At 47.0% G+C, this 57,671-nt stretch carries 53 protein-coding genes and 1 tRNA gene; 6 read left to right on the top strand and 48 right to left on the bottom strand.

What is annotated here, in order from left to right:
- Window positions 1-12: 12 nt before the first annotated feature.
- From ACTRDR_RS06570 to ACTRDR_RS06530, 9 genes are all read right to left on the bottom strand, one after another.
- Complete coding sequence (locus tag ACTRDR_RS06570; protein WP_440526580.1) at window positions 13-1,212, bottom strand: molybdopterin molybdotransferase MoeA; 1,200 nt, start codon at window positions 1,210-1,212, stop codon at window positions 13-15.
- A 76-nt stretch (window positions 1,213-1,288) separates the two neighbouring features.
- Window positions 1,289-2,107, bottom strand: a complete 819-nt coding sequence (gene fdhD / locus ACTRDR_RS06565; protein ID WP_440526579.1) for a formate dehydrogenase accessory sulfurtransferase FdhD — start codon at window positions 2,105-2,107, stop codon at window positions 1,289-1,291.
- Window positions 2,108-2,269: 162 nt separating this feature from the next.
- Window positions 2,270-3,325, bottom strand: coding sequence for a branched-chain amino acid aminotransferase (locus tag ACTRDR_RS06560; RefSeq protein ID WP_440526578.1), 1,056 nt, complete (start codon window positions 3,323-3,325; stop codon window positions 2,270-2,272).
- Between the two features lie 159 nt (window positions 3,326-3,484).
- Window positions 3,485-4,426 carry a hypothetical protein gene (locus ACTRDR_RS06555; protein ID WP_440526577.1) on the bottom strand — a complete coding sequence of 314 codons (942 nt, stop codon included), beginning with the start codon at window positions 4,424-4,426 and terminating at the stop codon, window positions 3,485-3,487.
- A 12-nt stretch (window positions 4,427-4,438) separates the two neighbouring features.
- Window positions 4,439-4,933 (bottom strand): dihydrofolate reductase, encoded by a 495-nt coding sequence (locus ACTRDR_RS06550; protein ID WP_022153191.1) that lies wholly within the window; start codon window positions 4,931-4,933, stop codon window positions 4,439-4,441.
- Between the two features lie 111 nt (window positions 4,934-5,044).
- Window positions 5,045-5,893 carry a thymidylate synthase gene (gene thyA / locus ACTRDR_RS06545; protein ID WP_440526576.1) on the bottom strand — a complete coding sequence of 283 codons (849 nt, stop codon included), beginning with the start codon at window positions 5,891-5,893 and terminating at the stop codon, window positions 5,045-5,047.
- A gap of 184 nt (window positions 5,894-6,077) precedes the next feature.
- Window positions 6,078-7,679 carry an MBL fold metallo-hydrolase RNA specificity domain-containing protein gene (locus ACTRDR_RS06540; RefSeq protein ID WP_440526575.1) on the bottom strand — a complete coding sequence of 534 codons (1,602 nt, stop codon included), beginning with the start codon at window positions 7,677-7,679 and terminating at the stop codon, window positions 6,078-6,080.
- 24 nt (window positions 7,680-7,703) lie between these two features.
- Window positions 7,704-9,464: an ABC transporter ATP-binding protein gene (locus tag ACTRDR_RS06535; RefSeq protein ID WP_440526574.1), complete on the bottom strand. Its 1,761-nt coding sequence runs from the start codon at window positions 9,462-9,464 to the stop codon at window positions 7,704-7,706.
- 40 nt (window positions 9,465-9,504) lie between these two features.
- Window positions 9,505-11,112 (bottom strand): diguanylate cyclase, encoded by a 1,608-nt coding sequence (locus tag ACTRDR_RS06530; protein ID WP_440526573.1) that lies wholly within the window; start codon window positions 11,110-11,112, stop codon window positions 9,505-9,507.
- A 170-nt stretch (window positions 11,113-11,282) separates the two neighbouring features.
- Between ACTRDR_RS06530 and ACTRDR_RS06525 the strand changes: the two genes are divergently transcribed.
- Window positions 11,283-12,350: an acyltransferase family protein gene (locus ACTRDR_RS06525; protein WP_440526572.1), complete on the top strand. Its 1,068-nt coding sequence runs from the start codon at window positions 11,283-11,285 to the stop codon at window positions 12,348-12,350.
- Window positions 12,351-12,485: 135 nt separating this feature from the next.
- Window positions 12,486-12,557 (top strand) — tRNA-Gly (locus ACTRDR_RS06520).
- A 376-nt stretch (window positions 12,558-12,933) separates the two neighbouring features.
- Here ACTRDR_RS06520 and ACTRDR_RS06515 read toward each other — a convergent pair.
- The 11 genes from ACTRDR_RS06515 to ACTRDR_RS06465 form a co-directional block, all read right to left on the bottom strand.
- Window positions 12,934-14,262 (bottom strand): glycoside hydrolase family 3 N-terminal domain-containing protein, encoded by a 1,329-nt coding sequence (locus ACTRDR_RS06515; protein ID WP_440526571.1) that lies wholly within the window; start codon window positions 14,260-14,262, stop codon window positions 12,934-12,936.
- Between the two features lie 440 nt (window positions 14,263-14,702).
- Complete coding sequence (locus ACTRDR_RS06510) at window positions 14,703-14,966, bottom strand: hypothetical protein (RefSeq protein WP_440526570.1); 264 nt, start codon at window positions 14,964-14,966, stop codon at window positions 14,703-14,705.
- Between the two features lie 133 nt (window positions 14,967-15,099).
- Window positions 15,100-16,845 carry an ABC transporter ATP-binding protein gene (locus ACTRDR_RS06505; protein ID WP_440526569.1) on the bottom strand — a complete coding sequence of 582 codons (1,746 nt, stop codon included), beginning with the start codon at window positions 16,843-16,845 and terminating at the stop codon, window positions 15,100-15,102.
- A complete protein-coding gene (locus tag ACTRDR_RS06500; RefSeq protein WP_440526568.1) occupies window positions 16,845-18,602 on the bottom strand; it encodes an ABC transporter ATP-binding protein in 1,758 nt (585 codons plus the stop codon). Before ACTRDR_RS06500 ends, ACTRDR_RS06505 begins: the two co-directional genes overlap by 1 nt.
- Window positions 18,603-18,626: 24 nt before the next feature.
- Complete coding sequence (locus ACTRDR_RS06495; RefSeq protein WP_440526567.1) at window positions 18,627-19,361, bottom strand: 4'-phosphopantetheinyl transferase family protein; 735 nt, start codon at window positions 19,359-19,361, stop codon at window positions 18,627-18,629.
- Between the two features lie 76 nt (window positions 19,362-19,437).
- The gene (gene aspS, locus ACTRDR_RS06490; RefSeq protein ID WP_440526566.1) at window positions 19,438-21,201 is read right to left on the bottom strand and encodes an aspartate--tRNA ligase; all 1,764 of its coding nucleotides are present in this window, start codon (window positions 21,199-21,201) and stop codon (window positions 19,438-19,440) included.
- A 26-nt stretch (window positions 21,202-21,227) separates the two neighbouring features.
- Entirely contained in the window at window positions 21,228-22,490 is a 1,263-nt protein-coding gene (hisS, locus tag ACTRDR_RS06485; protein ID WP_440526565.1) for a histidine--tRNA ligase, read from the bottom strand.
- Between the two features lie 95 nt (window positions 22,491-22,585).
- Window positions 22,586-23,164 carry a chromate transporter gene (locus tag ACTRDR_RS06480; protein ID WP_440526564.1) on the bottom strand — a complete coding sequence of 193 codons (579 nt, stop codon included), beginning with the start codon at window positions 23,162-23,164 and terminating at the stop codon, window positions 22,586-22,588.
- Window positions 23,161-23,742, bottom strand: a complete 582-nt coding sequence (locus tag ACTRDR_RS06475) for a chromate transporter (protein WP_440526563.1) — start codon at window positions 23,740-23,742, stop codon at window positions 23,161-23,163. Before ACTRDR_RS06475 ends, ACTRDR_RS06480 begins: the two co-directional genes overlap by 4 nt.
- Before the next feature lie 72 nt (window positions 23,743-23,814).
- Window positions 23,815-23,949: a hypothetical protein gene (locus ACTRDR_RS06470; RefSeq protein WP_440526562.1), complete on the bottom strand. Its 135-nt coding sequence runs from the start codon at window positions 23,947-23,949 to the stop codon at window positions 23,815-23,817.
- Between the two features lie 63 nt (window positions 23,950-24,012).
- Window positions 24,013-25,254: a C40 family peptidase gene (locus tag ACTRDR_RS06465; RefSeq protein WP_440526561.1), complete on the bottom strand. Its 1,242-nt coding sequence runs from the start codon at window positions 25,252-25,254 to the stop codon at window positions 24,013-24,015.
- Window positions 25,255-25,523: 269 nt separating this feature from the next.
- On the opposite strand from ACTRDR_RS06465, the gene ACTRDR_RS06460 reads away from it, so the two are divergent.
- From ACTRDR_RS06460 to ACTRDR_RS06450, 3 genes are all read left to right on the top strand, one after another.
- The gene (locus tag ACTRDR_RS06460; protein ID WP_440526560.1) at window positions 25,524-26,828 is read left to right on the top strand and encodes a CapA family protein; all 1,305 of its coding nucleotides are present in this window, start codon (window positions 25,524-25,526) and stop codon (window positions 26,826-26,828) included.
- Between the two features lie 99 nt (window positions 26,829-26,927).
- Window positions 26,928-27,215 (top strand): Dabb family protein, encoded by a 288-nt coding sequence (locus tag ACTRDR_RS06455; RefSeq protein WP_178773804.1) that lies wholly within the window; start codon window positions 26,928-26,930, stop codon window positions 27,213-27,215.
- A gap of 19 nt (window positions 27,216-27,234) precedes the next feature.
- Window positions 27,235-28,374, top strand: coding sequence for a hypothetical protein (locus tag ACTRDR_RS06450; protein ID WP_440526559.1), 1,140 nt, complete (start codon window positions 27,235-27,237; stop codon window positions 28,372-28,374).
- A 62-nt stretch (window positions 28,375-28,436) separates the two neighbouring features.
- Here ACTRDR_RS06450 and ACTRDR_RS06445 read toward each other — a convergent pair whose 3' ends face one another.
- From ACTRDR_RS06445 to ACTRDR_RS06310, 28 genes are all read right to left on the bottom strand, one after another.
- Entirely contained in the window at window positions 28,437-29,597 is a 1,161-nt protein-coding gene (locus ACTRDR_RS06445; RefSeq protein WP_178774069.1) for an iron-containing alcohol dehydrogenase, read from the bottom strand.
- Between the two features lie 21 nt (window positions 29,598-29,618).
- Window positions 29,619-30,746: an FAD-dependent oxidoreductase gene (locus tag ACTRDR_RS06440; protein ID WP_178774070.1), complete on the bottom strand. Its 1,128-nt coding sequence runs from the start codon at window positions 30,744-30,746 to the stop codon at window positions 29,619-29,621.
- Window position 30,747: 1 nt separating this feature from the next.
- Window positions 30,748-31,086 (bottom strand): (2Fe-2S)-binding protein, encoded by a 339-nt coding sequence (locus ACTRDR_RS06435; RefSeq protein ID WP_178774071.1) that lies wholly within the window; start codon window positions 31,084-31,086, stop codon window positions 30,748-30,750.
- 12 nt (window positions 31,087-31,098) lie between these two features.
- A complete protein-coding gene (locus ACTRDR_RS06430; protein WP_440526558.1) occupies window positions 31,099-32,676 on the bottom strand; it encodes an FAD-dependent oxidoreductase in 1,578 nt (525 codons plus the stop codon).
- Between the two features lie 27 nt (window positions 32,677-32,703).
- Window positions 32,704-33,030 (bottom strand): 2Fe-2S iron-sulfur cluster-binding protein, encoded by a 327-nt coding sequence (locus ACTRDR_RS06425; RefSeq protein WP_178774073.1) that lies wholly within the window; start codon window positions 33,028-33,030, stop codon window positions 32,704-32,706.
- 24 nt (window positions 33,031-33,054) lie between these two features.
- A complete protein-coding gene (locus ACTRDR_RS06420; RefSeq protein ID WP_178774074.1) occupies window positions 33,055-34,197 on the bottom strand; it encodes a tyramine oxidase subunit B in 1,143 nt (380 codons plus the stop codon).
- Window positions 34,198-34,259: 62 nt separating this feature from the next.
- Entirely contained in the window at window positions 34,260-35,417 is a 1,158-nt protein-coding gene (locus tag ACTRDR_RS06415) for a tyramine oxidase subunit B (protein WP_178774075.1), read from the bottom strand.
- Between the two features lie 18 nt (window positions 35,418-35,435).
- Window positions 35,436-36,491 (bottom strand): ABC transporter substrate-binding protein, encoded by a 1,056-nt coding sequence (locus tag ACTRDR_RS06410; RefSeq protein ID WP_440526557.1) that lies wholly within the window; start codon window positions 36,489-36,491, stop codon window positions 35,436-35,438.
- A 21-nt stretch (window positions 36,492-36,512) separates the two neighbouring features.
- Window positions 36,513-37,316, bottom strand: coding sequence for an ABC transporter permease (locus ACTRDR_RS06405; protein WP_440526556.1), 804 nt, complete (start codon window positions 37,314-37,316; stop codon window positions 36,513-36,515).
- Window positions 37,317-37,327: 11 nt separating this feature from the next.
- Entirely contained in the window at window positions 37,328-38,206 is an 879-nt protein-coding gene (locus ACTRDR_RS06400) for an ABC transporter permease (RefSeq protein WP_440526555.1), read from the bottom strand.
- 10 nt (window positions 38,207-38,216) lie between these two features.
- Window positions 38,217-39,326 (bottom strand): ABC transporter ATP-binding protein, encoded by a 1,110-nt coding sequence (locus ACTRDR_RS06395; protein ID WP_440526554.1) that lies wholly within the window; start codon window positions 39,324-39,326, stop codon window positions 38,217-38,219.
- 19 nt (window positions 39,327-39,345) lie between these two features.
- Window positions 39,346-39,705, bottom strand: a complete 360-nt coding sequence (locus ACTRDR_RS06390) for a P-II family nitrogen regulator (protein WP_178774080.1) — start codon at window positions 39,703-39,705, stop codon at window positions 39,346-39,348.
- Window positions 39,706-39,914: 209 nt separating this feature from the next.
- Window positions 39,915-40,664 (bottom strand): response regulator transcription factor, encoded by a 750-nt coding sequence (locus ACTRDR_RS06385; RefSeq protein WP_440526553.1) that lies wholly within the window; start codon window positions 40,662-40,664, stop codon window positions 39,915-39,917.
- A 205-nt stretch (window positions 40,665-40,869) separates the two neighbouring features.
- Complete coding sequence (locus tag ACTRDR_RS06380; RefSeq protein ID WP_440526552.1) at window positions 40,870-41,025, bottom strand: GNAT family N-acetyltransferase; 156 nt, start codon at window positions 41,023-41,025, stop codon at window positions 40,870-40,872.
- Window positions 41,026-41,106: 81 nt separating this feature from the next.
- Window positions 41,107-41,874 carry a zinc ribbon domain-containing protein gene (locus ACTRDR_RS06375; protein WP_440526551.1) on the bottom strand — a complete coding sequence of 256 codons (768 nt, stop codon included), beginning with the start codon at window positions 41,872-41,874 and terminating at the stop codon, window positions 41,107-41,109.
- Between the two features lie 102 nt (window positions 41,875-41,976).
- Window positions 41,977-43,449, bottom strand: coding sequence for a coproporphyrinogen dehydrogenase HemZ (gene hemZ / locus ACTRDR_RS06370; protein WP_440526550.1), 1,473 nt, complete (start codon window positions 43,447-43,449; stop codon window positions 41,977-41,979).
- Window positions 43,450-43,685: 236 nt separating this feature from the next.
- Entirely contained in the window at window positions 43,686-44,348 is a 663-nt protein-coding gene (locus tag ACTRDR_RS06365; protein WP_440526549.1) for an MBL fold metallo-hydrolase, read from the bottom strand.
- Window positions 44,349-44,404: 56 nt separating this feature from the next.
- On the bottom strand, window positions 44,405-46,723 hold the full coding sequence (locus ACTRDR_RS06360; protein WP_440526548.1) for a RelA/SpoT family protein: 2,319 nt from the start codon (window positions 46,721-46,723) through the stop codon (window positions 44,405-44,407).
- Between the two features lie 35 nt (window positions 46,724-46,758).
- On the bottom strand, window positions 46,759-47,283 hold the full coding sequence (locus tag ACTRDR_RS06355; RefSeq protein ID WP_022313203.1) for an adenine phosphoribosyltransferase: 525 nt from the start codon (window positions 47,281-47,283) through the stop codon (window positions 46,759-46,761).
- A 32-nt stretch (window positions 47,284-47,315) separates the two neighbouring features.
- Window positions 47,316-47,750, bottom strand: a complete 435-nt coding sequence (locus ACTRDR_RS06350) for a CBS domain-containing protein (RefSeq protein WP_176864292.1) — start codon at window positions 47,748-47,750, stop codon at window positions 47,316-47,318.
- Window positions 47,751-47,787: 37 nt separating this feature from the next.
- Window positions 47,788-48,384 (bottom strand): HdeD family acid-resistance protein, encoded by a 597-nt coding sequence (locus ACTRDR_RS06345; RefSeq protein ID WP_440526547.1) that lies wholly within the window; start codon window positions 48,382-48,384, stop codon window positions 47,788-47,790.
- Between the two features lie 82 nt (window positions 48,385-48,466).
- The gene (locus ACTRDR_RS06340; RefSeq protein ID WP_176864296.1) at window positions 48,467-48,970 is read right to left on the bottom strand and encodes an SEC-C metal-binding domain-containing protein; all 504 of its coding nucleotides are present in this window, start codon (window positions 48,968-48,970) and stop codon (window positions 48,467-48,469) included.
- A gap of 299 nt (window positions 48,971-49,269) precedes the next feature.
- Window positions 49,270-51,684: an HD domain-containing phosphohydrolase gene (locus tag ACTRDR_RS06335; RefSeq protein WP_440526546.1), complete on the bottom strand. Its 2,415-nt coding sequence runs from the start codon at window positions 51,682-51,684 to the stop codon at window positions 49,270-49,272.
- 69 nt (window positions 51,685-51,753) lie between these two features.
- A complete protein-coding gene (gene nrdG, locus ACTRDR_RS06330) occupies window positions 51,754-52,275 on the bottom strand; it encodes an anaerobic ribonucleoside-triphosphate reductase activating protein (protein WP_176864308.1) in 522 nt (173 codons plus the stop codon).
- Between the two features lie 32 nt (window positions 52,276-52,307).
- Window positions 52,308-54,434, bottom strand: coding sequence for an anaerobic ribonucleoside-triphosphate reductase (gene nrdD, locus ACTRDR_RS06325; RefSeq protein ID WP_440526545.1), 2,127 nt, complete (start codon window positions 54,432-54,434; stop codon window positions 52,308-52,310).
- Between the two features lie 206 nt (window positions 54,435-54,640).
- The gene (locus ACTRDR_RS06320) at window positions 54,641-55,369 is read right to left on the bottom strand and encodes a DnaJ domain-containing protein (RefSeq protein WP_176864312.1); all 729 of its coding nucleotides are present in this window, start codon (window positions 55,367-55,369) and stop codon (window positions 54,641-54,643) included.
- Window positions 55,359-56,216, bottom strand: a complete 858-nt coding sequence (locus ACTRDR_RS06315) for a DUF5685 family protein (protein WP_440526544.1) — start codon at window positions 56,214-56,216, stop codon at window positions 55,359-55,361. Before ACTRDR_RS06315 ends, ACTRDR_RS06320 begins: the two co-directional genes overlap by 11 nt.
- A gap of 66 nt (window positions 56,217-56,282) precedes the next feature.
- Window positions 56,283-56,675, bottom strand: coding sequence for a hypothetical protein (locus ACTRDR_RS06310; protein WP_440526543.1), 393 nt, complete (start codon window positions 56,673-56,675; stop codon window positions 56,283-56,285).
- 365 nt (window positions 56,676-57,040) lie between these two features.
- Here ACTRDR_RS06310 and ACTRDR_RS06305 point away from each other — a divergent pair, with 365 nt between their 5' ends.
- Complete coding sequence (locus ACTRDR_RS06305; RefSeq protein WP_176864322.1) at window positions 57,041-57,592, top strand: TetR/AcrR family transcriptional regulator C-terminal domain-containing protein; 552 nt, start codon at window positions 57,041-57,043, stop codon at window positions 57,590-57,592.
- Window positions 57,593-57,671: the final 79 nt, after the last annotated feature.

Below are 57,671 nucleotides of genomic sequence, written 5' to 3'. Positions count from 1 at the left end.
GTGACCTTTGTTTCATTTAAAGTATTGGATCTTCACTTCATCTCCGGGGTGCAGTTCCCGCCCCGGTTCTATATCTATAAAGCAATTACAGTCTCTCATGTTGGAAAGCACCGAAGACGCATGTACTGCTGTGGGCAGTGTCACTCTGCCTTCCTCCGCATATGCCCGGACAAAACGTCTGAGCTTATTCACCTTCGGATAAGGGTCCGAAAGCACCGCGTACGTTCTTCGCACTTTCAAGGATGCATCCTGTGTCAAATACGCTGCCAGTTCCCAAAAATAATACTCAAAATTGGCATACGCCGCATAAGGATTTCCCGACAGGCTTAAGATGGCTTTACCATCCAGGACACTGCCGATCGTCGGAGTTCCCGGCTGGATGTTGGCGTGGGAAAATATTTTTTTCGCTCCCAGTTCTTCCAGCACTTCCGGCAGCAGATCCTTTTTCCCCACAGACACCCCACCGGTAGTGATCACAATATCCGCCACGTCCAATGCCTTCTTTAACTGTTTTTTTAATATCTCTTTATCATCTCCGCAGATTTCCGTGAAAGGCACCTGTATTCCCTGTCTTTCCATGGAAGCCCGCAGCATATAAGCGATACTGTTATATATTTTTCCAGGTAAAAGTGGCGTTCCCGGTGCCATCAGTTCCGAACCTGTGGATAGAATACTACTCTTTATCCGCTCACAGACCGGCACCTTGTGAATGCCGAGACTTGCCAGAAGACCCATATGGAGTGCACGCAGATGTATCCCCCGTGCAAGGATCTGTTCACCCTCACGGATATCCTCTCCTACACAGCAATAATTTGTTCCCGCTGTAACACTACGGTAGATCTGTACCTGTTTTTCGCCATAATCGGTATCTTCCTGTCTAATGACCGCATCGTATCCTTCCGGCACATAAGAACCGGTCATCACGCGTACTGCGCATCCTCCTCTACAGGGAATCTCTGCGCAATCTCCGGCAAATAATTCTCCCACGACCTGTAAAGTAACCGGATGTTCTCTGTCCGCACCCAGCGTATCCTCTGCCCGTAGGGCATAACCGTCCATGGCAGACTTCGGATAGGGAGGAATCATCATCTGCGCCACAATATCCTCACCGAGGATCCGGTCACAGGAATCCGTAAGTGCCACATATTCTGTTTTTTCTATGGGCTTTACCTCTGCCAGTAATGCCTCCAGACATTCTTCCAATTCTTTCATGTGCGACTCCTCTCACTGTGTTTCCTTCCGTGCTATTCCGTCGGAATGAAGCAGTCCCCCCTGTCCGTTCTCAGAGTTACTTTCTTGCATCATGATAAATCTCCATCCGATCCGGCCAGGCTCTGCAGATCAGATTCAGATGGTACTTCTTGGCAAGTTCTATCGCCTGATCCGTAGGTACTGCCTTGGACGTCAGCACCGGAATCCCGGCAGCGATCACTTTCTGTACCATATCCGTTGGAACCCGCCCCGTAGTAAACAAAATGCACTCCGACAGATCCAGCTGTTTCAAAAGTGCATAACCGATACATTTATCCAATGCGTTATGTCTTCCGATATCTTCCATGCTGCATACGCATTTGTCTCTTACTCCGAGATAACAGCTGTGGGTTCCTCCGGTCTGTCTGTGCAGCTTACTGTCTCCGGCGAATTCTCCCGCCAGGGCAAATACCCACGCATTCTGCCATTCTGTCCCGGGTAATTCCCGTAACTGTCTTTTCCCGTTTTTTCCCAGAAAAGTAAGATTCCCGATGCAGCAGGAAGCCTCTCTGTCTGTCGATATCTGTCTGTCGCTTCCCCGTAAATTTTCCTGTAAAAATACTCTCGCACTTCTACCGCTCTCGCAGATCGTAATGCTCTCCACATCCCGGATGCTTTCAATCCAGCCTTCCGTGAAAAGTCTCCCCAGTATCAGCTCCGGCAGATGCGTGGCTGTGCAGGTCAGACGGAATGTCAGTTGCTCGTCCACATAGACATCCAGGAAATGTTCACAGACAATCTCTCTGCTTCTGCCCCTTTCCTGCTTCCCACAGTTCCCGGGACCGTCCGGCTCCACTGCGGTGTAAGTCTGTGAGACTGCATTATGTAGTTGTTCCATACGGTCATTGATCTGCATTTATCGTTCTCTTTCCATCATTCAAAGTAACATTTCTATGTAAGCACTTACATTTTACATCAAACTCCGGCTCATCGCAAGCAAAAAAAATGCGTGCAGAGATGATCCACACGCATTTTTTGATTATCCTGTTTTAAACAATTCCAAGCCTTCTGTCAGCGATTACTCGATCACATGGATCCAGCCCTTAGGAGCTTCGATCCTGCCCATCTGGATACCGGTCAGAGTCTCATACAGTTTCTTGGTGACAGGTCCCATCTCGGTCATGCCGCTGGGCAGGCAGATCTCTTTGCCGTGGTCAACGATCTTACCAACAGGGGAGATAACTGCTGCGGTACCGCACAGACCAGCCTCTGCGAAGTCTTTTACTTCATCCAGGTATACTTCTCTCTCTTCTACTTCCAGTCCCAGATATTCCTTGGCAACATATACCAGAGAACGACGGGTGATGGAAGGAAGGATACTGTCGGACTTGGGAGTTACGACCTTGTTGTCCTTGGTAACGAACAGGAAGTTCGCACCGCCGGTCTCCTCTACCTTGGTACGGGTAGCAGCATCCAGGTACATATTCTCATCGTAGCCTTCCTTGTGAGCGGATACGATAGCATGTAAGCTCATAGCGTAGTTCAGACCAGCCTTGATGTGACCGGTTCCGTGAGGTGCCGCACGGTCAAAGTCGGTGACACGGATGGTCAGAGGCTTAACGCCGCCCTTGAAGTAAGGTCCCACAGGGGTGCACAGGATACGGAACTGATACTCATCCGCAGGCTTTACACCGATGACAGGGTTGCTGCCGAACATATAAGGACGAATGTACAGAGTTGCACCGCTGCCGTAAGGAGGCACGAAAGCATCGTTTGCCTTAACAGTCTCGGTAATAGCTTCCACGAAACGCTCCTTGGGGAAAATGGGCATCTCCAGTCTTGCTGCGGAAGACTCCAGACGTTCACCGTTTAAGTCAGGACGGAAGGTTACGATATGTCCGTCTTCTGTGGTGTAGGCCTTCAAACCCTCGAATACGGTCTGTGCATACTGCAGTACACCTGCGCACTCATTTAATACGATGTTGGGGTCCTGGGTCAGCTGACCGTCATCCCATTTGCCGTCCTTGTAATTGGACACATATCTGTAATCCGTAGGGATATAACCGAAACCGATGTTACCCCAGTCAATGTTCTTCTTTTCCATTTTGTATTCCTTCTTTCCTCGGTTTACCACTCTGCCTGTTGATTTCTCTTAACAGAATTTATTGATTTTCATTATTATACCATTTGTAATAAAAGTCAATATACACATTTATGCTTTCCAGTGCTTTTTTCAGCGAAAATGTGGCTCATTTCTCCTTTTAGCTGAAAACTCAAATTAAATTCACTACAATTATTTTTCTCCGGTAGCTTCCTGATATGCACTGTTCGCTACCACTGACCATCCGGTCTTATCCCCCGCAATGACCTGCAGATCTTCACTGCGGACCGCATAAAACTCCACGATCTGTGCTGCCTCTGTGGACAGATTCTCTTCCGGATTCCGGTACAGCACGAAAATCTCACATTTTCCGTTCTGCGAGGTACGATTGTAGACCAGCGTGTATGCCGCCTGCTCCTGTTCTCCCAGCTGCAGATAGAAATTGCCTTTGGCATTGTAGCAGACTTCGAAGGAAAAGCCCTGTTGTTGCAGCACAGCATCATATACTGCCTGTGCGTAAGGCTCTAAGGGATCCTGTACATCTTCCGCGGTTTCCGTCTCCGACGCATAGTATTCCGCAAGCCACTGTTCTTCCATCGCCTGCTTTGCTACCGTTTCTGCATCCTCCGGGTGGGTATTTTCTTCCTTGTCCATCAATTCCGTCAGATAAGTAATGTAATCCTCACCGGCAAGCTCCGTCTCTCTCCGAAACAGCACGCCCTCTGGGCGCCAGTAGGAATACCAGTGCCTGTCCGGGAACTCCATCTCTTCCACACTGATCAGATTCTCTGTGAGCCGCGTCTCCGAAGGGATGTCATTTTCAAACCAAATCCAGGCAATTCCGGCAAACGTGACGATCAGGCACAGCACTGCCCACAAAGCAATGCCGATATCCTCCAGCCACTCCCATTTCCCGGGAGTTCCCCACTTGTCCCGTATTTTCCGGTGCAGCCTGATGGGTACTCTCAGATATACATAAAACAGGAGAAGCAGCAGACACAGCAGATCCCCCAGTAACAACACATAACTGCGAAAACTTACGGGACCACCCCACAGAATCATTCTGGCTGCCACATATATTCCTGCCAGAGTAAGCAGTAAAACCGTAACTGCCAAATATATCTTCTTTTTCATCGTTTTCCGCACTCAGGCTTTCTTGCGCTCGTACTTTAAGAACTGATAGGTAATGTCAAAATAGACCTGCTCGTCACTGTCCGCGGTGATCTCCCACTCGGGATCGCTGTCCAGATCCGGGAAATAGGCATCCGCCTCGTAGGCATGGTCAATCTTCGTCACATGGGCCACGTCACAGTAAGGCAGCATCTGGCGGTAAATACTCTCTCCGCCGATGATATAGATATTCTCTTCGTCATATTTCTTCAGTTCTTCCAGCAATTCTTCAATAGAGTGTACCACGATCGCATCCTTGACCTGATAATTCGGATCTTTGGACAAAATAATGTTGATGCGGTTCTTTAAAGGCATGCCCTGCGGGAAAGTCTCCAAAGTCTTGCGTCCCAGAACCACTACCTTACCTGTCGTCTCTTCGCGGAAATGCTTGTGATCGTTGGGGATGCGGATCAGCAGTTCGTTCTTGCTGCCGATGGCCCAGTTGTTGTCTACTGCTACAATTAAATTCATGGTGTACCTCGTTTCTGTTTGTTTCTATGATAATAACCGGTTTCTCCGTGCTTCGCACTCACGAAACCGTACTGATATTCGTATTCCGGGCTACCGCCCTACTTACTCATGTCAGATTGCAATCGGAATATCCCTGATCTGCTCCCCTGTCTGGTAGCCTTCAAGCTTTACATCATCCGGTGTGAACTGATAGAAATCCTTGATCTCCGGATTCAGCCAGAACTTCGGTGCCGGGAAAGGCTCTCTGCTGATCAGTTCTTTAATGGCATCCACATGACGGTCATAAATATGTGCATCTGCAATCACATGCACCAGTTCTCCCACATTCATATCACATACCTGTGCCAGCATATGAACCAATACCGCATACTGGACAACATTCCAGTTATTCGCCGCCAGCACATCCTGGGAACGCTGGTTTAAAATGGCATTCAATGTCAGCCTGTCCTCTCCCGACTTCTGCGTCACGTTAAAGGTCATACTATATGCACAGGGATACAGATTCATCTCGTGCAGATCCTGATGCACATAGATATTGGTCATGATCCGACGGCTGAAGGGATTGTTCTTCAGATCGTAGATCACACGGTCCACCTGATCCATCATGCCTTCCTTATACTGATGCTTCACCTGCATCTGATAGCCATATGCCTTACCGATCGAGCCGTTTTCATCTGCCCACTCATCCCAGACGTGGCTGTTTAAATCATGAATGTTGTTGGACTTGCGCTGCCAGATCCACAGCATCTCATCTGTGGCGGATTTTAATGCCGTCCGGCGCAAGGTCAGGATTGGGAACTCCTTTGACAGGTCGTACCGGTTCACCACTCCGAATTTCTTAATGGTGTAGGCAGGAGTGCCGTCCGGCCAGTGGGGGCGCACTTTCTCGCCCTCCGTGCTGGTACCGTTGGTTAAAATGTCATTGCACATATCGATAAAAATATGATCCGCTAAACTCATGTTGTCTCCTTATTCTGATTCTGTCTTCTAAATATATAAACGATTTCTCCGTGCTACGCACTCTCGAAATCGTACCCCCCTTCGTATTCCGGACTATCGTCCTACATACTCAGGGTTGTTTGTGCCTCTCATAGGAAGTATTTCCCGCCTGCAAGCAGTCAGAAATACTTCCTATGGATGCACTTTATATCTCCCACTTGTCGCACAGGGAATTGATCTGGTCCGCGAACTTCGCCATATCCTTGTTAGTCATGACACCCTCGCTCTTCGTAACCAGTGCCAATAAGCGTCTTGCAGAGGCAAGCAGTCGTTCGAATACTCCGGTAGCAGGCTTCGTCTTTTTCTGGACGGCAACAGGTGCTGCCTCATAGGTGAACTTATTGCCTGCCAGGTCGAACTCCGTACCGCTGTAAGGAGCATAGGCTCTCTGTCCGTACTCGATCTTCAGGCACTCGGCAAATCCAGTACATACGCTGTCCTCTCCATGTACCACGAACACCTTCTTCGGCTTTTCTTCAAAGGCCTGAATCCAGTCGATCAGACCTTCCTTATCCGCATGACCGCTCAGTCCCGTCATTTTCCGGATCTCGGCGCGCACTGAAACCGCCTCACCGAACAGCTTCACCTCGTCAGCACCCTCTACCAGTGCCCGGCCCAGTGTTCCCACCGACTGATAGCCGACGAACAGGATCGTACACTCCGGTCTCCATAGATTATGCTTCAGATGATGCCGGATACGTCCTGCATCACACATACCGGATGCGGAGATAATGACCTTGGGTGTCTCGTCAAAGTTGATGGCTTTGGATTCCTCACTGGTGATGGACAGCTTTAATCCCGAAAAAGCAATGGGATTAATGCCCTCTTTTACGAATTCCATAGCCTCCTCATCGAAGCATTCCCACCTGTTCTCCTGGAATACGCCGGTAGCCTCTACCGCCATGGGACTGTCCACATACACCGGGAAATCTTCATGGCCCTTTACCAGGCGTCCTACCTTGATCTTCCGCAGGAAATACAGAATCTCCTGGGTACGGCCCACAGCAAAGGACGGGATCACCACGTTACCGCCCCGGTCTAAAGTCTCCTGCAGCACCTTGGTCAGTTCTGCCACATAATCCAGCTTATCCTTCGGATGCAGTCTGTCTCCATAGGTAGACTCCATCACGACATAATCCGCTTCCTTCGTAGGTGTCGGATCCTTAAGTAACGGCTGGTGCTTGTTGCCGATGTCGCCGGAAAATACGATTTTTTTCGTATTACCGTCCTCCGTCAGCCAGACTTCGATGCTGGCGGAACCCAGCAGATGTCCGATATCCGTAAAACGAATTTTTACTCCCTCGCATACTTCCACGATCGTATTGTAATGGCAGGGAACGAACCGGCGGATCACACCATCTGCATCCTCCATGGTATACAGCGGCTCCACCACAGCATTGTTCGCGGAACGTTTTGCCTTACGATTCTTCCACTCCGCTTCGGCGGTTTGGATATGTGCACAGTCACGCAGCATAATGCTGCACAGATCCGCCGTAGCATCCGTGGTATATATCTGTCCTCTGAAGCCTCTGGCATACAGAAGCGGCAGAAGGCCCGAATGATCCACATGGGCATGGGTCAGGAATACATAATCGATCATGGATTCCGCCACCGGCAGTGGCACATTTTCAAATACATTGATGCCCTGCTCCATACCATAGTCCACTAAAATATGTTTCCCGGCAACCTCCAGATAATGACAGCTTCCGGTTACTTCATGGTCTGCCCCCACAAACACAAGTTTCATAGCTCTACCTCCGTTTTTGTAATATTATTTCAAAGCATTGGCTGTTTCATAGAACTGATAATAAATTCCCTTCTGTTCCATGAGCTGGTCGTGATCGCCTTCCTCCACGATACCATCGTCTGTCAGCACCAGGATTCTATCCGAATTACGGATACTGGAAAGTCTGTGGGCTATGGTCAGGGTCGTGCGTCCCTCCGACAGCTCTCCCAAGGACTTCGCCACCGCAAATTCACTCTCATTATCCAGTGCAGAAGTAGCCTCATCCAGTATGATAATAGGCGGATTCTTTAGAAATACTCTGGCGATGCTGATCCGCTGCTTCTGTCCACCGGACAGCTTCACACCACGTTCTCCCACATAAGTATCATAGCCATCCTTCAGGCCCATGATAAAATCATGTGCTCCGGCGCGCTTTGCTGCCTTGATCACGTCTTCTTTGGAAGCTCCCGGACGTCCATAGGAAATATTTTCATAGATCGTACCGGAGAACAGATATACATCCTGCTGCACGATACCAATATTGCCGCGCAGGCTCTTTAACGTGAAATGCTTGATATCCTGACCATCCAGCAGGATCTTTCCTTCTGAGACATCATAGAATCTGGGGATCAGATTGCACAGTGTCGTCTTTCCTCCACCGGAGGGGCCGACGATCGCCACCTTTTCCCCCGCATGGATCTGCAGGTTCAGATTCGTAAATACCTTGTTGTGATCATCCGGATATTCAAAACTTACTTTTTCAAAAGAGATCTCTCCCTTCGGGTCTTTCAGTTCAACCGCATCCGGCTCGTCAAAGATCTCGATATCCGCATCCACGATCTGTAAAAAACGCTCGATGCCGGTCATACCCCTCTGGAACTGCTCGGCGAATTCGATGATACGACGGATCGTTGCGATCAGTGTGGACACATACAGCATATATGCCACCAGATCACCGGCGGCTATCCTGCCTCTTACCATGAAGATACCGCCTGCCACCAGGACTACCAGATACATCAGTCCGTCGAACAGCTTGACTGTGGTATTAAATGCCGCCATGTAACGGTAGGTCAGCTTCTTAATATCCAGAAAGGTACCGTTGTCCTTCTCGAACTTTTCATTCTCCACTTCTTCATTGGTAAACGCCTTAACGACCTTATGTCCTAAGAGACTGTCCTCGATCCGGGCATTCAGTTCGCCGATCTGGTTGCGCTGCTTACGGAAAGCGCTCCGCATCCGGAAATTCAGGATCATGCACACGCCGCACATAAGCGGTACACATAAAAAGATCATCAAAGTCAGCGGCAGATTGATATTTACCAGAATGACAAAAGAGATCACTGTCTTAATCCCGGCGATGAAAAATTCCTCCGGGCAATGATGGGCGAATTCCGTCACATCGAATAAGTCATTGGTGATCCGTCCCATGATCTGACCGACCTTGGTATTGTTATAGTAGGTATTGGACAGCTTCTGCAAATGATTATACGCATCTCTGCGCATGTCCGTCTCGATCTTCGCTCCCATGACGTGTCCCATATCGGACATATAGTAGCTGGCGATGCAGTCCACGATACGAAGTCCGAAATACAAAATGCCCAGCGTAAATATGGTCTTCACCGACAGGGCAGCCAGATCCCGCAACCCCTCATTGGTAATATAACGCATAATTAACGGCAGTACCAGTTCGCAGACCGTGGTTAACGCTGCACAGAACAGATCCATGCACAGCGTAAAACGATATTTTTTAAAATAAGGTGCAAATCTGCGAAACAGTTCGCGGGTAGTATATTGTTTATTCTCCATTGCTACTAAATTCCTTTTTGATCATTTCTATAAATGTTTCTTATAAATATTTTCCCTCTCCCTGGTAAAAACGAACTTTCCCCTTTTGCTCTTTCTTCTGTTCATACAATGTATTGTCCGCTGCAGACAGGAAATCCCACACCCGGTTTGGTTCCCTCGGAATAGCACAGACACCACCTACAGAAATTGTAAGCCACGGTTCCACTTCGGAATCTTCATTGGGAATTTTACATTCCCGGATACCGGCACACAACAATTTTGCATGTTCCATTGCGTAGGCCAGATCACGCTCCGGCATTACTACCAGAAATTCATCCCCTCCATAACGCGCCACATAGTCCTCCGGGAATATTTTTTTCAACGCATCTGCCACTGCGCAGATTCCTTCATCCCCTTTTCCATGCCCGTACCGGTCGTTTAATTGTTTAAAATAATCAATATCCAAAAATAGAATTCCCAGTTCTTTCTCATTTAATTTGCAAGCTTCAAAGACATCCTCAAGATATCGGTTCAGACTTCTCTTGTTGTACAGCCCTGTCAATTCGTCATGCTCTGACTGATACAGTAATTTATTTCTCTTCTTCGTCTGCTCACGCTGCTCCTCTTCCGCCGCCTGCAGGCGCTTACGCAACTCCAGCATATACATGACCTGATTGCTCTCGATCATTTCGCTGCTTTCCTTGATGTGGAAAAAAGTCTCTGTAGCCTGACGGAATTCCTCTATGGGCATTTGTGCACTACAATAACGCAGACGTAACAACAAAAGCTGCAGCAGCAGACTCCTATTCTGTTCGATTGCCGCCTTGGGCTCCAGGCAGTCCAGTACCTCCTGCAGCAATTCTATATTACCGGTCTTTTCCATATATTGGAGGAGATTCTGAATACTGTCATATTCGGAAGATACCTGACGCATATCTTCCAATGCCATCACAGCCTGTCTTGCATGGTCTGCCGCTTTTTCCCGGTTCCCTTCACTTTCTGCCAGATACGTAAAAAATACATTTGCCGCAAGTCTCGTTCCCCGAATGATCTCCTCGCTTTTTCCGGTTTCTTCCAATTTGCGGCATACATCCATTGCCTCCTGCTTCATATCCAGATGCAGCAGACAACAGCCATACTCTGACAACATTTTCCGGAAATTGATCCGGCTGTAAATGCTGTCATCTCCTGCTTTTTCAAATTCACGGATGCATTCCCTATAACACTGCACAGCTCTGTCATAGACTCCGATAAGATAATATGCATCTGCCATATTACTTAATACAATACTATGTACCATCTTATCATTGTATTTCGCTGTATAATCCAATGCCTTGCCATACTGTTCCATGGCCAGAGACAGATTGTTCTGCATATGTGCCACGATACCGATCATATTATAGACCCTGGCTACGTGAATCTCCTGATCCGTTCCCAGCAGACATCTCACACTTTCGTCCAGATACTTCAGGCACTGTTCCTGATTTCCTGCATCCAGATGATAAAAGGCTGCAAAATAACAGATTCTTCCATGGATTCCCCTATCCCTCTCCTCCGTCACAAAGGACAATGCCTGTTCCAGTGTCTCCCAGGTATATGGGATCCCATCTGCCATCTGTTGGTTTAACCGTTCTGCTGTCTCTAACATCTGCTGTCTGTCTACACTCATATTTGTCCCATCCTGTCAATTCCCCAATGCTTTACTCCTTATCATTGTATTATTTTATACCCCGGTGCGCAAGTTATTTTACGGAATAGATAAAATGTTTCCCTATTCTTTAAAAAAATGTTAGAATGAGAATATGTTTCGGAAATAAGTAAGAAAAAGGTATGATTTTTATGGAAAATATCGCAATAAACAAGAGATTTCAAGATCTGCATTTTGACAGCATCCAGGCTTTACGCGGTCTGGCTGCTCTTTTTGTGGTGTTCCAACATGTCCGTTTCTTAAATTTCGGTGCCTTCGGGGTAGACATATTTTTCTGCATCAGTGGGTTTATGATCATGTTCACCACGGAAAAAAGTACAAAATACTTCTTCCGCAAACGGCTGATCCGGATTCTGCCGCTGTATTATCTGATGACGTTCGGCACTTACGCAATGCTGCTTTTCTTCCCGTCCATGTTCCAGCAGACCAGACACAATCTTTCCTACCTGGTCAAGAGCCTGCTGTTTATTCCTTTTGATATCGGTGGTGGAATTATCCAGCCTCTGGTGCGGATCGGATGGACTATCAACTGTGAAATGCTGTTCTATCTGTTATTTTTCATTGCCTTTCATATCAGCATGAAATATCGTGGTCTGATCTGCAGTGCATTCCTGGTCGTTCTGGTAGGGGCAGTCCAGATATGTGCTCCGGTGATTTCCTCCTGGCAGTCTCCGATAGGTGGGATACTTTCTCCTGTTCTTATGTTTTACGGTGATCCTGTCATGCTGGAATTCATCTTTGGAATCCTCGCTTATTATCTGCTGCGGTTCTTATATACCAGACATTTAAAGCATCCGGTGCCGATGGCTGTAAGTGTGCTGTCTGCGGTAAGCATTCCGGTGATTTTTTGTCTGCTGGCATTTTTCACCCCCAGGATCAATGTGATCGGTTTCCGCAGGCTTCCGCTGTGGGGACTTCCGGCACTTGTACTGTTGGTTTTAGCTTTCCTGGCCGGGCTGAAGCTCTCTCTGCCCCGCTTTTTCATCCTTATGGGAAATATCAGTTATTCCCTTTATCTGGTGCATTACTATCCGGTAATGTTCTTAGATCGGGCGGTGTTTGACTTCTCCACCCTGTCTGTAATGTCTGTCATCGGTGTGATCTTAAGTGTGGCGCTGAGTATCGGACTGGCTTACCTGTCCTGGATCGTTGTGGAGCAAAAATTCTCCGGATGGCTGCGGAAGAAACTGCTGCACTGAGCATTTCCCTTGTAGCACCGATTCTGTCATTTGAATATTTTGCAAATTGTATATGCAATTATCTAAAAAGATGCACACTTTTTCTGTTGACATTTAGAACTCTCCATAGTATATTATAACTTGTCTGTAAGACATGCGCGAGTGGCTCAGCGGTGGAGCACCTCCTTGCCAAGGAGGGGGTCGCGGGTTCGATCCCCGTCTCGCGCTTGAAAAAAGAACGATACCAAATCGGTATCGTTCTTTTTTTCGAGCCCTGGCAGGGCTCGAAAGTTCGATGTCTACGCTCCGCTTCGGTCCGCGCAGTCCGAGGTCCCCCGGACCTCGTGCGCCGTCTCGCGCTTCTTACCCCTTGATTTTTCAAAAGGGGGCTTTTTCATGTTGCATCAGATAAATTTCTATTGCTTCACTCTTTACCGCTGAATTATCTACTGAATCAGATGCTTTACAACCAGATAATAATGTAGCTGACACAGTGAATGCTGCTAATAAAAATAATGATTTTCTTTTTATAAAATGTTCCAATCTGTTACAATGTTTCTGAGTTCAAGGTATTATAACACAAAAAAGATGAATAAGCATTTTTCTATTGCTCGATTTTATCTGCATATTTGATGCGGTAGATCCGACGCAGGGAATCGTTCACGCGTTCCTCGGAGATGGTTCCGTTCTGGACTGCCTCCAGTACTCCGTTGTATGCGGTCTCGAAGTTCTCCGGCGCATAGATCATGTCGCACCCTGCACGCAGTGCCAGTACTGCTGCCTCATCGGCTCCGTAATAGTTCGTGATTGCCGCCTGGTTCATGGCACCGGATACGATCACACCGCGGAAATTCAGTTCATTTCGTAAAATATCCGTTACCACCGCACCGGACAGGGAGCAAGGAGTATTGTCTCCTGTCAGGGAAGGTGCTGCCATATTGCTGACGGTGATCATTTTGGTCTCACCGGAATCAATACAGCTCTGGAATACTGCAAATTCATTGGCTCTGAAATCTTCCGCACTTCTGTCCGTAGAAGCCATGCCATTCTTCGTGCTCTGGGTCGTACTGCCGATACCGGGAAAATGTCCGATAGCAGCTGTTACTTTCTGTTCCTGCAATCCTGTCTGCATGCCGGTCACAAAAGAGGCTACCGTTGCCGCATCCGTGCCGTAGGAGCTGCTGCCTGCCGCATTTCCATCCACTACTTTCAGATCTGCCGCAGGGGCAAAATCAAGATTGAAACCAAGCTCTGCCAGGTAACTGCCCACTGTGGTTCCGGCAGTATAGGCGTTGTTGGCATCTCCGGATGCGCCGATGGTCTCCGGGGAATCGGTCTTCGTTCCAAGGCCTGCCGCTGCCACAGCGTCGGTTCCGGATCCTTCTCCGTCGATCGCAATAAACAGTGGATAGCTGGTATACAGCTTCGTATTGTCGATCATTTGCTTTAATTGGTCTGCGGACTGAATATTTTTCGCCGCATAGACGATACCGCCTACCGGATATTTGGATAATGCATCCTTGGTTCCGTCTCCTGCCTGCACTGCCGCAGATACACCGGTGATGGATTCCGGCGTGGTGATAAATAATCCTGCTACCTTGTCCTCCAGGGGCAGGTTCTGAATGATGGCTTCATCTATGATCTTATCCAGCTTCTGTTCATTTGTCAGTTCCGGTACGGTCTCCACCGGTTCCGTAGCAGGTGCCGTGATGGTCTCCTCGGAAGCTATGATATCATCCAGTTTATTCTGCTGTTCCTGCTGATCGCGGCTCATGCCGGTGATCTTGCTTACAGCAAAAGCAATTCCCGCTGCCAGCACCAGGATCATAATTCCCACGACTGTATATGCAATGATCTGGCTTCTCTGCCGTCTCTTATGTCTTTCTTCCCGTCTGTTCTGCTGATTTTCCTGTCTCTGTTCGTTTGTATCCATTTTTATAACTCCTCTATCTGTACTACTTTTCTATTGTACATGATATCGGTAGGTTTTTCCACTGGAAAATTGTACAACAAAAGAAAAGCATCGAAGATGCGATTTTGCGAATGAGGCTCTGAATAGTTGTTCAATCTGAATAGTTGTACAACAATAAGAGAGCGTACCGATCATTCTTTCAATCAGTACGCCCTCTCAGACTACAGGCTCCAATGGCTTGCCCTCTCTTTCTTAAATTTGATCTTCCATTTTGTCTTTTGTTCTCTTTCCACTTTTCTTTTGTACGTATGTACTGTAATGTGAGATAATTCTTATCTTCTGTTGGTCATTACTTTTTCTTCTGTGTACTTGATGTTCTCTATATAAATTGGTTCTCTTTGGTAGTTCTATTCAGTTGTACATCATGGAAGACTGTGGTAGGACTTTACTTGTTAGGTGGACTATACCTCTCTTTCTATAGATTCTTTTGTACTTCTCTCCCAACCTTCGTTGTTGGGTTGTTCCGTTTCTCTTTTGTTAAGTTTAATATAATACAAGGTTGCACATTTGTCAACACATTTCTCGAAATATTTTAATTTATTTTCAATATTTTTATTATGTTGGTATATTTTTACATTTTTTGATATTTTTCGACATATTTTCTGTTTTTTTGGAAAAGAAAAGGGCAAAGGGCGCGCCGCTGCCGAGATCGTGTAACGAGCCATGCCTGCATCCGCCAAAAGCCCTGGCGGGCTTTCGGTGGATGACGGCTGTCGCCGTATAAAGTCAAAAAAACTACCACTCCCTGGTGAGCAAGCTCCCCATTGAGTGGTAGTTTCCTTGCCTTTGCATGTCTCGTTACACGGCAAACTGGCTATTATACAGGTTCGCGTAGAATCCGCCCTGTGCCAGGAGGGTTTCATGGTTGCCCTGTTCGATGATATTGCCGTCTTTCATTACCAGGATGACATCAGCACTCTGGATGGTGGAGAGTCTGTGGGCTACGATAAAGCTGGTGCGGCCTTCCATCATCGTAGCAAAGGCATTCTGGATCTTGATCTCGGTACGGGTATCGATGGAGGAGGTTGCCTCATCGAGGATCAGCATGGGAGGCAGGCACAGCATAACTCTGGTAATGCATAAGAGCTGTTTCTGTCCCTGGGACAGGCTGCCGCCGTCCTCAGTGATCACGGTGTCATACCCCTTGGGCAGACGTTTAATGAAGCCGTGGGCATGGGAAGCCTTCGCCGCTCGGATGATTTCCTCTTCTGTGGCATCCGGCTTACCCATGCAGATATTGTCACGGATGGTACCGGAACGCAGCCAGGTCTCCTGCAATACCATACCGTAATTGGTACGGAGACTTCCTCTGGTAATGTCCCGGATATCGGTGCCGTCCACTTTAATGGAACCGGAGTTCACATCGTAAAAGCGCATCAGAAGATTGATGACAGTGGTCTTACCGCATCCGGTAGGACCTACGATAGCAACTCTCTGACCGGGTTTTACCTGCAGGTTAAAGTTCTGGATCAGCTTCTTCTCCGGTACATACTGGAAATATACATCCTTCAGATCTACGTTGCCCTGAGCCTCTTCTAATACTCTTGCATCCGCAGCATCGGGTACCTGGGGCTCCTCGTCGATCAGTTCGAAGATACGTCCGGCACAGACAAAAGCATTCTGCAATTCTGTTACCACGCCGGAGATCTCGTTAAAGGGCTTGGTGTACTGGTTCGCATAGCTTAAAAAGCAGGACAGACGACCTACGCTGATACCGCCCTTGATCGCTACGAGCGCACCAAATACGCCGACACCCGCATATACCAGACTGTTAACGAAACGGGTCGCCGGGTTCGTAATGGAGGAGAAAAAGATAGCTTTCAGAGAGCATTTCTGCAATCTGCCGTTGATCTCTCCAAACTTGCTCTTCACCGCTTCTCCTCTGGAAAAGGTATTTACGATCTTCTGGTTGTCGATCATTTCCTCAATCAGGGAGGTCTGCTCGCCTCTGGTCTCGGACTGCTCCTTGAACATGAAGTAGGTCTTGGTTGCAATGAATTTTGCCACCAGGAAGGATACCGGAGTGATGCATACTACTACCAGTGTGATGGGCACATTGGTCACCAGCATGAATCCCAGCGTACACAGAATTGTCAGTACACCGGTGAATAACTGGGTAAATCCCATCAGCAGACCATCTGCGAAAGTATCTACATCTGCAATGACACGGCTCACGATATCACCGTAAGCATGGGCATCCAGATATTTTAAGGGCAGGATCTCCAGCTTTGCAAAAGCGTCCGTACGGATATCCCGGATCACATGGTAGGTAATATAGTTGTTGCAGGTGTTCATGACCCACTGGCCTACCGCTGTGATGATCATGACGATGGCAATTTTTTTCATAATGGCAAAGATACCGGCCATATCTACCTGTCCCTTGCCGATGATCAGATCCACCGCATTACCGGTGAGGATAGGGATATATAAGGTCAGTAACACAGTCAGGCCTGCTAACAGCAGGGAAAGTACCAGTGCCGGTGTATATTTCCGGATATATTTCAATACCCGCTTCATCGTCTCTTTGTTATTTTTCTTCTGCATTACCGGACACCTCCTCTCTGTTCAGGGTACTGGGAATAATAAATCTCCTGATATACGGTGCAATCCTTTAACAACTCATCATGGGTTCCCATACCTGCGATCTCTCCATCATCCAGAACGATGATCCTGTCCGCATGACGGATCGTGGAGGCACGCTGGGATACGATAAAGGTTGTGGTCTTATCTTCCAAGGTACGAAGTGCTGCACGGAGTTTTGCATCTGTTGCATAGTCCAGTGCGGAGGCGCTGTCATCCAGGATCAGGATCTCGGGATTTCTGACTAAGGCTCTTGCAATCGTCAGACGCTGTCTCTGTCCACCGGAGAAGTTCTTGCCGTTCTGTGCCACAGTTGCATCTAACTTTCCGGGCTTACCGTCTACCACTTCCGATGCCTGTGCAAGCTCCAGTGCTTTCCACATCTCCTCTTCGGTAGCGTCCGGCTTGCCCCATTGAAGGTTACTGCGGATCGTTCCCTTGAACAGGACTGCCTTCTGCGGCACGACACCGATGCGTCCCCGCAGTTCCTCATCACTCATGGTCCGGATATCTCTGCCTTCCAACAGGATCTCACCCTCCGTCGCCGGATAGAAACCGGGGATCAGATTCACCAGGGAGGTCTTACCGGAACCGGTACCTCCGATGATACCTACGGTATCGCCACGGTTTACGGTGAAATTGATATCCTGTAAAGTCGGTGCACCGGCTCCCTGATAAGTCAGGGATACATGGTTGAAGTTCAGAAAAGGGGCTTTTTCATCCACTTTTGCAGCAATACTGTTATCCAGAGCTGCTTTTTTCTCATCCTCTGTTGCATCGGCACCGATCTCAAACACGCTGGCTACACGTTCCGCGCACGCCAATGCCTTGGTCATGGTCACGATCAGATTCGCCAGCTTCACCAGCTCTACCAGGATCTGGTTCATATAGTTGATGATCGCTACCACCTCACCCTGGCTTAAGTTACCGATATTGACCTGTACGGCACCGGTATAGATCAGAGCAATGATGGCTCCGTTTACAATGATATAGGTCACAGGATTCATGCAGGCGCTGATCTTGCCCACGAAGATCTGCATGGCCGACAATGCTTCGTTATTCTCCCGGAAGCGGTCCGCTTCCTTGGCTTCCTGATGGAACGCACGGATGACACGGACGCCGGTCAGATTCTCTCTGGTAATGCCCAGCACCTGATCCAGCTTGGACTGCACCTTTTTGTACAGGGGAATCGTGGATAAAATAATGCCGAATACCACAACGGACAATAATGGAATTGCCACCACGAAGATCAGTGCACATTTCACATCAATGGTAAATGCCATGATCATGGCACCGAATACAATGATCGGGGAACGTAAGAACAGACGTAAGGTCATGTTCACACCGGACTGCACCTGGTTCACATCACTGGTCATACGGGTGATCATGGTGGAAGTTCCAGCCTTATCAATATCCGTAAAACTCAGATCCTCGATATGATTAAACAGTGCCTGGCGCAGCTTGGTAGAAAATCCCACTGCCGCCTTGGCCGCGAAAAACTGCGCCGTAATGGACGATGCCAGTCCCACTATGCCAAGGAGCAGCAGGAGCAGTCCCATTTTCCCGATATAACCCATGCTCCGGTTGGAAATACCATAGTCAATAATATTTGCCATTACCAGAGGAACCATCAGTTCAAAAAACGCTTCCAGCAGCTTGAACAACGGTGCCAGGATAGACTCTTTCTTGTAATCCTTTAGGTACATTATTAATTGCTTCATAAAGTCCTCATTTCTATGCATTTTCTATGTTTTACTATTTCCCGTTTTCCTTGAATTTAACACTTCTGCTGTTCCGTAGCAGACCGCCAGCGAATACCCCGTTTCCAAAATCTGTTCCCGGAAGCAGATCTTCTTTTCCTTCCATTTGCGCTCGTCGGAAAAGTCTTCTCCCACGACGCTGCCGATCCCCTGACCGGTATATTTGCCGTAGGCTTCTTTTCTGCTCCACAATCGGTAGAACAGCTCGGTCCGTTTCTCCACGTCCGTCTCCTGCAGCAGTTTCCACTCTTCCTTGGCAAAAAAACGCTCTGCCGTCCGCTCTTTGAAGGGAACCCATTTTTGGATATCCACTCCCACTTCTCCGTCGCTGACCCCACAGACCACATAGTCTCCGGAATGAGACAGATTAAATTTTTTCGGGAAATTTACAATCTGCGGTTTGCCCTGTTCTCCATATTCATAGGAAAAAGAGAAGGGGGGCGTCTGCTCTCTGAGCATCCGCGCCTGCAGCACTGCAAGCAGTTCATCCTCTTCCAGGAACAGGATATCGGTATTCTCAATGCCTTCTGTCAGATCCATTGCTATCTTTTGCAACAGCATTCCGGCGCCGAGACTGGCTGCTTTGGCTCCGGTACCCTTTAACCGTTCTGTCTTTTTTCGTCGCACCTCATCCACACACTCTGCCGCTTCCCGTAAGAAACTCCGTCTCGCCTCTTCCTGTGCCGAATGCAGATGCAATACATAAATTCCTACAGCCATGTCTTTCTCCCTGCAAATCGCCATATCTATTCAACACAAAGGCTGTCGCATGAAAATTCTTGCGACAGCCTTATGATTATTCTTCCGGTTTTGCGGTGATCGCCAGATGCAGTTCGTCTAACTGCTTCTGTTCTACCGTGCCCGGTGCTCCCATCATAATATCCATTGCGTTCTTGTTCATCGGGAAAGGAATGATCTCACGGATGCTTTCCTCACCACAGATCAGCATGATCATACGGTCTACGCCGGGAGCGATTCCTGCATGAGGAGGTGCTCCGTAGCAGAATGCATTGTACATGGCAGGGAACTTAGCCTTCACATCGGCTTCGCCTAAGCCCACCAGCTCAAATGCCTTGATCATGATCTCCGGATCATGGTTTCTCACCGCACCGGAAGACAACTCTACACCGTTGCAGACCAGATCGTACTGGTATGCCAGGATCTCTAAGGGATCCTGATTGTTCAGTGCGTCCATACCACCCTGGGGCATGGAGAACGGGTTATGACAGAATTCCAGTTCTCCGGACTCCTCGCCGATCTCATACATCGGGAAATCCACGATCCAGCAGAACTCATAGCAATCCTTCTTCATATGTTTCTCACTTGCTGCACCCAACAGCTTTCTGTATACGCCTGCTGTCTTCTGTGCTTCCAGCTTCTTGCCTGCGGCAAGACCGACAAAGTCACCGTTCTTAAGACCAAGTGCCTTGATGACTTCTTCTTTACGATCCTGTAAGAACTTAGAGATACCGCCTACGAACTCTCCGTTCTCATCTACGCGGAACCAGAAGCCCTTACGTGCAGTCTGTACCTCTACCTCTGCACAGATCGCGTCGATCTGCTTACGGGTAGCGGTGAAATCATCTACTACGATAGCCTTTACCGTCTGACCTTCAAAAGCAGCAAAGCCGCAGCCCTGCATTACTTCCGTAGCATCGGTCAGTACCAGATCGATACGCAGATCCGGCTTATCGGAACCGTACTTGTCCATAGCCTCCAGATAGGGGATGCGTACGAAAGGCGCCCTGGAAGCTTCTTTATAAATGCCGTACTTTTCAAATACGGGAGGAAGTACCTGCTCTACGATGGAGAATACATCTTCCTGGGAAGCGAATGCCATCTCCATATCTAACTGATAGAATTCTCCGGGAGAACGGTCTGCTCTCGCATCCTCATCACGGAAGCAGGGAGCGATCTGGAAATAACGGTCAAAACCGGATGCCATCAGGATCTGCTTGAACTGCTGGGGTGCCTGGGGCAGTGCATAGAACTTGCCGGGATGATTTCTGGCGGGAACCAGATAATCTCTCGCACCTTCCGGAGAAGAACAGGTCAGGATAGGAGTGGTGATCTCCATGAAGTTCAACGCATACATTCTCTGACGCAGTTCTGCCACGATCTGGCTTCTCATCACGATATTTTTCTTCATGTTCGGATTTCTCAGATCCAGGTAACGGTATTTCAGACGGGCATTTTCGTCTGCATCCTTGGACTGATTGATCTCGAAAGGAAGTGCATTGTAAATACACTTTCCCAGGATCTCAATCTTATCGGGCACTACTTCGATCTCACCGGTAGGCAGATTTGCATTTTTGCTGGAACGCTCTCTTACCACACCTTCCACAGAGATGGTGGATTCCTTGTTGATGCCATCCATGACATTCATCATTTCCTCGGTCTCTACTACCAGCTGAGTGGTTCCGTAGAAATCACGCAGAATGACAAAGCCGAGATTTTTGCTGACTTTTCTCATGTTCTCGAACCAGCCGACCAGGGTGACTCTCTCACCGACGTTGCCGATCCGAAGTTCATTACAGTTATGTGTTCTGGACTGAATCATTGCTTTTGCTCCTTCGTCTGTTTCTTTTATCTCTTTAATTCTTCCTTATAGAATTCCACGAATTCTTCGTAGCCTTCCTTATTCAGCTGTTCCTTCTGGAACTTCTTGTTCTTGTTCATGCGGGCTACCAGTACCTGGGTACCGTCCTTACGGGCTTCCTGCGCCTGTGCGATCACTTCACACAGCCTTTCGCCGCTGACCCCCTTCTCGATCAGATATGCTACCTGCTTCGGTCTCGTGGGCACCTTGAATCCTCTCTCCATGAGCAGCATGATGATACGTTCGAAGCCGATGGAGAATCCGCAGGCGGGCACATCATTGCCGGTAAATTTGCCGACCATCTTGTCGTAACGTCCGCCGCCACCGCAGCTGCCGCCGAATTCCGGCATAGCGATCTCGAAAATGGTTCCGGTATAATAAGACATACCTCTTACCAGCGTAGCGTCGAACACGATCTCGAAATCGGAAGCCTTCGTCGCTCTGACGCTGTCCATGATCTCTCTGAGACTCTGGGCGATCTCAGGCTCTAAGAATCCTTCCAGCGTATCTGCCAGATAAGCCACACCGTCCTCTGCACTTTCCAGTCCCTTGAACAGTTCCAGATACTTGTCTACGCATGCCTTATCAAAACCGTTCTCCAAAAGCTCTGCTTCCACGCCTTCCAGGCCGATCTTATCCATTTTGTCCAGAGTAATAAATACGCTGTCATAGGACTCTTCGGGGAATCCGCTGTAAGCAGCCATTGCCTTCAGAATACGGCGTTCATTGATACGGATCTGGAAATTTTTAAATCCAAGCCTGCCCAGTGTGGTGGTGGTCGCCAGGATCAGTTCGATCTCTGCTAAGTTAGATGGCTCACCGAGGATATCGATATCACACTGCATGAACTGACGGTATCTGCCTCTCTGGGGTCTGTCCGCTCTCCATACATTGCCCATCTGCAATGCCTTGAAAGGAGACGGCAGAGCTGCCGCGTTGTTGGAATAATAACGTACCAGAGGCACCGTCAGGTCATAACGCAGACCACTGTCCACTACCTCTTCCTCTGTGGTTGCGGCTGCCACGTTCAGCTTCTCGCCGCGCTTTAAGATCTTGAAGATCAGCTTCTCATTGTCGCCACCCTGCTTACTGCTTAAGTTTGCAATATTTTCCACACAGGGAGTCTCAATGGAAGTAAAACCGAATTTGCCGTAGGTGTCCTTGATGACGCTGATCACGTAATCACGGATCTGCATCTCCTCCGGCAGGATATCTTTCATGCCCGTTGTGGGCTTCTTGCTAAGTGCCATGGTCTTCTACCCTTCCGCTCTTATGATGAATTGCTCAATATCTTATATATGATACTTTTTTTCCGTTTCGCTGTCAACCCTCACGGTTCCAGCTTTTACTGGAAACAGGTTCCCCGGAGCATCATAGAAATTCCCACTTTTATGACACCCGCCAGCGCCATGACCCATACAGGATTTAATTTCGTCTTCCGAAGCAGCAGCACACAGATTCCGAAGATCACTACCATGCTCCACTCAGTTCCCGTCAGTAAGATGCTCTCCCCACTTCCCCAGAATGCATTTTTGAGGATCAGTATCCCTGCCGATGCGATCATGGCCACCACAGCCGGCCGCAGAGATTTCAGCACTCCCTGCATCAGATCCAGGTTACGATACTTCAGGTATAGTCTTGCCAGGATCGTCACAATGACGCAGGACGGCAGGATGCATCCTGCCGTAGCCACAATAGCTCCGGGAATCCCGGCGATCTTCATTCCCACAAAAGTAGCGGAATTCACTGCAATGGGTCCCGGTGTCATCTGTGAAATCGTGATCAGATCTGTGAATTCCGACATGGTAAGCCACCCATGGAGTGTGACCACCTGCCCCTGGATCAGCGGCATTGCGGCATAACCGCCGCCGAAGCTGAACATTCCTATTTGCAGAAAGCTTAAAAATAATTGCAGATAGATCATTTTCCGGTCCTCCTTTTAGCAAGGAGCGTCCGTGCCACACCAAGCAGTCCGCAGACGATCACAATGTAGATCACATTGATCTCCAGAATACATGCTGCCAGAAAAGCTCCTAACAGGATAACAAGTGACATGGGATCTTTTTCTTTTACGATAGGTGCTCCCATGTCATAGGTCACGGAAGCAATTACGGCTCCCACTCCTGACTGCATACCCGACAGCATCTGCGCCACGAAGAAGTTACTGCGGAATACATTGTAGCAGATGGAGATCACGGAAATGATGACAAAAGGAGGCAGAATCGTTCCGAGGATCGCCACCAGTGTCCCCGGGATCCCGGCCAGCTTGTACCCCACCACAATGGCTCCGTTGACTGCGATCGCGCCGGGCGAGGACTGGGCGATGGCCACCAGATCCAGCATTTCGTCTTCTTCGATCCAGTGGTATTCATCCACGAATTTTTTCTTCATCAGGGTGACGATCACATAACCGCCGCCAAAGGTGAATGCACTTAAATATAATGTGGACAGGAATAATTTCCATAATCTCAGTCTGAAATTTGGGGTATCTTTTTCCGACATATCTTGTCTCCTATTTATGTTAACTCGTAAAAGCCCTCCGGAGTTCTCCGGAAGGCCTTTTGTATCATTGATTTACTCTGCATGATTCTCCACATGTTCAAACGTAAACACATTCAAAACCTGTTTTGCTCTCTCTGTCTTCGGCTGCATGCAGAGTGCTCTTACAATGTCTACTCTCTGCTTCTGTCCGCACTTCTGCTTTATCACGCTTCTATACTTTCACAGGTGCCAGCGTTAGACGGGTACTCCATAATTTAAATACGAATGTGGCTAATCAATAACATTTTTCATAGCAATAATGGGGCTGTAATCCACTGCGCTGATGATGACACCTTTCCGTGAATTAGCGGAATGAATGATCTGTCCGTCACCGATATACAGTCCTACGTGGGTACAGCTCTTCCCTCCATTGGAACTATAACATACAATATCTCCGGGCTGAAGTTCTTCAGAGCTGATACTGCGTCCGGCACCGGAATACTGTCCTCCCGGTGTACGGCTGATAGAATAGCCGAACTCCGCGTAGATAAAGCATGTGAATCCGGAACAATCCGTACCCCCTGACAGACTGGAACCTCCGTGTACATACCGGTTGCCCAGATACTGCATGGCATAATCAATGATTCCTTGTCTGAGCTCCTCATTTGAGGTATAGGTTGTAGTGGGAAGTGTGATGTTCGTGATCACCTCCGGGGCATCCTGCTCGGCAGTCTGTTCTCTTGCCTGCAATGCCTTCTGTGCGGCAATTTCCGCCTGTTCCTCTTCTATTGTCTTCGCATAGATAAATTCTTCCGAGATCGTCACATATTCCGCAGAGACATAGCCTTCCTTGCTGTCGGTGTACTGTACCTTCAGCCAGTCTCCGTCATTCTCCAGAATTTTTACCTTTTCTCCATTGTCAATGTAACCAATTCTTTTTGCATCTGTGGCAGGGTCCTGTCTCACATTCAGACGGTCTGCAGTAACCACAGCATATCTGGTCACATAATTGTCTACAACCTCAGCTGCTGCATCTCCGTAAATGAAAAACTCTGCCTTGATATAACCCTCCACATTACCGGAGATGATCCGGAACCAGTCCTGCTCCGCTCCTGCCACATCCAGGATCTGTGCCACCGCTCCGTCATAGATCTTACCCACTACGGTACTGTCCGTGTTCGGTTCTGTCCGGACATTGACGTAATTCGTCACATTGGCGATCGCTAACGATGCATACTCATCTGCGTTCGTATCCTCTACGGAAGCTTCGTCTACCGGAATATCCTCCGGATCCGACATTCCTTCCACTGCTCTGGGATCCTCCGTCTCGCCACCCTGTACCGCCAGCAGCTCCTCTATGGTAATCTGTCCGGCAGCCGGGATCGGCTCGACACCGATCTGATGTATTTCTGCCGCATGTACTTTCCGTACCGAGGCTTCACTCTGTATTTTTAGTTCTCCGTTTCCTGCTGCCACCACCATACTGACTCCGGTGAGCGCGACCGCAAGTGCCATGAACACTCTTTTTTTCATTATAATCCCTGTTACTTCCTGCAACTTCGGTTTTCTGATGACGTTCGGAATTATAACATATACGACAACACCAGTCCACAAATTTTCCTAAATATCTTAAAAAATTCAGGCAGTTGAATTCCTGCTGAATTCCCGCTTATATTGTTTTGCATGCGTTCGTTGTAAATGCTATAATACATGTAGTATGATGTCGGGGTCAAAAGCCCCCGACTTTGATACACAAGAACATGCCTGCGCTGTGCAGGCTGCAGAAAGGCAGGAATTCATTTATGAAAAAAACAAATTCCCGGCTATACCTTCTTCTGATCCTTGTTCCGCTGATATTATTCGCCGGCATCATTGGCTATTATTTTTTAGGGCCTGCCGCTACCGGCGGTCGTCCCATTGCTGTTACTGCTACTCCCACACCGGTTCCTTCTCCCACGCCGCTTCCCACTCCCACACCGCTTCCTACCCCCACGCCTTTTTTGGAGCACGATATTACGCTCATGGCCGTAGGGGATAATCTGATGCACATGGGGATCGTGGCCAGTGGCAGACAGGAGGACGGTACCTATGATTATTCCATGCTGTTCGATGGGATCCGCCCTTTTCTGGATACCGCGGATGTGAAGATCATCAATCAGGAAACTATTCTTGGGGGAAATTCCCGTGGTTTTTCCGGTTTTCCCTATTTTAATTCCCCCACCGAGGTCGGGGATGCGATCGCAGATGCAGGCTTCAATGTGGTACTGCATGCCTCCAATCATACCGCAGACCAAAAGCTGGATGGCTTATTGTATTGTGCACAATTCTGGAAAGAGCAGCATCCTGATATTCTTGTGACCGGTATCCACGAAGATATTTCTCAGGCAGACGATATTCCTTTGCTTACCGTAGAGGATGTGACCTTTGCGATCCTGAACTATACTTACGGTGCCAATACAGAGACACTGCCCTTAAATCTTCTGGGGCATCTGAATCTTCTGTGTGCCGTAAATGAACAGACCGGGCTGATGGATTTTACCACGCTGAACCCTCAGGTCTTAGAGGACATCTCCCGGGCCAAAGAGCTTGCTGACATTGTGATCGTCTGCCCTCACTGGGGAACTGAATATTCATCCAAGGCATCAAGTTATCAGAAAAAGTGGGCTGAGGCCATGACCGAAGCCGGGGCTGATGTCATTATCGGAACCCACCCTCATGTAGTAGAGCCTGTGGAATGGATCACCGCAGAAAACGGCAACGAAGCCCTGTGCTATTACTCTCTGGGAAATTATGTATCCTCCCAGAAGAAAGCCATCAGCATATTGGAAGCGCTTGCCTGGGTCACCTTCCATGTCACAGAAGATGATATTACGATAGACAGAGAACTTACCGGAGCACTTCCTCTCGTCTGTCAGTATACTTCAGGACCGGTACGTTTTCAGAACGTATACCTGTTAGAGGATTATACGGAGGACCTTGCTGCATCCCATGGCATCCGTAACTACGGCGGCGTAACACTCCGCCTGGAAGACCTGCAAAAATGGAGCACCGAGACCCTGGGAGATTTCGTACTCACCAAAGATCAGGTACTCCATAATTCTAAATAGCGATATTCAAAAAAATATTGCTCTATTTTCCTTCTTGTCGTATAATACTTTTGTTAATTAAAGTGTTAATGCGTTGAAGCATTCAAATGGAGGTATTATATGGTACATTACGTGTTACTAAAATTCAAAGCGGGAACTGATGTGGATGCCATTGAGCTCAATATGCGTGAAACTTACCGCCAGCTGGAGCAGGAACTGCCTTTTTTGACAGAGCCTTTCGTCTGGCGCAACTGTGTTGAACGTGATTCCAACGCAGATATCATGGCCACGATTCATTTGGATAATGCCACACAGCTTAAGGATTATCTGACACATCCGCTGCATGTGGCAATGGCTGATAATTTCAAGAATGCTGTGGTCACCAGAATTTCTTTTGACCACGAATAAATAGTAAGGGGGATTGCACATGAAAAAACAGAATCTTTTTGCGACTTCATATCTTGGTGTTGCCGCCGTATGGCTCGGCGGCCATTTTGGTCCGGGTTTTGCCACGGGAGCTTTCAGTGTCACTTATTATGTAAAATACGGCTGGGTCGGCTTATTCATGCCATTGCTTGCCATGCTGGTTACCGGTGGTGTCATGTTCTATATGACGGAATATGCCCGCAGTCACGGTACCACAAGTTACAAACCGTTTGTTCTGTCCTGTTATAGGGAAAAGGCCGGTAAATTTATCAGTATTGTTTACGATCTGCTCTTTCTGGCAACTGTTATGTGTGCGGGTGGTCTTGCCTTTTCCGGTGAAGCAAATGTCCTTATGAATTTTGGTTTTAGCTATTGGGGTGCTGCCATCCCGACCATTATCATTTCGGCATTGCTCTGCCTGTATGGATCCAAATTACTCTCCAGGGCATCCAAATATATGATGTACGCCATTGTTCTGGTAGTCCTGCTGATTGCGGTATTAAGTCTTGTGTTTGGTCAGTATGATCTCGGTGCTGCTATCGCCGCAGCACCGGTTAGCACCAAAGAGCCCAACCTGCTCTATGCCGTTTTCAGCGCAATTTTATATGGCTGTTTCCAGTCCACGATCTGTTTTAATGTTATGTCTGTTGCCGATATTTTGGAAGACAGAGCTGCAACAAAAAAAGCAATCATTGCCGGCTATATCATCACTGTCATTCTGATGATCGCCATTGCTTTTACCCTGTTCTGTTATGTTACGGTGATCCCGGATCTCTGTAATCCCGGCGTTGTACCGGTTCCTATCATGGCAGTACTGGGCAGACTGGGATTCTCCTGGCTGACCTATGTCTTCGTAGCGCTGATGACACTCGCAGTACTTACCAGTGCCGCCGGGCTTGCAAATGCCGGTTGCGTACGTTTTAATAAACTGTTCTTCTTTATTGAAAACCAGCAGCTGCGCCGGGCAGTCATTACCGTCATCCTGTTAGGTATCGCCGCTTTTGGTGCCTCCTTCGGCATGAAGGCATTGCTGCAGAAGGGTACCAGCATTATCGGATATATCGGTATCCTTGCTCTGGTCATTCCGGCATATACCATCGTACGTTCCAAGACAAAAAAGAGCAGTAATATCTCCAATTAAAAATACTCCCCGGATGATTCGGGGAGTATTTTTAATTGGAGCAAGCGGCTTCCGTCCCAAATTTATCTGCAGTTCATTAATATTTTTTTTACATCAGAAATCTCAAGCTTAACATATGCCCTTAGGGAGATTCCACTTGTCCTTACAGCTTCCGCTGCCATTTCATCAAATTTATCCTGCAATATACCTACTTCTGTCAGAGTTGATGGCATCCCCAGTGACCGATTGAATTCCCTGACCTTTTCAATCCCCAGTTCTGCTGCTTTTGCGTCATCCGTCTCCTTTACTCCGAATACTTCTCTTGCAAATCTTGCAAAACGGAGTACCGTCTTATCGGACAAAACATACTCCATCCATGCCGGTGTCAGTATTGCAAGCCCTACTCCGTGTGTGATGTCATAATAAGCACTGATCACATGCTCGATTGGATGAACACTCCAGGCTCCACCCTTGCCTACGGTAAGCAGATGATTTAATCCGACTGTCGATGCCCACATCAGATTGGATCTCGCCTCATAATTTTGTGGTTCATCCATTGCTTTTCTGGCATATTTTACGACGGTTTTCATCACCGCTTCACTAAGCACATCCGTAATATATGCTTCATCATTTGACTGGAAATATTGTTCCATTACATGGGACAGTATATCAACCGCTCCGGCGGCTGTCTGTTCCGGTGGCAATGTGTACAGATAAGTCGGATCACAGACGGATAACTTAGGATACAAAAGAGGATGGTTGATCTCCAGTTTCTCATGGGTTTTCTCATTACTGATCACGGCTCCGGAATTCATTTCGGAGCCGGTCGCACATATTGTAAGAACTACCGCAACCGGCAATGCCTTTTTTACAAGACTTCTGTCCTTAACCAGTTCCCATGGTTCACCATCATAACAGGCAGCTGCAGCGATATGTTTGGATGCATCTATTGTGCTCCCGCCCCCCACAGCCAATATTACCTGTATGTCCTTTTCTTTACAGATAGCAGCACCCTTTTCCACAGATGTAAGCTTAGGATTCGGTTCTATTCCCGAAAGCTCTGACACTTCAAAATCTTTCAGCAGGTCCCGGATTTTATCATAGAGACCACTTCTTTTAATGCTTCCGCCACCGTATACTAACAGAACATTTTTCCCGTATTTTTTCAGTTCCTCCGGCAGACACTGTATCTGATCCTTACCGAATCTGATATCCGTTGGAATATGAAATGTGAAATTATTCATGCTGCTCTCCTTCTTTATCCGCTAAATCTTAGCCCTATACCGGTCATAGTGTAATGCCCGGATATCCACATCCGTCTTTCCCGTCACGATCAGCTTTGCCAGCTGTTCTCCGACTGCAGGTGCAATTCCAAAGCCATGACCGTTAAAAGCACATGCCACATACAATCCCGGAATTTCATCCACCGTTCCAAGCGCCGGTACTCCATCCGAGGATGCATCCATCCAGCCGGCCCAGGTACGCACGATCTTAGCATTGGCAAGATCCGGGAAGTATTTCATGATTCCACGGCAGATACAAGGCGCTGTTTTGGATGAAGTGACCGGTGTTCCGTTATCCTTATTATATCTCTCCAGGCCTGAGGATCCTCCAAATACGAAAGACCCATGCTTAGTCTGATGTCCATAAAAATCTGCCTCTGCAGTACCAAGCATCTGGTCAAACATATGAGGCTGTGCCTCTGTTACAAGACATTCTAACAGCGAATTTGTCATGGGAATATCAATTCCCACTGTTGTAAGGATCTCTCTTGAATCAAGTCCTGCTGCCACCAGCACATTCTCACCTTCATAAACATTATTTGGGGTGATCACCTGGCGTATTTTTCCTTTTATCACCCTAAGCTCTGTGACCGGCTCTCCTGTTATAAATGTTACTCCCAGCTTTCTTGCCATCTTATAATAGCCCAGTGTCGTGGTGAGCGGGTTGGCATGACCATCGGTAGGGCACCAGCTGGCACAGATTACCTCCTCGGATAAATAGGGATTGATCGCTCTGACCTCATCTCCATCGATCATCCGCACATCCAGTCCGGCACCTCTTGCATTGTCAGCAAGTTTTGTAAGTATCTCTCTGTGCTTTTCCGTCTTACCGAGTCTGAGATTTCCATCCTGATGATACTCACAGTCCACTTCCAATTCCTCAGATAATGTCGGCCACAGATTCTTAATCCCATACATGACAAGCGGAAGCTCCCTGACATCTCTGCCCGATTGTCTTACCCCTCCGCCATTTCGTGATGAACCACCATTTCCGATATGGTCAGAGCTTTCCAGGACGATTACCTCTATTCCCGTTTTGGCCAGATAATAAGCTGTGGCGCATCCGATGATCCCACCACCTATGATTATCACTTCTGCGTTTGTCTTCATACTATCCGTCCTCCCTTTCGTCCAATGCTTCATTTGCAAATATCTTCATTTCAATTGGACGCATCGGTACTCTGCTTGTAGCAGGCTCAAGCTCTGCCGGAGAAATTCCAAGTTCTCTCGCCACGATTCCCTTTACAAGCCTGCTGCAGGTCTGTCCCTGGCATAGTCCCATGCCTGTTCTTAAATATCTTCTGATCTCTGTGAGTGTCCACATTCCCTCATGTACGGCTTTTCTGATCTCTCCTTTTGTGATCTCCTCGCAGCGGCAGATCAGCATATCATCATCCGGTCCCGGAACAAACGGACCGATATCTCTTGATCGATCATTAACTGAATTCATAGCACGCTCCTCCTACACTGCTTTAAAAAATCTTGCCTTCATCGCATATTCCTTAGGAACCCTCATTGTCAAAAGGCTGGTCTTATCATATGCCTTAAGACTCTTCACGGAAACAACCTCTGCATCACAGATTACTGTTCCATCTCTTCCAAGGCCTTTACCCTTTGTGCCTTCCGCAGGTAATGGCAGGAATTCATAAGGAAGTGTTACCGTTGCCGTGCCGTCCCCACAATCCTCATCTATAAGAAAGATCGCCTGACCGGAACAGCTGGCTACACACATTCCGCAATTGATACAGTCTGCTCCTTCTACTGCGATGGGAAGAGATGTAATGTTTGACCCAATAGAGATACATCCTTTCTTACACGCATCCTGACACGGATTACAAGGGATATTCTGGGTACACTCTATCACCGGATGCACACCCGGCTTGTGCGTTACTCCCGGAAATCTGTCTATTTCATCATCTGCAATATATCCATGAAGCAATAAATTCTGTGAAATTTCAATTTGTTCCTCTGTCTTTTCAATCAACTTCCCCCTGTTCTCCGGTGCAAACATCCCCTGTCTGAGTCCATCCAATGCATGATCGAGTGCTACAAGCTCTGTATCCAATTCCTCCTTTTCTATGTACCCCAGATATTCTGCAGCTACAATTCCAGCCATACGTCCCTCGATCATCGCTGAGGAGGCTTCCTCTATTCCGGATACATCTCCGGCAACAAATACTCCCGGAAGGGATGTTCTTCCATATTCATCACAGACCGGTACCTGGCCTCCTCGTTTTGGATTGTCTTCCATCTTGCAGCCCGCCATCTTCAGAAGCTGTGACATCGGGGAAAGTCCTACAGCAAGGCAGATCGTATCCACATCAAAATGCTTTTCCGTGCCGGGTATAAATTGAAATCTGCTGTCTACCTCCGCAATCGTAACTCCGGTCACGCACTCCTTTCCTTCCGCCTTTACAATCGTATGTGATAAATAAAATGGTACTCCTGTACGCGCCACCTTTGCAGCATGCACACCATAACCGCCTACTCTTGATGCGGCATCCACGAGCGCTACGACCTCACATCCACACTGTTTAAGCTGAAAGGAAACGACCAGACCTACATTTCCTGAGCCAAGCATTAAAACCTTCTTGCCAGGAAGTACTCCGTGAAGATTCATCATAGTCTGTGCTGCCCCTGCTCCGATGACTCCCGGTAATGTCCATCCCGGGAATGTGACCATGTTTTCTGCAGCTCCGGTTGCAATGATGATTGCATTTCCCTTATAATGCTCTACCTCTCCACCTCTTTTGACCACAACCTCTTTATCCTGATACAGGCCAATGACTGTCGCATTCAGCACAACTTCGACTCCGGCTTCGTCCGCTTCGTCCAGAAGCTGCTGTCCGATCACAAATCCTCTGACTTTTGCCCTGTGTTCCTTTGAGCCGAAAAACTTATGGATCTGTTTGAACAACTGTCCCCCCGGCTTTTCATTTTCGTCAAAGACAACAGCTTTAAGTCCCTTCTTTGCTGCCTCTATCCCTGCTGATAAACCGGAAGGACCAGCTCCTACTATTATTAAATCATATCGTTTCATGTTAATCTCCTTCCCCAGTCCTTTGGGTTACTGCTTATCAAATGGTTGATCTGATACGCCGTATTGAGTTCGTACATCCATCCCCGGTGCAAGCGGTGTAATACAAGTTCTGACATTTGGTTCACCATTTACAATCATGACGCAATCCGTGCATCGTCCTATCGCACAAAAAATCCCTCTTGGTTTGTGCTCCTTTTGCGTATATCTGTGCACCATCACTCCTGCTGCCTTTAATGCTGCCGCAATCGGCTCTCCTTCATAACCTTCCATCTCTTTTCCATCAAAGGTAAACTTCACTAATTCACCCTTTTCCTGGACGCCCAGTATCGGATGCTCCTTTATTCTCTCTGACATAACAGTTCTCCCTTCTGCAGCTCTCTATGCTAAATCCGGCTTTTCCCAAAGTCTCAGTTTTTGTCCCAGTCCCAGTTCCATTGCCTTCTCATAACAGCGTTTGCCCCATGCCACATCTTCAACCGGCATTCCTCCTACCGAGAAAATTACGACTTGTTGATCAGAATCCCTGCCTGCACACTTACTATTTATAATATCTCCCAGATCATACATATCACTTTTCTCTATGAAACCGTCATGGATCATATCGGTAAATTTGGAACCTATAATGTTATTTGCCCCAAATGACGGATAGGGAAATTCCTCAGCCCAGGCCTCATATAAAGCTGTATTATCCACAACAAGCCTGCACTTTTCCGTGTCTGCCATATATCCTGCATCCAGTTCAAAGCAGCTTACTCCGATGATCAGGGCACCCGGTTTTATCCATTCCCCCCTGATATGCGGGTATGTACCGGGATCGGTATTTCCTGAATTTGCAAAAGCTATGACATCCGTATCCCTTACCAGCTCTTCCAAGGTGTCTACTGCTCTTATTACCGGAATATTTGGATATTTTTCCTTCGCATATTCCACGAATGCAGTCAGCGATCTCTGTCCTCTTCCTTTTACCTTAATCTCTCTTATACCCGGACATTCCGCTAAAATAGCTGCCAGAGATGTCTTTCCCATAACTCCCGGTCCGCAGATTCCGCAGACTGAGGCATGCTTCGGTGCCAGATATCTTACCCCTACCCCCGGTATTGCGCCGGTTCTCATTGCACTTAAAATGTTGGCAGACATTAATGCAATAGGGGCACCTGTATCTTTATCGTTTAACATGACGGTGAGAATGGAGCGGGGAAGTCCTTTTGTCTTATTATTACTGTTGCTCCCATACCATTTCATTCCCGCCAAATCAAAAGAGCCTCCGATATAAGCCGGCATTGCCATAAATCTTCTGTCGTCACCTTCATCAAGCGGCATATTCGGAAAGGGAGATTCCTTTGGAAAAGATATCTGGCTGCCATGGGAATTATGATTTTCACCACCCATTACATAATCTCCCACGTTCAGGCACTTGATCACCTCTTCCATGGCGTCGATACATGCCGGCATGTCTTTTACACCGGCCTTTATCATGTCTTCCTCTGACAGAAAAACAAAGTCAATTGTTGGATATGCCATATCTGCTTCCTCCTTAATATCCGGTCATTTCTTATGCGTCAGCTCCGTTGCTTTTGATATAATTACTTCATGTAAGGTACATCCCAGAGATTCAGTGATGTGCCCAGACCTTTTTCCACGGCTCTCTGATAACAATCGTACCCCCAGGACAGATCTTCCAAGGGCATACCACCGATCGAGCACATCACAATCTCGTCATGATCCTTTCTGCCACCGGATGTTCCATTTACAATATCACTCAGATTAATGACCTGCTCTCTCGGTATCTGTCCTGTCTTTACCAAATGTACAAAATGGATGCCCATGATCACCCATTCTCTTTTATTTCCAAACGCATCTACCGGCCCTCTCGCAATAAAATTATTCAGATACTTCCGGTACATTCCATAATTGTCCACCACCATTGTAGTATTCTTAAAATCTTCATATTTACGATAGAGGAAGGAACCCATGCTAAATATTGTTGCTCCCTTTTTGAACCATTCGAGCTTGAATTCTTCCATATTTTCTTTGGTGACGGACATTGCTTCTGACACTACATCTGCGTCGCGACAGGCTTCTTTAAGACTGTCACAGATGACAATTTCTTTCACCTGTGGATAGGTTTTTTCAATAAATTCTTTCATGGCAAGGGCTGTCTTTGACCTCGAAGAACTTCCTCTTATTTTAATCTTCTTGATATTAGGAAGTACTTCCATATAACACATCAGTGCACATTTGTTGATGACACCCGGTCCAAGTAAGGACAACACCTCTGAATCTTTATTTGCCAGATATGTTGCTGCCATCGCCGGCATTGCTCCTGTCCTCATAGCCGATAAAAGGTTTGCCGACATGATTGCCTTAGGAGCTCCGGTGTCCACATCGGAGAGGGTCACCATCAGGATGGATCTTGGTAACCCCAACACCTGATTATGGCTGTTTGAACCGTAATACTTCTGCCCGGCTATATGGAATCTTCCGCCTAAATATGCCGGCATTGCCATAAATCTTCTATCCGGTCCGTCATCCAGAGGAAATCCCTCTATATCGGATTTTTGTGGGAAGTTCATCTGCAGGCCATGCTCGTCTGCATTGGGTCCTCCCAGCAAAAAATCCTTTTTCCCAAAGAGAGACATGGTATCTCTCATGGTCTCAATGCATCGGGCCGCATCCAATACACCGGCCTCTATCATTTCCTGCTCATTCAGATACAGAAAATCAATCCTCGGATATGCCATTTTGGTCCCTCCATCCGTCTATTTCTTTAATTTTGTCCACATTTCATCATAGATTGCCAGAGTATCCGTATCAAGATAGCTTACAAATTCACCGCTCGCGATCACTTCTGCCGGTACATTTTTTGCCTCATTATTCACATAATCCTCTCCCAGCATCTCCAGTGCAGTCTTATTCGGACACAGATACGGGAAATCCTCAATGTTCATCTTTGCAGCTTCTGCTGACAGCATATAATTAATAAACTCCATTGCTGCATCATAGTTTTTTGCTCCTTTTGGAATTGCCCAGTTATCCAGGAACACATAAGCTCCCTCTGTCGGATACACTATTTCAATATCCGGATTTTCATCCATGGCAAGTGCCACCTCTGCTGACCATACCATTCCTACAGTACAATCTCCTGAGATTAATGCAGATTTCGGAGAATCCGAATCATATAGCTTAATGTTATCCTTAAGTGTCAATAATTTTTCTTCCACCTGTGCCAGGGTATCAGGATCGGTCTCATTCATGGATAAGCCCATGGACCGTTCTGTCATTCCGATTACCGCTCTGTAGTCATCCAGAACTACCAGCTGGCTTTTGAGAGAAGGATCGAACAGATCTGCATAGGATGTAATTTCTTTATCTACCTTTGCTGTATTGACGGCAATACAAGCCACACCGCCTTCATATGGAACACTGTAAACATTGCCCGGATCAAAGCTTTCATCCAGATAAGCGGGATCAATATTGGACAGATTCGAAAGCTTATCCTTATCAAGGGCTTCCAGCTTGTCCTGCGCGATCAGGTACTCTATGGCATAGTCGGAAGGCAAAATCACATCATAGGTACCTTCTGATTCTGATTTCAGTTTTGCAAGCATATCCTCATTGGAAGAATACGTTGATACATTCACCTTGATTCCGGTATCCTTTTCAAAATCAATGATAGCTGCTTCCGAAACATATTCTGTCCATATAAACACATTTACCTGACCCTTTTGGGCATCCGTACCTGTGTTTCCGCATCCGGTCAGCATAGAGCATACCATTACACCTGTCATTAAGAAACCGAACATTTTTCTCTTCATAACCATTCCTCCTTCAAATAACTATTGATGTGTTTTCTTTTTTAATAAATCACCCTGTGTTAAAAATACAAACAGGATTGTTCCCACCAGGATCAGTGTCGACAATGCATTCACATCCGGAGCGACACCACTTTTTACACTCTCCATCACCTTGAGAGGGTAAGTTTTGGTCTGACCATATACGAAATAGCTGATGATCACATCATCTATGGATAACGTAAATGCCAACAGCGCCCCTCCCAGAATTCCCGGAGCAAGCACCGGAAGAGTGATTTCAAAAAAAGTTACCAGACGGTTGGCTCCCAGATCCATACTGGCCTCCTCGATGGAGCTGTCATACCCGGCAAGCCTCGCCCTGACGTTGAATATGACAAACGGAACGCAGAACGTTACATGCGCCAGTATCAGTGTCAACATTCCTCTTGCGATGTTTACCTTGGCAAATATTGTCAATAAGGAAATACCAAGTACGATCTCCGGAATGACCACAGGTATATATAATAGTCCATCGATAAATGCCTTTCCCTTGAATTTATACCGGTACATCCCGATCGCACCGAGAGTACCGATGATCGTAGCAAGCAAAGTACTTATCACTGCAATGATCATGGTATTTCCAAATGCCTCCAACAGGGATGTGTTGTCCCACAGCTTCACATACCAGTCAAAAGTAAATCCTTTCCAGCTCATATACGGCTTCGTGGTCGTTGCATTAAAGGAATTCACGACAATGACTGATATGGGCAGAAACAGGAACAGATATACCAGGGTACAAAATGCAATACTTAATCTTTGTTTCCTTTTTTCTTTCCTTTTTCTCTTCATCTAAGCACCCCCTATATTCCAAGAGCATCCATATCTCCGCCAAGCTTCTGGTAGATTTTCACGAGAATCAGTGTCACTACAATTAAAATGATGGATAATGCCGCTCCTAACGGCCAGTTATTTCCGCTCTGGAACTGTCTTTCTATCAGGTTTCCGATCACATCCGAATTGCCGCCACCCAGGATATCCGATACGAAGAAATATCCCAGGCAAGGAATAAACACCATAAGACTTCCGGAAAAAATACCACCGGATGTAAGCGGAAGAATTACTTCAAAAAACGTACCAACCGGTCGTGCTCCCAGATCGGAGGAAGCCTCCAATAAGGATCCGTCCAGTTTTTCTATAGCGGTATATAACGGTAAAATCATAAATGGTATCAGGCAATACACCATACCAAGAATCGTTGTTTCCTGCTTGTACAGGAGATCAAGCGGTTCTCCTACAAGGTGCAGCTTCATCAGCAGTCCATTGATCCAGCCACTGGTTCCCAACAGATTTCTCCAACCGTAGATCCGGATCAGGGAATTTGTCCAGAATGGAATAATAACAAGCATATATAAAATTTTTTTCTTTCTGCTCTTTGTACGCGCTATGATGTACGAGAAAGGATATCCGATCAGAATACAAAGTACTGTTGTTATAAATGCAATACCCAAAGACTGTGCATAAATTCTTAAGTAATCCGTGTTGGCAAGTCTGATATAATTCTGTACCGTAAACTCAAAGGTCACATTATAAAACTCGTCAATGGAACAAAAGCTCATCACTGCCACGTAGATCAGAGGAACTGCAATAAGCAGAATCATGATCAAAGTAACCGGACCAACTGTGATCAGTGCCGGCAGGGTATTGGAACGGAATTCGTGTTTCGTTTTCTTTTTTTTCATAGGATACCTCCTAAGCCAGCCGGATATTGTTCAATTCCTCAAATATGTAATGACTTTCATTATGGATCAATACTGCATCCTCTACATTCCAATACGGGAAACACCTGCTTCCTATTTCCGGCAGTTCCTGACCTGACAGACGTTCCATTTTCAGTTCATTCCCATTAGGAAGTGAAATGATACATTTCAGCACCGAGCCTACATAAATATAATCTTTTACCTGGGCGGTCAGTTCAAAACCTTCTACCGGTTCCATGGAAAATTTCATTTTCTCAGGCCGCACCGAAATCGTAGCATATTCCAACAAAGAAAAGTCTTCCGGACAGTTCACGGATACTGCTCCATTCTCCAATGTCAGCGTGGCAACACCGTTTTCAATTCTGGTGATGCAGCCATCATAGGTATTTGTTTCACCGATGAAGGTAGCTACAAACTTCGTTGCCGGATGCTCATAAATCTCTGCCGGAGTTGCCAGCTGGTCAATGATGCCGTCATGCATTACGGCGATCCGATCGCTCATAGTCAAGGCTTCCTCCTGGTCATGTGTGACATAGATGAATGTGATATTCAGCTTCTTCTGTAATCTTTTCAATTCGAGCTGCATCTGCTTCCTTAGCTTTAGATCCAGTGCGCCTAACGGTTCATCTAACAGAAGTACTCTCGGTCTGTTGATCAGTGCCCTTGCGATGGCAACTCTCTGCTTCTGTCCTCCGGACATCTGTGACGGATACCTTTTTTCAAACCCGCTAAGCTGAACCATCTCCATCATTTCAGACACACGTTTCTTAATCTCTGCCTTCGGCACCTTCTTCATTTTTAATCCGTATGCAATATTGTCATATATTGTTTTGTGCGGAAAAAGTGCATAGGATTGAAATACCGTGTTGACATTCCTTTCAAATGGCTCCTTATCTTCGACCCGCTCACCTTCCACCATGATCGTTCCTGTTGTAGGCTCCTCAAAGCCGGCAATCATTCGCAGTGTGGTTGTTTTTCCGCAGCCGGATGAGCCTAACATGGTTAGGAACTCCCCCTCCTCTACGGAAAGGTTCAGATCCTTCACAACATGATTGGCACCATAAATTTTATTTACACCTTTTATCTCGACGATCTTGCCCATGAAATCACCTCTCCATCCCTTAAAGTGCTTTCGTTCCTCTCTCTCCGGTACGAATCCGGATTGCATCCATGATGTCTCTGATAAATATCTTGCCGTCTCCGACATGACCTGTTACACAGGTTTCCCGAACCTTCTCAACGATCTTCTCTACATCTTTATCATCAACGACAACCTCTACTCTTACCTTGGGAAGTAAGTTAATGGTCGTCTTAAAGCCTCGGATCTCATTTACAGTCTCCTCGGTATCAGATGAGATTCCCTTCTGGGTTCCGCACCCCATCACCGTGGATAAGGTCATACCCCCACAATTAATATCATCCAGAATCCTTTTTACATCCTCAAGCTTCTCCGGTCTGATTAATATTACTAATTCCTTCATATTCCCTTCCTCCTTCACCTTTTTGACTGACTTTCCGCCTTGCTTCATGCCCGCTTTCACTTATAGACGCTCTACGCAGCAAAGGGGCTTGTCCGAATCGGATAAGCCCCTTTGCTTTGGCGTCTTTCTCTTGTTTCTATGAATATAGCGCATTAAGTTGTCTAATTCAATAATTCAGTTTTACCATCTTTCTACTCCAAAAGTGGTAGTCACTCAAATTCTTTTACCATTTTAAACAGTTGAACTCTGCTTTTTATTCCCAGTTTGTGGTATATATTCAGGATATGCTTCTTTAATGTATTCGGTGTAATAACCAATTCATCACATATTCGAGCATTATCCTTTCCTGACATCAACTGTTTCAATATTGTATGCTCACGTCTTGTCAGATCATACTTTGCAACAGCCTCCGTCACTGTTATTTTGTCCATACCGTTTTCTCCTGATTTGTAAAACTGCTCCAACCGGTAGGCCAGATGATCCTTCAGAATATCCAGCACAAAAATATCATCATAATGGAAGTTCTCCTTTCCGATCGTTCGGTAAAAGGTGATCGCACCTAAAAATTTCTTATTCCTTGCAATAACGACCTGTAGTGCATAATGCCAGTTATTTGGCTTATATACCTTTTTATAATAATCTGTCTGTGTCCTTACTTCATCGGATATAATATCCGTTTCCCTATAGATCAGCATCTTGCCGCTTGCCACGATCCCTCTGCTGTAATCAAGATCTTCGTACATTTCCGACAGATCCATATCACAGTTGTATGTAACGGGGTCACACAACAATTTTCCCTCTTCCGTAGATGCCATATAAAAATCAGCGCTGTCAAAATCCAAAACCATCTTAAGCTGATCCAGGAGCTCATATCGCATATCATCAAAGCATTCTGTCGTATATATTTTATAAATGATGTTATTCAACATGATCCAGTCATTTATTTCCATTTTCTTCATGGCTCACCCTCCCTTGTACACAATACCATCAACTTTTCCCTATACAAAAGGCAAAGAAGCTTTTTACAGCCTCTTTGCCTTATTTCCTGCATCCTATCATATTTCGTCTCTCACGTCAATTTACATTTTGGACAATACGGTCTGCATTATACCCTGTCGCAGCAAACACACTGAATCCGGCTCTTATGCTTTAGTTTCCTGCATCTCAATTACTCTCGGCTATATTTTCCGCATCGGTTTCTGCCTCCACCTGCTTTACACCGTCCTGTGACAATAGCCATTCTGTGATTTCTTTTACTGCTTCTGTCATATATCCGTGATGCCGGTATTCATCTTTCAGACCATATCCAATTTCAACCACTCTATGCCTCCTGTCCCGGCAGTTTCTTTTTCTCTTTATATGGAAACGGTCGTTTATTTGTCAATACTTTTTATGCTTATATTATCTCTTTTTGTAAATCAGAAGCTCCGGATTTTCACCATTCTTCTCATATGTACATACCAGAATAAAATCCATGTTTGCCAGAATACCGAAACACCTGCCTCCTCCGAATTCAGACTCCAGTTGATTCCCCAGATAGGTTTTCTGATCATCAAGGAATTTCACTTTTTGACCATTCGGCAGAGTATATTCCAGATTCACATATTTCCCCACAAGTGCATTTAGTTTGTCTACCCTTGGAAGTCCGTCTATATGCAGATCATTAATTTCATTTATCAATTGCTTTTTAAACTCTTCAAACTGCCCATTATCACTAAGTTCATCATACCTTTTCCAGTAATCTAACTTTGGAAGCATTTCTTTCAGATAAGAGTGTGCCTGTTCTTCGGTAAAGTTTTCATTCACCATATTCTTTACACACACGTTGATCAATTCATCCATATCGTTATATGTGTACGTTCCGTCTGCATAGCACCACTTACAATACTCCTCATTTAATGTGCCATCCTTATCTCGTCCCAATATGGAATCATCATCAATTGGCATTCCGCAGCACTGACAGATCAGCTTTCTGGGTTCTCCCAAAAGCGTATTGATGGAAACATCAAATTCTTTCGATAAGAGCTTAAGTGTATCAGTATTGGGAACGGTATCTCCATTTTCCCAGCGTGATACCGCCTGCCTTGTAACCATGATTTTATCTGCCAGCTCGTCCTGTGACATTCCTCTTTCCGTACGAAGCTTTAAAATAATATTTTTTGTTTCCATAGTCGTCACCTCCATAGCCATATCATATCGACAAATTCATGTTCTGAAAAGCAACCTGCTGTTGCCACAATCTATCTATATGATTTGATCAGCACTCTTTGGTCATGACTTTATTTCTTCTGAGAATAGCTGCTGTTTGCGCTCAATCATCTCGTCAATCTTCTCAATATACAGCCCTACATCCTTGACATTATCACACCGCTCGATCCGTCCATCGGGGAAGACCCGCTTGGTGATGCTTCCGGCGCCCAGAGCAACAATGGTCTGTTTCTCCTCCATGATGAGGATGTTGTACAGGCCGTATTTGCCGGGACGGGCGTAGCCGGTGTTCTCGAAGTTGCCTGACATGTTCTTCTGTCGGTAGAGGTAATAAGGCTTCATTCCAAGCTTCTCAGCTCCCGCCGCCGCGATCTTCATGGTTTCGTCGGTGTTGTGAAGCATGGAGACGCCGTTCTCCTGGATCCACTGGTTCAGGCGGGATGCACGCTTGATCGCCAGGGAATGAACGGTCAGGCTGTCCGGGGCCAGCTCCACGATCTTTTCGATGGTGCGCTGTACATCCGCCTCCAGTTCTCCCGGCAGTCCCAGGATCAGATCCATATTGATATTATCAAATCCGACCTCTCTCGCCAGCCTATATGCCGTAAGTACCTGTTCCACGCTGGCTTTTCTGCCGATGATATCCAGGGTCTCCTGCTTCATAGTCTGGGGATTCACGGAGATACGGCTGACCTGGTGACGGTGTAATACCTCCAGCTTCTCTCTGGTGATGCTGTCGGCACGACCGGCTTCCACAGTGAATTCCTTCACGGTAGAGAAATCAAACTTGGACTTTAATGCCGTGATCAGACGGTCCAGCTGCTCCGGTTCCAGTGTGGTGGGCGTACCACCGCCGATATAGACGGTATCCAGTACCTTGTCCTTAAAATTCTCCGCCACATAATCCATCTCTTTGATCACAGCGTCCACATAAGCGTCCACCTGCCTGCGGAATGCAGCGATCGGATAAGAGGTAAAGGAACAATAGAGACAGGTTGTAGGGCAGAACGGAATCCCAATGTACAGGCTGTAGCCGCCCTCATAATGAATCTCTTTTAACAGATCCCGCTCTCTCTTCGCAATATCGATTCCCAAGAGTGCCTTCTCTTCGCTGACATAATGGCTCTGCTCCATGAATTCCAGAATCTCTGCATCACTTCTGCCCTCATCCAGCATACCATAGGCGATCTTCGTGGGACGGATCCCGGTAAGGTTTCCCCAGGGGAGTTCCTGCCCGGTCACCTTGCTTAAGGTACGGTACAGGAAACGTTTCAGACCGTTCTTATACCCATCTGCAATGGGTTCCGTCTCTGCATCCCACAGAAAATCCTCTTCTCCCACGCGGATCTTCGCACCGGTTTCGGCCAGTTCGATTTCCAGACTGACCTGCGGTTCCAGCTCTGCCAGCTTCTCCGGTTTTGTCTCCGGGGTGATGACCGTGACCTGGTCCTCCGCATAAAAAGCCTTCACCAGAGAATGTACATCATATTCATAGTTAGGATGGGATAATTTCACTACTTTCATTGTAATCTCCATTCCGCAGACGATTCCTTTCGTCGGAGGAATCGCGAATCAAACAGGCACAGAGATAACTCTTTCTGTGCCCGAATATATTTCAGTATTATAACTATTCAGAACCCCATTCGCAAAGCCGCTGCTACGCAGCTTTCCCTTTGCTCATGTGGTTACTTCGCCATATAAATATCATATAATATTCTTACGAATGCCAGCATTCGACGAATATTTAACGCTATTTACATGGCTCTGAATAGTTATACACAAAACGGATTATATTTCTTCTCATGTCCGATGGTGGTGCTGTCGCCGTGTCCCGGATAGACTACCGTCTCCTCCGGCAGAGTAAACAGCTTCTCCTTCACCGAACGCACCAGCGTACTCATACTGCCGGTGGGGAAATCGGTTCTGCCCACGGATTCCTGGAACAAGGTATCCCCGCAGATCAGGAAACCTCCCTCCGGAAAATAATAGCTGACACCGCCCGCGGTATGTCCGGGCGTTGCCAGAACTTTGATCCGGATGCCATCCAGATCCAGTTCCTCGCCATCCTTCAGATACACATCCGCGGTGACCGTTACCGGGCGTCCCATATCTTTCGACAGGTTACTCTTCGTATCCAGCAGGAAATCCTTCTCCGCCTCCCCGGCATAAATTTTCACGGAGTTCTCTCCATGCTCCCCGGCATAGGTATCTGCTGCTGCCTTCAGTTCTGCGCAGCCACCGATATGGTCGAAATGTCCATGGGTCAGAAGGATCGCTGCTGTATGCAGTCCGTGCTGCCCAAGCGCCTCCTCAATTTTCTCTCCATGATCCGCGGGGTCGAATACCAGCACTTTATCACTGTTCTCTCTGTATACAAAGTAACAGTTGGTCTGATAGATTCCCAGCGTCATATGTCCGATACGGATATTGCTCATAATGATCTCACTTTCTGTTCCCCGACAGGTTCCGCCGTTTTCCGGACATCACCTTATCAGCCTGTGGTTCTCTCGATGTCAATGACGCTCTCGATGCCCCGGATCTTGTCAATGATACGGTTCAGTTCCTCTCTGCCGCTGATCTCGAAGGTCGTCTGCAGCGTTGCCAGTCCCTGTCTGTTGGTTCTGGTGTTCATGGACATAATATCAATATTTTTCTCCGTCAGCGCCTTGGAAATATCCGCTAACAGTCCATTACGGTTGTTGGCATAGATCTTGATCTCCGCCAGATATTTCTCCGCATGTGCCTCCTCCGGCTGCCATTCCGCATCGATCAATCTCGCCCTCTCCATCTCCGGCAGATTGATGATGTTGATACAGTCGGTACGGTGAATAGAGATACCTCTTCCACGGGTCACATAACCCACGATCTCATCCCCCGGCACAGGAGAACAGCACTTGGAAAAACGCACTGACAGATCCGCGATGCCCTTTACCACGATACCGCTCTTGGACTTCATGAGGACAGGCTTGTTCGCACCACTTTGCGCATTTGCCGCATTGTTCTCCGCAATGCTTGCCAGAACTTCCTCGTTGGTCATCTCTTTCTTATGGTCACGGTCGTACAGCTCCTGCATCTTGTTGACGATCTGCCCCTCTTTCAGAGCACCGTGTCCTATAGCCGCCAGCACAGAATCCCAGTCCCGGAATCCATACTTGCGCATAATGGCATCCATATACTCCTGCTTCTGGAGACCTGCAAGGTTGATGCCTCTGGCTTTGCAGTAGCCGGAAAGCAGATCCTTGCCCTTTAAAATATTGTCTTCCTTTAACTCATTCTTGAACCACTGGTTAATCTTGTTCTTGGCCTGAGTACTTTTTACCACATTCAGCCAGTCACGGCTGGGGCCCTTGGAGTTCTGCGAAGTGATGATCTCGATCCGGTCTCCGTTGTTGATCTTATAATCAATGGTCACAAGTTTCCCGTTGACTCTCGCTCCCACCATCTTGTTACCCACGGCGGAATGAATGCTGTAAGCAAAGTCAATCGGGGTAGATCCTGCCGGAAGGTTCTTGACCTCACCGGTAGGCGTAAAGCAGTATACGCTGTCAGAGAACAGATCCAGATCGTTCTTCAGCAGGTTCATGAATTCCTTGTTATCCGACATGTCCCGCTGCCACTCCAGGATCTGGCGCAGCCATACCAGCTTCTCTTCTTCCTGTACCTCCGGCTTCTTGCCGTCGGAAGCCTCCTTGTATTTCCAGTGGGCGGCAATACCGTATTCCGCCACGCGGTGCATCTCAAAGGTACGGATCTGGATCTCGAAAGGCTGTCCGTTGCTGCCGATCAGCGTCGTATGCAGGGACTGGTACATATTCGCTTTGGGCATGGCAATATAATCCTTGAAGCGCCCCGGAATGGGTTTATACATTTCATGGATCACACCCAGTGCCGCATAACAGTCCTTCACCGTCTCCACGATGATACGCACGGCGAAGAGGTCATAGATCTGATCCAGCGTCTTGTGCTGGTTCTTCATTTTCTTATAGATGCTGAAAAAATGCTTTACACGGCCATCGACTTTGGCTTCGATGCCGGCATTCTTAATATGTTCACTGACTTCATCCACAATACCCTGGATATATTTTTCACGGACGCTCTTACGAACAGCGATCTTATCCACCAGATCATAATAGATATCCGGCTCCAGATACTTCAGTGACAAGTCATCCAGTTCGATCTTCAGTTTGCTGATACCAAGTCTCTGGGCGATGGGACAATAGATCTCCAGTGTCTCCTTGGCAATCCTCTGCTGGCTCTCCGGCGTCTTGTACTTCAACGTGCGCATATTGTGCAGACGATCCGCCAGCTTGATCATAATGACGCGGATATCCTTCGCCATGGCGAGGAACATCTTACGCAGGTTCTCCGCCTGCATCTCCAGCTTGGCATCTGACTGTTCTCCGTTGCTGCCGGACAGCGGAATCTTCTCCAGTTTGGTCACGCCGTCTACCAGAAGTGCAACATCATCACCGAATTCTCTCTTAAGATCCTCTTCCGTCATCACGGTATCTTCCACCACATCGTGCAGGATACCTGCCACGATGGTCTCTTTATCCAGTTTCAGATCCGCCAGAATGATTGCCACATTCAATGGATGGATGATATAAGGCTCTCCGGACTTCCGGAACTGATTTTTGTGAGCCTCGCTGGCGACCTTATAGGCTTTCTCGATCATAGAGATATCATCACTGGGATGATATTTTTGCACACATTGAATAAGCTCCTGATACAATTCATCCGGATTCACGAATTCTTCTGATTTACTTATCTTGTCATCATCAAAAATGACTTCGTTCTTCTCTTCTGTCATAGACGAAACAGCTCCATATTATTTTTATCGATGTCTTATTTTCCCTCGTAGCAGATGGCTGACTCCAGACGATATTTGCTAATGCGCTCACGGCCTTTCAGTCCTGCCAGTTCGATCAGCACTACCACACCGGCTACTTCGCCGCCCAGAGACTCGATCAGTTTGATCATAGCCTCAGTGGTACCTCCGGTAGCGATCAGATCATCCACGATAAGCACTTTCTGACCGGGCTTGATACTGTCCTTGTGCATCTCGATGGTAGCGGAACCGTATTCCAGATCATACGTGGCGGATACGGTCTCTCTGGGAAGCTTTCCCTTTTTGCGGATCAATACAAAGGGCTTATGATTATTGTATGCGATCGGTGTTCCGAAGATAAATCCGCGGGACTCAGGACCTACTACCACATCATAATCCAGATCCTTGATCTTCTCCTGCATGGTATCGATCGCCAGATGCAGTCCGTCCGCATCCTGCAGTACACTTGTGACATCACGGAAAATGATACCCTTCTCCGGGAAATCGGGAATGCTCTTTACATATTCTTCCAACTTTTTCATGATTCTACACACCTTTCTCTTATTTAACGAATTTATAGCTGCTTTTCTGCTACTTCAATCTGTTTTTTAATAAAATATTTGATGATCTCGCTTCGGGTAATAATTCCGATGAATACATTTCTGTCATCGATCACCGGTACAAAGTTCTGCATCTGCGCCTGTCCCAGCAGTTCTTCCATATTCGTATCGATACATACCGGACGGATCTTGCCGCTCTGGATGATATCCCTTATCGACAGCTTCTCCAGACTTTTCATGGTAATGCTGTCCAGTTCACTGTTGTGGCTTAAGATATTCCACAGAAAATCTCCCTCACTGACTACGCCCACATACCTGTCCTCGGCATCGATCACCGGTACCGCCGTGTAGCCGTAGCGTTTCATCTTCTCCAGCCCCTGCCTGATGGTCATATCGTCCCGAAGAAAAGTAACTTCTTCCTTCGGAGACAAAAAAGATGCAATGTTCACAATGTTCCTCCTGCCAGTTTTTCTTCTTGTATGCTGTTTATTTTTCAGAAGTTATCTCTTCATAAGTGCCTTCCACTGCTTCCTGTTCCTGTTTGAATCTGCGTAATTTCTCCGCAAAATAGATAGTGGAAAAGCAGTCGCCGACACCACTGAGGATCAGTACCACTCCCAGAACACGGAACAACAGAATCGCTGCTTTGAACGGATTGTAGATCAGTACCACTCCGAGAATGATGTTGATTGCCGCCACAATAAGAAGTCCCAGCCAGCTGCTGTAACCCAGTCTTTTCAGGTCAATGGCATCCTGCAGTTTGCTGCATCCGCTACACAGAACCAGTACTCCCAGAATAAAGGGAATCAGGGAGATGACGATCTCTACCTTGTACAGGACTACTGCTCCCAACACGATTCCGAGAATACCGAATACAAACTCATTGTGATAATAGTTCTCTCTGGCATCTCTGAGCAGATAGCAGATGATAGAAATGAGACCTGCCACGATCAGTACGATACCGATCAGATACCCCAGTGTCTTCTGCATGGTCTCCGGGATCACCAGTGCTACGATTCCTAAGAGAATATACAGCACACCGGTAAGAATTGCTTCCCATTTCAATTCTTTTAACATTTTCATATGTAACCCTTCCTTTCCTAAAACTCCTATAACGAAAAAGGGGCTCTCTGCAAACCTGCGGAAAACCCCCTTTGTGTTCAATTTACTTTCTGCCGCAGCACTTTTTATACTTCTTGCCGCTTCCGCAAGGACAGGGGTCGTTGGGATAAACCTTCTGCTCCTTCACAATCGTAGTGGAAGATTTCTGCTCTTTGTAGAGTTCCTTACGGGTCTCTTCATCGAAAATAGCGTTCCACTCTTCCAGATTGTACAGCCAGTCAGCCTCTGCCGCTACCATGTTCTTGTACAGAAGAGCCTTATCAAATCCTAAGTTTACCTCTGTATCCTCTTCCAGATCATCGAGAGGGTTCTTCTCTACCAGGCTGTCGTTGATGCCATCCAGGAATCCGGTCATGGTCATCAGGGATACTTTGAACTTGTCAGCCAGTTCCTTCACCGTACCCTTTACTACTTCATCGGGGTTCTTCAGAAGCTGTGCGTAGATCTCCTTCTCCTCCTGAAAATAAGCTGCCCAAAGTTGCTGCAGCTTCTCCTTACCGGTTGCCTCATTATATGCTACTGATCTCCATTGTTCCATTAAATTCATAATTGTAATACCATCCTTACATAATAATTATATATTTAATCATACGATTTATCCGCTCAATAGATAAACTGCCCAGCCTACAAGCAGTCAGGCAGTTCACCTATTGACCGAATGATTAATCATAGTATATAACATCTTCACTTCAAAAACAACAAAAAAATATCAATCTCAGATGTATAACGGAGGCGGATCCCGGGCAGACTACTACTATCATCGGACCCCCTCCTTTGATCCTACGGAAGATACGATAATACTTAATCCTCCCCTTTTGAAAAGAGGCACCCTCCGGTGCCTCTTTTTTACAATGGAACTTTTCCTTCTTTGATCAGTTCAATAAATGCATCCGCCACCTTCGGATCGAACTGGGTTCCCTTATTTTTCTCCAGTTCTCCCATAGCATATTCCACACTGAGTGCTTCCTTGTAAGCTCTCTTGGAGATCATGGCATCAAAGCTGTCACACACCGCCAGAATTCTTCCCAGGAAAGGAATCCCTTCTCCCTTCAGGCCCCTGGGATATCCCTTGCCGTCATATCTCTCGTGGTGTGACACAACCGCCGGGATCACATAGTTCATATTCGGAAGATAGTGGATCATCTCGATGGACTTTTGCACATGGCTCTTCATGATCTCATATTCTTCATTCGTAAGCTTTCCCGCCTTTTTCAGGATGCTCTCAGGAATTCCGATCTTACCGATATCATGTAATAATCCAGCCACCTTTACCGTATGGATATCATCCCCCGGCAGTCCCAGCTTCTGTGCCAGCAGCACTGCATACTGAGATACATTCGTGGAATGCTGGAAGGTAAAGGAATCCTTCGCGTCGATGGCAGCCACCAGTGCATACACCGTAGGTGCCACCTGTTCATATCCGGTCTCTTTATTCCTGCGCTCCGCGTCAATATTTCCTTCATATACCTGGATCCGGTTCTTGCCGTTTTGCTTTGCATAAAAAGCTGCCTGCTTCGCCTTTTGAAAAAGATCCGGTGCATCCGACGCCAGTCCGGGATGCCATGCCACACCGACACTGAAGGTAATCGGCTGCATGACCTGTGGTTTGTCCACGCCATTCTCCTGTACTGCACGGGTCAGCATTTCCGCCAGTGCCACCAGTGTCTTACTGCCAGTCTCCGGCACAGAAATCAGGAATTCATTGGAGCCTACGCGGAATACTTTGCCGTGCTCCGCATTTTCCTGCAATTTCTTCGCACACCATTTTAAGATCCGGTCTCCGGTCTGCTCTCCGTACAGATCATTATACAATTTAAAATTGTCCATATCCATATACAGGAAGCCTCTCGCATCTCCGAGAGCGTCCTCCTTTTGCAGACATCTGTTGCAATAGGTGCGGTTGTACAGGCCTGTCAGTTCATCGTGAATAGATACCTGATATACTCTTTCATAGGCATCAATATTTTTCAGGCTTCCGGATGCAATGTTCGCCAATTGTCTTATGCAGTCCACTTCCTGATAATTGAGCTTATTTGCCCGCATCCGCTCCATATAGATAAACCCGCAGATCTGATTATCATATCTTAAGGTTGCGATCACTGTCCGCTCCGGGATATTATCCTGTTTCACCAGGTCACAGATCCCGGCTGCTTCTTCCTTACTTAATGGAATATGTCCGCTCTGTACCGCTTCGTGATACCCTTCTCCATTCGAATTCTTCTCGAAGATCCTGGCTTCACATCCGGGGATCGCATCGCCCAGAATATCATGCAGTGTAGCAAACAGCTCTCTGCGGCTCAGAATGGATGCCGCCCTGTCCTGAAATTGTCGGATTCCCTCCAACATATGCTTCTGCTTCTGATATAGAATATTCTCCAGCTGCTTCCTGGCGAAAAGGATAACAAGTACGGTCCATCCCGACTGCAGGGTAATGCATAAGATCAGCCTCTGCACTGCTGTCTGTCCAAGGCTGCCTGTCACGATTTCCAGATTATAAGACAGGATCACCACCGGAATTGCCGCCACGATCACTGCCAGAAAATACACCGCACCTACCGTTGCCCGATACGAAAAATCAAACAGATACTGCTTGTACATGATATATACCATGCATATTGCCATCCCCACACTGCCCAGCATATCGAAAGGGAATACACTTCCGGGCAGCATGCAGAGCATATTTCCTCCCAGAATAAACACCGTTCCAAGCAGCAGGGGAAACAGCTTTTTACGCAGCTCCTTATTGTCTCCTATCTTACAATGTGCAAGATAAGTGGCATAGATCATTACTGCGATCTCCATGGCTGTGAGAACACCGGTTCCGACAGTTGCATGATACACATAAACACAGGTGCCATCCGCGCGGTTCACAAGCTCCGGTGCCGGCAGGATAGTACCACTCCTTGCATTTCCCAACACCAGTGCCAGCGTCAGCACACCATAAATGTAGATCAGGGCATCATGCTCCGTAATCTCCAAAAATCCAAACAGAAACACATACATGAACATCGGGATCATCAAAAGACCAAGCAGGGCGAAATTATGCCAGAAAGTAATTCCGGGAAATATCCCAAGTCTCATAAGGCTCACACTGCCCGTCCAGATCAGGCAGGCGGTCAGCACCAGCCGAAGACCGCGGATTGTCCGGTTCCTCATGGTATTGAAAAAACAGAACAGCAGAAAAAGGGAGCAGCAAAAAGCTCCCAACGGAATACCAATATAGAGGTTTCTATTCCATATCGTATCCAGAAAACTCTCCATACTTAATTTTACTCCCTCATGCTTTATTTCCCTTGTGCTGGAACGTTATCCCCATTCGTCCCATATCCTCTATATAGCTAAGAGTTTACCACATTTTTCTTTTAAAGACAACTGCACATCCAGGATTCTCTGATTCTCCGATCCCCGGAAGGCCAGCCGCAGATTCTTCCTCTCCTCGATAAATTCTCCATCCACAATCACATCCAAAAGCGGCAGAAGTTCTGTGATCACCGGATCCCCTTCTTCCATCCAACGAAGCAGATCCCTGTCAAAATGATATCCCGTATAGCACCAGATGGTCTTCTGCGGATATCGCTCTCTTACTTTCTTCACCAGAGAAAGTACGGTTCCTCTGTTCTCAGGCTCCATGGGTTCCCCTCCCAGTAAGCTCAAGCCCCGGATATAGTCCGGGGCCAGTGCCAGCAGAATTTCTTTCTCTGTTTCCTCTGTGTATGCCTGTCCGTAATGAAAATCCCAGGCTTCGCTGTTAAAGCATCCCTTGCAATGATGGGTACAGCCGCTGACGAACAATGATACCCGGACTCCGGGGCCGTTTGCCACATCTGTTTTCTTGATCGTTGCATAATTCATAGGACATTTCCTTCCCTTTTACTATCTGCACATTACAGATGAAGAACTCTTGCCTTGATCTCCTTGGTCTTGCCGGCATTCCAGAAGTTCTCTCCCAGATAGCCGCAGGTTCTTCTGGTGACATTCATCTTCGCATGATCCTTGTTATGACACTGGGGACATTCCCACTCCATGTTATCATTGATCATGATCTCACCATCATAGCCACATACCTGGCAATAATCGGATTTGGTATTGAACTCTCCGTACTGGATATTGTCATAGATGAAGCGGATCACTTCCTCGATGGCTTCCACATTATTGGTCAGGTTCGGCACTTCCACATAAGAGATAGCTCCGCCCAAAGACTTATTCTGGAACTCACTCTCAATCTTAAATTTTGTAAATGCGTCGATTTTCTCCCGTACATCCACATGATAAGAATTTGTATAGTATCCTTTATCGGTGACATTGGAAATATCACCGTATTTTTCACGGTCGATCCTTGCAAAACGGTAGCAAAGTGTCTCTGCGGGAGTTCCGTAGAGGCTGAAAGCAATGCCGGTCTCCTCTTTCCATTTTGCGCAGCGATCCTTCATATAATCCATAATGCGCAGGGCGAATTCCTTGCCGGGCTCCACGGTCTGGCTGCATCCCTTCATCAGATAGGTCGTCTCATACAATCCGATATATCCCAGAGACATGGTGGAATAACCGTTATGCAGGTATTTATCGATGGTCTCACCCTTCTTCAGGCGGGCAATGGCGCCGTACTGCCAGTGGATGGGGCTCACATCGGATACCACACCCTCCAGTGCCTTATGGCGGCACATCAGTGCTTCATAACACAACTCCAGACGCTCGTCCAACAGTTTCCAGAACTTCTCCTCGTTTCCTTTTGCCAGGATACCGATCTGGGGCAGGTTGATGCTGACAACGCCCTGATTAAAACGACCTTCCCACTTGTACTCTCCGTTTTCATCCTTCCATGGAGACAGGAAAGAGCGGCAGCCCATGCAGGAAAATACATTGCCCTCGTAGTTCTCACGCATCTTCTTGGCAGAGATATAGTCGGGGTACATTCTCTTAGCGGAGCACTGTGCGGCCAGCTTGGTCACATAGTCGTATTTTCCGCCCTTTAAGCAGTTATTTTCATCCAGCACATAGACTAACTTCGGGAAAGCGGGAGTCACATAGACACCCTTTTCATTCTTGGTTCCCTCGATGCGCTGACGCAGGATCTCCATAATGATCTGTACGGTCTCTTCCACATATTCATCGTTCTCATCAATATGCAAAAACAATGTCACGAAAGGAGACTGTCCGTTGGTGGTCATCAAGGTATTGATCTGGTACTGGATGGTCTGCACACCGGATTTTAATTCATCGTGCAGGCGCATCTGTACGATCTTATCCTTGGCTGCCTGATCCAGGGTATCTCCGAACTCGTCCTCCAGCTGTTTTGCAAATTTTTCCCTGCTCTTACGCAGATATTTTCCCAGATGCTTGATATTGACGCTCTGTCCGCCGTACTGGTTGCTGGCTACGGCTGCGATGATCTGGGTGGTCACGGTACATGCCACCTGGAAGCTCTTGGGCGATTCGATCATTTTGCCATTGATGGAAGTACCGTTGTCCAACATGTCCTTGATATTGATCAGACAGCAGTTGAAGATCGGCTGGATAAAATAATCCGCATCATGGAAATGCAGCACACCGTTATCATGTGCCATAGCAATATGCTCCGGCAGAAGCAGACGTCTGGTAACATCGCGGGACACTTCGCCTGCAATATAGTCTCTCTGTGTGGATGCCAGGCGGGTATTTTTATTGGAATTTTCCTCCGCCAGTTCCTTATTCTCATTCCGGATCAGTTTTAAAATGGATTCATCCGTGGTGTTGGATTTGCGGAGCAGACTTCTCTGGTAACGGTATACAATATACTTCTTCGCCAAGGTATATTTGTTGTGCTCTACCAGATGTTCCTCGATCATATCCTGAATATGCTCCACGGTCTGGGTCTGTTTACCCTCTTGCTGCACATCCTCCAGGATCTCTTCAATCAATCCCTCGCTGGCACGATACCGCTCCTCCACTTCGTTGTTCGCCTTATGGATCGCTTCCCGGATCTTGTCCTCTTCATAAGGCACTACTCTGCCGTCTCTCTTCTGAATCTTCATTGCTGTTCCCTCACTTTATATCATTCCCATCGAGATGCGAATTTCTGCATAAGCCGAAAGAAAAGCCGCATCGGAAGCAAGTTCCCGACACGACTCTCTACGCAAATCATAGTATATTACTAGATTTTGTGCTTTAAAATTCATTTCGCATCTACATCTTGTATATTTATTATAGTGAGGAAACCTAGAAAAAGCAAGTACCTTTTTTAAAACATTCCTCTTCCACCATACCCTCCGAAGCACAGACCGCCACCACCGCAGCACAGATTGCAGAACAGGTTCGCCAGGCAGATTTTCAGGCACAGGTCATTCCCACTCATATTGGGATAGCCATACGCAGCCTGTCTGCTCTCATACCATTGTCCGCCGCTCTGAAGTCTCTGCAGCAGCATCTGGTATTCCATATTCTGCGGTTCCAGTGACGCTGCTTTTCCTGCATGCTCCAAAGCTGCCACATTGTTTCCCAGTCCCATATGAGCCATGGCACTGTAATAGTACCATCTGGCAGTCTTTTCATGCTCCCCCATGCCGTCCAGGGTATTTCTTGCCTCTCTGTAATAACCGTTTCTGATGTAATTGCCGGCTGCCCGCAGTCTGGGCTCTTCCTCATATCCGGAAGTCTGCTGCTGCCATCCGGCCTGCTGCCAGAAGTCCCCAAAGTCCTGACCGAAGCCGCCATAACTCTGTCTCTGATCATAGCTGCTTCCGCGGCTGCCATATCCACCGCCGTAGCTGTAACCTTCTGTTCGTTCCTTCATGATCTGCTGATAGGCTGCCTGTATCTCCTTGAACTTTTCTTCCGCCTGATCCTTGTTGGGATTATTGATATTGGCATCGGGATGATATTTTCTGCTCAGGGTCTTATATGCTTTTTTGATTTCTTCCTCGGAAGCATCTCTGCTCACCCCCAGGACACTATACGGATCATAATTCATTTTCCGTTACCTCTTTTGCATTGTCTTTTTCCCGTTTTTTCCGCACGATCTCATAGCGGCACCATACACCGGAATACAGAATATTCCGCAAAATATCCACATTTTGTAATATAGGAAGCTGTTCGAATTCCTTACAGCACTCTGACATCATCATAGTCAGGATCTGTCTGCATTCCTCCTCGAAGCCGGGCTCCGCATAACGTTTCTTTAGCGGATTGTAGGTTCCTTTTTTGATATCCTGTTCAACATCCTCGTAGGCATCCAGCAGGTAGATAAATTTTCCGAGGAAAAATCCCAGTCTCGCCAGATTATCCTTCCATTCATCCTCGCGGCAGGATACGATCTGCGCCATAACTTTTCCAAACAGTCCTGCCATGGTATCGATGTCCGCATTTCCCTGCTTTTCCGCATCTGCAAAATCCTGCATTGCCAGTGCGATGTTTTTCACTTTTTCTCCATACAGCAAAGGCTTTTTATGGATTTTTCTCTCCAGGAGATGGCTGTACGCCAATCCTCGCAGGCTGTTTTCGTCCTCCCAGTCATCCTCCGCCTTATAGCAGGCAAAAAGCACCGTCATATCCGCCACGTAATCCGTGAACAGATTTCTTCTCGTGGCATGCTTTTCCAGAGGATGTGCCACGCATCTGCACTGATTCTCCTGCTCCTTTGGTTCATATAAGCCGGTAAGCAGCATCAGGATAAAGGTCATATCGTAATTCAGGGAAAGCTGCCCCAGCACACCGTAGCGCTCCTTCAGGCTCTGGCATAATCCACAGTAATAGGATCGATACACATCATACTCCTTGAATTTCATCTCCGACTGATTGACCACAATATATCCGAACATCTGACTCACCATCCTTTCTTATTTCCCGGTTTTACTTATTTTCCATTTGTAATCCTGCCTGTCCTGTCAGGTCTTGCGGATAAATTCCTCTCCGCATTTTCTGCAGTGGATCGCAATCTTTCCTTTGTGTCTGGGCACCCGGAGCTTCTGTCCGCATTTGGGACATTTAAAGATCTTATAATCCCTGCGTCCGGCAAATAACTGCTTCCGGCGCTGCCACCAGCTGCGCACCTTCATTTCTTTTTTGAGATACCATTGGTTCTCCGCGCTTCTCTTGCTCATATTTCTGGAAAACATCCGGTAATAGACATAAACCAGCAGGGCAAGAGCCAACACATAAAATATTCTCAGACCAAAAAAAGAGAGCGCCAGGCAGACCAAAGCCACAATCAGCAGAAACTGATTGAAGCGGTCATTGCCATAACGCCCCCACATGAAACGCTGTAACTTCTCTTTCATGAAGTGCCACCTTTCGTCCGCCACCATGCAGGGGATACATTATCCTAGTCTTTCAGAGACTCGTTCGCGAAGCCGACTCTGAATATTAGCTACATTATGGTCTGCCGAAAAGCAAAAAGCAATTAACTAAATATAAACTTTTGTAAAAGAACTATTATTTATTGTTCCGATCCTTCTGCCACAGCTCCTGTGCCCGCACATCCCAGTTTTTTGCATACTCCGCACATTTTCCACACAGATGCTCCACGGATTCCGGTGACTGTAAGTCGGTGGAATGAGCTTTTGTCGTTTTGGGTTGAGAAACGGCTATTTTTTGTTTATAATATCTCTATCTTGGTTCTTTTTATGGGAAAAGGAGTCATGTGATGAAGACAAAGGAATTATTGGCAGACAGCTTTCGGACACTTGTGCTTACCGTGCCTTTTCAGAAGATATCCATTAAAATGATCACGGATGGTGCTCATGTGATCCGCCCGACTTTCTATAATTATTTTCAGGATAAATACGAAGTGATCGAGTTCTTGTTTGACCGGGATATCGGCAGCAAGGTCGAAGTCATGATTGAAAATGACATGGAACACGAAGCCATTAAGCTGATGTTTATCTGCTTTGAGAAAAATAAGGAATATTACCGCAGGCTTTTTGAGATCACAGGTCAGAACAGCTTCGGAGAATTTTTTGCCCATTACTGCGAAGAGACTTTTTTCTGTATTCTATCCAGACATCCCATGAAGAAAATGCCCTGCGATCTGATCACTCCGCAATCGCTGGCGCATTATAATGCCCTATTATTGATCGAGATCCTGAAGCTTTGGCTCTCTTCTACCAAAGACGTGCCTGCGGAGAAAATTTTTGAAGCTTATCAGTACATAATGCGGACGCCGATCCTGGACATGATCCAGTATCCGGAGATATAAAAAGACAGGTCTTAATGACCTGCCTTCAGACTGTAGACAAAGCTCCTTCCTGTGAGGGAGCTTTTCTTGTGTCATGACT

Origin of the sequence: Simiaoa sp. (assembly GCF_051972595.1) — a bacterium.
GTDB classification, from domain to species: Bacteria; Bacillota; Clostridia; order Lachnospirales; family Lachnospiraceae; genus Acetatifactor; species Acetatifactor hominis.
The sequence above is the reverse complement of the archived record's forward strand: the minus strand, read 5'-3'. Positions and strand labels throughout refer to the sequence as shown.

What these genes read in the sequence shown, in the direction of transcription:
- ACTRDR_RS06455 (WP_178773804.1), top strand. Translation starts at nt 26,928, where the DNA reads ATGGTACATTACGTGTTACTAAAATTCAAAGCGGGAACTGATGTGGAT.
- ACTRDR_RS06505 (WP_440526569.1), bottom strand. Translation starts at nt 16,845, where the DNA reads ATGCAGAAGAAAAATAACAAAGAGACGATGAAGCGGGTATTGAAATAT.
- ACTRDR_RS06500 (WP_440526568.1), bottom strand. Translation starts at nt 18,602, where the DNA reads ATGAAGCAATTAATAATGTACCTAAAGGATTACAAGAAAGAGTCTATC.
- ACTRDR_RS06400 (WP_440526555.1), bottom strand. Translation starts at nt 38,206, where the DNA reads ATGAAAAAAAAGAAAACGAAACACGAATTCCGTTCCAATACCCTGCCG.
- nrdD (WP_440526545.1), bottom strand. Translation starts at nt 54,434, where the DNA reads ATGAAGATTCAGAAGAGAGACGGCAGAGTAGTGCCTTATGAAGAGGAC.
- ACTRDR_RS06320 (WP_176864312.1), bottom strand. Translation starts at nt 55,369, where the DNA reads ATGAATTATGATCCGTATAGTGTCCTGGGGGTGAGCAGAGATGCTTCC.
- ACTRDR_RS06540 (WP_440526575.1), bottom strand. Translation starts at nt 7,679, where the DNA reads ATGAAACTTGTGTTTGTGGGGGCAGACCATGAAGTAACCGGAAGCTGT.
- nrdG (WP_176864308.1), bottom strand. Translation starts at nt 52,275, where the DNA reads ATGAATTATGCAACGATCAAGAAAACAGATGTGGCAAACGGCCCCGGA.
- ACTRDR_RS06425 (WP_178774073.1), bottom strand. Translation starts at nt 33,030, where the DNA reads ATGTCAGAGAGAATAAAGGAGCATCCGATACTGGGCGTCCAGGAAAAG.
- ACTRDR_RS06530 (WP_440526573.1), bottom strand. Translation starts at nt 11,112, where the DNA reads ATGAGTGTAGACAGACAGCAGATGTTAGAGACAGCAGAACGGTTAAAC.
- ACTRDR_RS06355 (WP_022313203.1), bottom strand. Translation starts at nt 47,283, where the DNA reads ATGAAAAAGTTGGAAGAATATGTAAAGAGCATTCCCGATTTCCCGGAG.
- ACTRDR_RS06555 (WP_440526577.1), bottom strand. Translation starts at nt 4,426, where the DNA reads ATGAAAAAGAAGATATATTTGGCAGTTACGGTTTTACTGCTTACTCTG.
- ACTRDR_RS06420 (WP_178774074.1), bottom strand. Translation starts at nt 34,197, where the DNA reads ATGGCATATCCAACAATTGACTTTGTTTTTCTGTCAGAGGAAGACATG.
- ACTRDR_RS06450 (WP_440526559.1), top strand. Translation starts at nt 27,235, where the DNA reads ATGAAAAAACAGAATCTTTTTGCGACTTCATATCTTGGTGTTGCCGCC.
- ACTRDR_RS06360 (WP_440526548.1), bottom strand. Translation starts at nt 46,723, where the DNA reads ATGACAGAAGAGAAGAACGAAGTCATTTTTGATGATGACAAGATAAGT.
- ACTRDR_RS06435 (WP_178774071.1), bottom strand. Translation starts at nt 31,086, where the DNA reads ATGAATTCAGTTAATGATCGATCAAGAGATATCGGTCCGTTTGTTCCG.
- ACTRDR_RS06395 (WP_440526554.1), bottom strand. Translation starts at nt 39,326, where the DNA reads ATGGGCAAGATCGTCGAGATAAAAGGTGTAAATAAAATTTATGGTGCC.
- ACTRDR_RS06385 (WP_440526553.1), bottom strand. Translation starts at nt 40,664, where the DNA reads ATGAAGAAAATGGAAATAAATGACTGGATCATGTTGAATAACATCATT.
- ACTRDR_RS06460 (WP_440526560.1), top strand. Translation starts at nt 25,524, where the DNA reads ATGAAAAAAACAAATTCCCGGCTATACCTTCTTCTGATCCTTGTTCCG.
- ACTRDR_RS06525 (WP_440526572.1), top strand. Translation starts at nt 11,283, where the DNA reads ATGGAAAATATCGCAATAAACAAGAGATTTCAAGATCTGCATTTTGAC.
- ACTRDR_RS06475 (WP_440526563.1), bottom strand. Translation starts at nt 23,742, where the DNA reads ATGTCGGAAAAAGATACCCCAAATTTCAGACTGAGATTATGGAAATTA.
- ACTRDR_RS06515 (WP_440526571.1), bottom strand. Translation starts at nt 14,262, where the DNA reads ATGGATACAAACGAACAGAGACAGGAAAATCAGCAGAACAGACGGGAA.
- ACTRDR_RS06310 (WP_440526543.1), bottom strand. Translation starts at nt 56,675, where the DNA reads ATGAAAGAGAAGTTACAGCGTTTCATGTGGGGGCGTTATGGCAATGAC.
- ACTRDR_RS06415 (WP_178774075.1), bottom strand. Translation starts at nt 35,417, where the DNA reads ATGGCATATCCGAGGATTGATTTTCTGTATCTGAATGAGCAGGAAATG.
- ACTRDR_RS06405 (WP_440526556.1), bottom strand. Translation starts at nt 37,316, where the DNA reads ATGAAGAGAAAAAGGAAAGAAAAAAGGAAACAAAGATTAAGTATTGCA.
- ACTRDR_RS06410 (WP_440526557.1), bottom strand. Translation starts at nt 36,491, where the DNA reads ATGAAGAGAAAAATGTTCGGTTTCTTAATGACAGGTGTAATGGTATGC.
- thyA (WP_440526576.1), bottom strand. Translation starts at nt 5,893, where the DNA reads ATGAGTTTAGCGGATCATATTTTTATCGATATGTGCAATGACATTTTA.
- ACTRDR_RS06365 (WP_440526549.1), bottom strand. Translation starts at nt 44,348, where the DNA reads ATGAGCAATATCCGTATCGGACATATGACGCTGGGAATCTATCAGACC.
- ACTRDR_RS06390 (WP_178774080.1), bottom strand. Translation starts at nt 39,705, where the DNA reads ATGAAGGAATTAGTAATATTAATCAGACCGGAGAAGCTTGAGGATGTA.
- ACTRDR_RS06305 (WP_176864322.1), top strand. Translation starts at nt 57,041, where the DNA reads ATGAAGACAAAGGAATTATTGGCAGACAGCTTTCGGACACTTGTGCTT.
- ACTRDR_RS06315 (WP_440526544.1), bottom strand. Translation starts at nt 56,216, where the DNA reads ATGTTCGGATATATTGTGGTCAATCAGTCGGAGATGAAATTCAAGGAG.
- ACTRDR_RS06510 (WP_440526570.1), bottom strand. Translation starts at nt 14,966, where the DNA reads ATGGCTCGTTACACGATCTCGGCAGCGGCGCGCCCTTTGCCCTTTTCT.
- ACTRDR_RS06550 (WP_022153191.1), bottom strand. Translation starts at nt 4,933, where the DNA reads ATGAATTTAATTGTAGCAGTAGACAACAACTGGGCCATCGGCAGCAAG.
- ACTRDR_RS06465 (WP_440526561.1), bottom strand. Translation starts at nt 25,254, where the DNA reads ATGAAAAAAAGAGTGTTCATGGCACTTGCGGTCGCGCTCACCGGAGTC.
- ACTRDR_RS06335 (WP_440526546.1), bottom strand. Translation starts at nt 51,684, where the DNA reads ATGGAGAGTTTTCTGGATACGATATGGAATAGAAACCTCTATATTGGT.
- ACTRDR_RS06535 (WP_440526574.1), bottom strand. Translation starts at nt 9,464, where the DNA reads ATGGAGAATAAACAATATACTACCCGCGAACTGTTTCGCAGATTTGCA.
- ACTRDR_RS06430 (WP_440526558.1), bottom strand. Translation starts at nt 32,676, where the DNA reads ATGAAACGATATGATTTAATAATAGTAGGAGCTGGTCCTTCCGGTTTA.
- ACTRDR_RS06495 (WP_440526567.1), bottom strand. Translation starts at nt 19,361, where the DNA reads ATGGCTGTAGGAATTTATGTATTGCATCTGCATTCGGCACAGGAAGAG.
- ACTRDR_RS06375 (WP_440526551.1), bottom strand. Translation starts at nt 41,874, where the DNA reads ATGGAAACAAAAAATATTATTTTAAAGCTTCGTACGGAAAGAGGAATG.
- ACTRDR_RS06570 (WP_440526580.1), bottom strand. Translation starts at nt 1,212, where the DNA reads ATGAAAGAATTGGAAGAATGTCTGGAGGCATTACTGGCAGAGGTAAAG.
- fdhD (WP_440526579.1), bottom strand. Translation starts at nt 2,107, where the DNA reads ATGCAGATCAATGACCGTATGGAACAACTACATAATGCAGTCTCACAG.
- aspS (WP_440526566.1), bottom strand. Translation starts at nt 21,201, where the DNA reads ATGATTCAGTCCAGAACACATAACTGTAATGAACTTCGGATCGGCAAC.
- ACTRDR_RS06345 (WP_440526547.1), bottom strand. Translation starts at nt 48,384, where the DNA reads ATGAAAATGTTAAAAGAATTGAAATGGGAAGCAATTCTTACCGGTGTG.
- ACTRDR_RS06340 (WP_176864296.1), bottom strand. Translation starts at nt 48,970, where the DNA reads ATGAATTTAATGGAACAATGGAGATCAGTAGCATATAATGAGGCAACC.
- ACTRDR_RS06445 (WP_178774069.1), bottom strand. Translation starts at nt 29,597, where the DNA reads ATGAATAATTTCACATTTCATATTCCAACGGATATCAGATTCGGTAAG.
- ACTRDR_RS06480 (WP_440526564.1), bottom strand. Translation starts at nt 23,164, where the DNA reads ATGATCTATCTGCAATTATTTTTAAGCTTTCTGCAAATAGGAATGTTC.
- hisS (WP_440526565.1), bottom strand. Translation starts at nt 22,490, where the DNA reads ATGGCACTTAGCAAGAAGCCCACAACGGGCATGAAAGATATCCTGCCG.
- hemZ (WP_440526550.1), bottom strand. Translation starts at nt 43,449, where the DNA reads ATGGAGATTACAATGAAAGTAGTGAAATTATCCCATCCTAACTATGAA.
- ACTRDR_RS06440 (WP_178774070.1), bottom strand. Translation starts at nt 30,746, where the DNA reads ATGAAGACAAACGCAGAAGTGATAATCATAGGTGGTGGGATCATCGGA.